This window comes from Rugamonas rubra, assembly GCF_900114705.1.
GTDB lineage: Bacteria > Pseudomonadota > Gammaproteobacteria > Burkholderiales > Burkholderiaceae_D > Rugamonas > Rugamonas rubra.
On sequence record NZ_FOTW01000017.1, the window covers coordinates 109666 to 167336 of the forward strand.

Genomic DNA, 57671 nt, shown 5'->3' on the forward strand with positions numbered 1-57671 from the left:
CGCCGCCAGTTGGTTGAGCTGCTCGTGGTGGCGCCATTGGCCGATCAGCACCACGCCGATCACCCGGCCGCTGTCGAAGGGCGCGGCGGCGGCGTCGAGTTGCTCGGCGTCGACCCGGGTCACCAGCATGTCGAAGCCCTGCTCGGTGAGCGCGTCGGCCAGACTGCCCAGCATGCCGAGGAAGAAGGGGTCGGACAGGTGTTGCCGCGTGCCCGAGTCGTAGGGCACCACCACGCCGACGGTGCGGTTCTGCTTGAGCCGCAGGTTCTGCGCGCCGATGTTGATCGAATACTTGAGCGAGCGCGCCAGCTCCATGATGCGGCTGCGCGTCTCGTCGTTGACCAGCTTGCTGCCGCTCAGCGCGCGCGACACGGTCGAGGTGGACACCCCGGCCAGCCGGGCGATGTCGGCCATCTGCAGGCGTTGCTGCTGTTGGCCGCTGGGGCCGTCCGCCTCGGCGGGTGGGACGGCGCCGGCGGCGCTTGGCGGCGGGGTTTTGGACATCTTGCGCTTCCTAAGAAAAACGCCGCCGGAACGATCCGGCGGCGCGTCTGCCGCGACCTACTGCGGCACCGTGTCCTTGAAGGACGGCCGCTCCGACAGCTTGTCGAACAGCTTGGCCAGGTTGGGGTGGTCGTCGCGCCACAGGATCTCGGGGAAGCGGAAGCTCAGCCAGCCCAGCGCGCAGCCGACGGCGACGTCGGCCAGCGTGTAGTGGTTGCCGGCGCAGAAGGGCGACTCGCCCAGCCGCTGCGCCATCGAGCTCAGGCCCAGCGCCACCTTGCCCATCTGCCGCTCGACCCAGGCCTCGCTCTGCAGCTCGGCCGGGCGCTGGGTGCGCTCCAGGCGCACCAGGATGGCGGCGTCGAGCACGCCGTCGGCCAGCGCCTCCCAGCACTTGACGTCGGCGCGGTCGCGTCCGTTCGGCGGCAACAGCTTGCACACCGGCGTCAGCGTGTCGAGGTACTCGACCATCACGCGCGAGTCGATCATGCTGCTGCCGTCCTCCATGATCAGGCAGGGCACCTTGCCCAGCGGGTTGACGGTCTGGATGCTGGTGTCCGCCGCCCACACGTTTTCCAGTTCGAACTGGCAGTCGAGCTTCTTTTCCGCCAACACGACGCGCACTTTGCGCACGTAGGGGCTGGCGAGGGAACCGATTAGTTTCATAGATGCTTTTAGTAGAAGATTAAGTAGCAGTATAGCATCGGCGCCCCGGCTAGGAGCACAGGCCGAAGGCGCCGCGCTGGGCGAAGCGGCGCAGGGTCAGCGTGCGCATCGGATAACGCACGCCGCCCACCGTCATGGCCGGCGGCGTCAGGTCGAAGCGCTCGGGCAGCGGGCCGGCGAAGCGCAGCGGAAAACGGTAGATGACGTCGGCGCCGTAGGCCTCGCCCAGCAGCCGTGGCGGCAGGCCGGGCAGCACGATCGGGCCGTCCTTGCCGACCGGCGGGATCAGCCGCTCGACCTGGCCGATGCGGCCGCTGGCGATGGCGGCGCCGTGCGGCACGGTCAGCTCGAAGCCGGTGCGCTCCAGGTCGGCGCGGCTGTTGGCCGGCAGGAAATAGGCCAGCACCAGCTCGATGCCGCCGTCCTCCAGCGTGCGTGGCGCGGCGACGTTCAGGTGGATGCTGTCGGCCACGGCCAGGCTGGCGCTGTCCTGCCACTGCGCGCAGCCGGCGCTGATGGACGGGTAGGGCGGCGCCGGCGGCGGCGCCTCGGAGCAGGCGGCCAGCAGGCACAGGGCCAGCGGCGGGCAAAACAACAGGGCGGCGGATGGGCGCATGGGCAAGGCTTCCAGTCGAAAGGCGGGCCGGCGCGGGCGCGCCGGCCGGAATGGCGCGACGATAGCGCACGGGGCGCTTCCGCGCAAGCGGGCCGCCGCCGGCGCGGCGCCGGCGCCACGCCAAACCACGCCGCCGCCGGGCCGCGCGCCGGCCGGTGGTAAAATCGCGTCTTGCCCGATTGCGTGGCCGGCGCCCCGCCGCCCCGGCCCACGCCGCATCGTCAACCAGTTTTCTTAACCTGCGTCCCCGTCCCCATGACTACTACTCCCTATTCCACGCTGTCGGCCCTGTCCCCCCTCGACGGCCGCTACGCGAGCAAGACCGACAAGCTGCGCCCCATCCTGTCCGAAGCCGGTTTCATGCACCACCGCGTCAAGGTCGAGATTTCCTGGTTGCAAGCCCTGTCGCTGGCCGGCTTCGCCGAGATCCAGCCCTTCTCGCCCGACGGCAGCGCCCTGCTCGACAAGATCGCCAGCGGCTTCACCGAGGCCGACGCGGCCCGCATCAAGGAAATCGAAGCGGTCACCAACCACGACGTCAAGGCCGTCGAGTACTGGCTCAAGGAACAGGTCAAGGACGTGCCGGAGCTGGTCGCCGCCTCCGAGTTCATCCACTTCGCCTGCACCTCCGAGGACATCAACAACACCTCGCACGGCATGATGCTCAAGGCCGCCCGCGACGGCGTCATGCTGCCGGCCCTGCAAGGCCTGGTCGCCCGCCTGACCGAGATCGCCCACGCCAACGCCGACGTGCCGATGCTCTCGCGCACCCACGGCCAGACCGCCAGCCCGACCACCCTGGGCAAGGAGATGGCCAACGTGGTCGCCCGCCTGCAGCGCGCCGTCAAGCGCATCGCCGCCGTCGAGATCCTCGGCAAGATGAACGGCGCCGTCGGCAACTACAACGCCCACCTGTCGGCCTACCCCGACTTCGACTGGCCGAACTTCTCGAAGAACGTCATCGAGCAGCGCCTGGGCCTGGTGTTCAACCCCTACACCATCCAGATCGAGCCGCACGACTACATGGCCGAGCTGTTCGACGCCTTCGCCCGCGCCAACACCATCCTGCTCGACCTGAACCGCGACATCTGGACCTACGTCTCGCTCGGCTTCTTCAAACAGAAGACCAAGGCCGGCGAGATCGGCTCGTCGACCATGCCGCACAAGGTCAACCCGATCGACTTCGAGAACTCCGAGGGCAACCTGGGCCTGGCCAACGCCGTGCTCAAGCACCTGTCCGAGAAGCTGCCGGTGTCGCGCATGCAGCGCGACCTGACCGACTCGACCGTGCTGCGCAACATCGGCGTCGGCTTCGGCTACACCCTGCTGGCCTACGACAGCTGCCTGCGCGGCCTCAACAAGCTGGAGGTCAACCACGCCCGCCTGGCGCTGGACCTCGACTCCAACTGGGAAGTGCTGGCCGAGCCGGTGCAGACCGTGATGCGCCGCTACGGCATCGAGAACCCCTACGAGCAGCTGAAGGAACTGACGCGCGGCAAGGGCATCTCGAAGGACGCGCTGCGCGAGTTCATCACCGGCCTGGCCATTCCGCAGGACGCCAAGGAGCTGCTGCTGGCGATGACGCCGGCCAACTACATCGGCATCGCCGCCCAGCTCGCCCACGCGATCTAAACTCCGCTTGACCGCCGGCCGGACCTGGGGCACCCTGCTCCAGCGTCCTGCCGGCCGGCAACACGTCGAATTCGTTCGCGCCAGCACACATCGCATTTCTTTGGTATATTAGTCCTAACACGTACTATTATTGAAGGAGTTGCCGATGCAACGCTACACCAAGACCGCGATGCTCATCCACTGGTTGACCGCGCTGCTGATCATCGCCGCCTTCTTTCTCGGGCTGACGATGACCGAGATCCACGGCATCACCCCCACCAAGCTGAAATACTATTCCTGGCACAAATGGCTGGGCGTCACCGTGCTGCTGCTGGCCGTGCTGCGCGTGCTATGGCGCCGCGCCAACCGGCCGCCGCCGCACCCGCTCGGCATGCCGGCCTGGCAGGCCATGGCGGCCGACGCCACCCACCTGCTGCTGTACCTGCTGATCTTCGCCGTGCCCCTGTCCGGCTACCTGTACTCGTCGTCCGCCGGCGTGCCGGTGGTCTACCTGGGCCTGATCCCGCTGCCCACCCTGATCGAGGCCAACGCCGAGCTTAAGCCGATCTTAAAAACCGTCCATTATGTTCTCACCATGGGCATGGCGGCCGCCGTCGTCGGCCACGTGCTGGCGGCGCTCAAGCACCAGTTCATCGACCGCGACGGCGTGCTGCGCCGCATGCTGCCCTAACCCCTTATCCCCGGAGCCACCCACATGAAGAAAATCGTCCTCGCCACCCTGCTCGGCGTCTCCCTGGCCGCCGGCGCCGCCACCCTGCTCAAGGCCGACCCGGCCAAGACCAGCGTGTCGGCCGTGTTCAAGCAAATGAACGTGCCGGTCGAATCGAAGTTCAAGAAATACAGCATCGCCATCGACTACAACGCCGCCACGCCGGACGCCGCCAAGGCCAGCGTCGAGATCGACACCGCCAGCCTCGACCTGGGCGACGCCGACATGAACAAGGAAGTGGCGAAGAAGGACTGGTTCAACTCGGCCGCCTTCCCCAAGGCCAGCTTCGTCTCGACCAGCATCAAGAGCGCCGGCGCCGGCAAGCTCAACGTGACGGGCAAGCTGACCATCAAGGGCAAGAGCGCCGACGTCAGCTTCCCGCTCAGCGTCAAGGCCGACGGCGCCAAGCAGGTGTTCGAGGGCGCGCTGCCGATCAAGCGGCTGGCCTTCAACGTCGGCGAAGGCGAATGGAAGGACACCGGCATGGTCGCCGACGAGGTGACCATCAAGTTCCACGTCGTCGCCGGCCAGTAATTCCCGCCCGCACACCCCGCACCACCCACCGCAACTTGTAACGATAACGGAGACACGATGCATTTCAAGTTCCTCACCGCCGCCCTGCTCGCCGCATGCGCCGGCTCGGCCTTCGCCGACACCTACAACATCGACCCGAGCCACACCTATCCTAGCTTCGAGGCCGACCACATGGGCCTGTCGGTCTGGCGCGGCAAGTTCGACAAGACCAGCGGCACCGTCTCGCTCGACCGCGCCGCCAAAACCGGCACGCTCGACATCAGCATCGACGCCGCCTCGATCGACTTCGGCTTCGACAAGATGAACAGCCACGCCAAGTCGGCCGAGATGTTCAACGTCGAGAAGTTCCCCACCGTCAGCTACAAGAGCAAGTCGCTCAAGTTCGACGGCGACAAGCTGGTCTCGGTCGACGGCGAACTGACCATGCTCGGCGTGACCAAGCCGGTCACGCTGACCGTCAACAAGTTCAAGTGCATCATGCACCCGCGCCTGAAGCGCGAAGTGTGCGGCGCCAACGCCATCGCCGAGTTCAAGCGCACCGACTTCGGCCTGAACTACGCCACCCCGGCCTTCGCGCCCGAGGTCAAGCTGGCCATCCAGGTCGAGGCGATCAAGGCCGACTAAGCCAACGCCCAGCCCGCCGCGCCCGGCCCCGCGCCGGCGCCCGCCGCCCCCGCCGTCCGGCCCACCGGATCGCGGGGGCGGTTTCATTTGGCGCTAGGCTCTGCGGTGTAGCATCGCCGCCGCCGGCCCATTGCCATTTCAGCAAGCAAAATCCGGTTGACGAATACGTCAAGCGTGGGGATACTCTCGGTCGCTGCGCCGTGCCCTGCCACGGCGGGCATTTCCATTGCCCAAATACAACACTCCGATGAAAAAATCCCTGATCGCGCTCGCCATCCTGAGCACCGCCGCCCACGCCGACGAAGGCATGTGGATGCCGCAACAGCTGCCACAAGTGGCCAAGCAACTCAAGGCCGCCGGCCTCAAGCTCGACCCCGCCACCCTGACCAAGCTGACCGAGTTCCCGATGGGCGCCATCGTCAGCCTGGGCGGCTGCTCGGCCTCCTTCGTCTCGCCGCAGGGCCTGGTTGCCACCAACCACCACTGCGTCTACAACAGCGTGGCGCACAACTCCACGCCCGAGCGCGACCTGCTGGCCAACGGCTTCCTGGCGCACAGCCTGGGCGAGGAACTGCCGGCCGCGCCGGGTAGCCGCGTCTACGTCACCAAGGCCGTCACCAACGTCAGCGGCAAGATCGTCAGCGCCGACGTCGCCAAGCTGAGCGGCAAGAAGCGCAGCGACGCGATCGAACAGAACCAGAAGAAGCTGGTGGCCGACTGCGAGCAGGACGCCGGCCACCGCTGCACCGTGTCGGCCTACTACGGCGGCCTGGAGTTCTACCTGATCAAGCAACTGGAAATCCGCGACGTGCGCCTGGTGCACGCGCCACCGGCCGGCGTCGGCAAGTTCGGCGGCGACACCGACAACTGGATGTGGCCGCGCCACACCGGCGACTACGGCTTCTACCGCGCCTACGTCAGCAAGGACGGCAAGGCCGCCGACTTCAGCAAGGACAACGTACCCTACCTGCCGCAGCACGTGCTCAAGCTGGCCAAGGAAGGCGTCAAGGAGGGCGACTTCGTCATGGCGCTGGGCTACCCCGGCCGCACCAACCGCCACCGCCTGCCGTCCGAGGTGGCCTTCACCTTCGGCTGGAACTACCCGGCCTACGTCAAGATGTCCGGCGAGAACCTGGCGATCATCGCCCGCGAAACGGCCGACAACAAGGACACGGCGCTGAAATACGCCGCCCAGGTCGCCAGCACCAACAACTACTACAAGAACCGCCAAGGCATGCTGGACTCCTACGCCGGCAGCGACATCCTGGCGCGCAAAACCGCCCAGCATGAAGAGCTGAAGGCCTGGGTCAACGCCAACGCCGCGCGCAAGGCCGAGTACGCCGCCGACATCGAACGCATCGAGCAACTGATCGCCCAGCGCGACAGCGACACCAAGCGCGACTTCTTCCTCGGCTACAGCAAGCCGCGCCTGCTCAACACCGCGCGCACCCTGTACCGCCTGGCCAACGAGACGGCCAAGCCGGACGCCGAGCGCAAGGCCGGCTTCCAGGACCGCGACCTGCCGCGCATCAAGGCCAGTGTCGCCGCGCTGGTGCGCAACTACGACGAAAAGGTCGACCAGGCCCTGGTCATGCACTCGCTGAGCAAGTACGCCGCCCAGCCCAAGGCCCAGCGCAACGCCGCCTTCGACGCCGTCGTCGGCATCCAGGACGGCATGAGCGCCGAACAGCTGAAAACCGCGCTGACCACCCTGTACGCCGGCAGCAAGCTGGGCGACAAGGCCGAGCGCGCCGCCTGGCTGGAACGCAAGCCGGCCGACTTCCTGGCCAGCAATGACAGCTTCATCAAGGCCGCCGTCGCCATGTCGCCGGCCGACCTGAAGGAAGAGGCCGAGGACGAGGAACTGGGCGGCAACATCCAGCAAGCCTACGCCAACTACATGAAGGCCAAGATCGCCTTCATGAACAGCCGCGGCCAGGCCGTCTACCCGGACGCCAACGGCACCCTGCGCGTCACCTTCGGCAACATCGCCGGCCGCGACCACGGCGCCGACGGCACCACCTGGAGCGCCTTCACCACCGTCAACGGCGTGCTGGCCAAGGCCACCGGCAAGGGCGAGTTCAACGCCCCGGCGGCGCAGCTGGCGGCGATCAAGGCCAAGGACTTCGGCAAGTATGTCGATAGCAAGCTGAAGACCGTGCCGGTCGACTTCCTGGCCACGCTCGACATCACCGGCGGCAACTCCGGTTCGGCCGCGCTGAACGCCAAGGGCGAGTTCATCGGCCTGGCCTTCGACGGCACCCTCGATTCGATCATCTCGGACTGGGACTACAACAAGGCCAACACGCGCGACATCCAGGTCGACCTGCGCTACATGCTGTGGAACATGAAACACGTCGACCACGCCGACAACTTGCTCAAGGAGATGGGCGCCAACTAAGCGGCCCCCTCGCCCGAACCGAAAACCACGCCCCGGCAACGCGGCGTGGTTTTTTTACGCCCCGGCAAACATCGCTGCCGACGCGCAAGACCGCCGCCGACGCGTGCGCTAACGTCCGCCGCCGGCGCGGCAAAATGGGCTACATTGAGAGAAGTGCAAGCCCGATCAATCGTCTTGAAGGGAACAAACATGTCCGTGAAAAAAATCGCCGTGCTGGTCGGCAGTCTGCGCAAGGATTCCTACACCCGCAAGGTGGCCCAGGCGCTGACCGCGCTGTTGCCGCCGACGCTGAGCGTCGAGTTCGTCGACATCGGCGCGCTGGCCCTGTACAACCAGGACCTGGAGGAGCACGGCGCCACCGCGCCGGCCGCCTGGAGCGCCTTCCGCCAGCAGGTCGCCGCCTGCGACGGCCTGCTGTTCTTCACGCCCGAATACAACCGCTCGGTGCCGGCGGCGTTGAAGAACGCCATCGACGTCGGCTCGCGCCCGTACGGCGCCAGCGTGTGGGGCGGCAAGCCGGGCGCCATCGTCAGTGTCTCGCCGGGCGCGGTCGGCGGCTTCGGCGCCAACCACCACCTGCGCCAGTCGATGGTCTTCCTCGACGTGCCGCTGCTGCAACAACCGGAGGCCTATATCGGCGGCGCCGCCAAGCTGTTCGGCGACGACGGCAAGCTGGCCAACGCGTCGACCGGCGAGTTCCTGCAAAAATTCGCCACCACCTTCGCCGCTTGGGTCGAGACCAACGCCAAGAAAACCTGAGTCGAGCACTGCAACCCCCAAGCCACACCAGGGTCAGACCCCATTCGGGGTCTGCCCCTATGACGCAACCGCCGGTGGGCCGGATTAGCGCCTTAAGGGGGTGAAGGCGTAGCGGGCGCCGGGCAGCAGTTGCAGGCTGGCACCACCGGCGTCGTCCTGCAGGGTCGCCAGGATGGGCGCGTCGTCGGCCTGCAGCAGGGCCAGCTGGGCGCCGGGGAAGCGCTGCGGCAGCTCGGCCACGTCCTCGGCCGCCATCGCCTCGCCGCTCACATAGATGCGGTAGAACTTGCGGCCGCTGGAAAAGTCCAGCATGAAGCCGCCGCGCAACTCGGCCGTCCGGCGCCCCGGCATCGCCGTCAGCCGCAGCGCCACCTTGCCCTTGCGCAGCTCCAGCGCCTGCCACAGCGGCAGCGCCCGCACGCCGGCGACGCCGGCTTGGCGCAGCCGCGCGGCGGCTGCCTCGGCCGCCACGATATCGGCCCGGCCGCCAGCGCCGCCGCCCGCGACCGCGCCGGCGCGCCGCGCCAGCCCGTCCAGCCAATCGAGCTGGGCCTGCTCGACCTGGGGCAGCACGATCAGGTCGACGCCCTCGGCGGGCGCCGCCGGCATTGCCGCCGGAAACTTCACGTTGCCTGCCAATACCGTCATGCCGAAGAAGCGGATCAAGGCCGTGCCGTCCGGCTGCACCACCACGCTGCCGGGCCCGGCCGGCGCCACCGTGACGGCCGGCAGCAGGCGCATGGCGGGCGGCGCCGCCATGTGGCGCTGCGCCTCGCTGGCCAGTTCGCGCAGCACGGCCATCAGCAACAGCGCGCCCATCAGCAGCAACGCCAGCGCCGCGCTCCAATGCTTGTACATGATCGCCTCCCGCCCCGACAGACCCGAAACACCATCAATAGCAGCGATACGGCCGGCTCCGTTTGCGCCAACGCAAGCGCCCGGCGGGCGCTCAAAAATGCGGCACGGATGTTACAATTCCTCCCCCGGCACCGTGCTTATCCAGTGCGCGTTTCCTCCCCATTCATCCCTCTGAGATCCAGACCGCCATGCATGACATGCTCACGCCTTACGAAAAAGGCAATCACAACCAGACCACCCTGTGGAGCGAGTGCATCGCCTTCTACCAGGAGCTGGCCAAGCGCTTCCCGAAGATCCTGAAATTCGAACAGATCGGCGTGTCCGACGGCGGTGTAGCCGTGCATGCCGGCGTGGTCAGCGCCGACGGCGTGTTCGACCGCGAGCAGATCAAGGCCGCCGGCCGCCCCGTCTTCTTCAACAACAACGGCATCCACCCCGGCGAGCCCGAGGGCATCGACGCCTGCATGGCCATCGTGCGCGACCTGTGCTTCGAGCCGGCGCGCCTGGCCGCGCTGGGCAAGACGGTGCTGCTGTTCGTGCCGGTCTACAACGTCGACGGCAGCCTGAACCGCGCCAACACCTCGCGCGTCAACCAGGACGGCCCGGAGCAGTTCGGCTTCCGCGGCAACAGCCGCCACCTCGACCTGAACCGCGACTTCGTCAAGTGCGACACGCTCAACGCCAAGCTGTTCAACCAGCTCGTCACCAGCTGGGACCCGGACGTGATGGTCGACACCCATACGTCGAACGGCGCCGACTACCCGTACACCATGACCCTGATCCACACCCAGGCCGACAAGCTGGGCGACGGCCTCGGTCCCTTCCTGCGCCACACCATGCTGCCGCACATCTTCGCGCAGATGGAGGCCAAGGGCTGGCCGACCTGTCCCTACGTCAACCCGGTCAAGGACAGCCCGGACGACGGCATCGCCGAGTTCCTCGAGGTGCCGCGCTTCTCCACCGGCTTCGCCGCCCTGCACCACGTGATCGGCTTCATGCCCGAGACCCACATGCTGAAGCCCTTCGCCGACCGCTACGAGTCGATGCGCGCCCTGCTCGACGTGACCATGGCCTTCACCGTCGCCAACGGCGCGCAGATCCGCCAGCTGCGCGCCGAGGCCAAGGAGCAGGCCAAAACCAAGAGCCACTGGCCGGTCAGCTGGAAGATGGACGAGGCCAATCCGAGCACCTTCCGCTTCAAGGGCTACGCCGCCAAGCGCAGCGCCAGCCTGCTGGGCGACTACCAGCGCCTGTCCTACGACCGCAACCAGCCGTGGGAGCGCGACATCCCCTACTACAGCAATTTCGTCGCCGACGCCGTGGTGCGCACGCCGAAAGCCTATGTGGTGCCGCAGGCCTGGCGCGAGGCCATCGAGCGCCTGCAATGGAACGGCGTCGAGATGACGCGCATCGCCGAGGCCACCACCGTGGACGCGCAGTACTACCACATCGCCGCCGTCGGCTCGCGCCCGCAGGCTTACGAGGGCCATATGTTCCACGACACGGTGGAGCTGGAGGCGCGCCACGGCAGCTTCGTGCTGCAACCTGGCGACTTCTACATTCCGCTGAACCAGGCCAACGCGCGCTACGCCGTCGAAACGCTGGAGCCGCAGGGCCACGACAGCTTCTTCCGCTGGGGCTTCTTCAACAGCGTGCTGGAGAAGAAGGAAGCCTTCTCCGACTACGTCTTCGAGGACCTGGCACTGGAGATGCTGGAGACCGAACCGGAGCTGAAGGCCAAGTTCGAACAATGGAAGACGGCCAACCCGGCGCTGCTGGCCGACCAGGAGCAGGTGCTCGGCTTCATCTTCGAACACGGCAAGCGCCACGCCGAACCGGAATGGCGCCGCTACCCGGTGCTGTCGGTGTTCTAAGCCGACGCCGCGCCCCGGCCGGGCCGACGGCCCGCGCCGGGCAAAACCAGCCACAACAACAATAACTAGTCCCACCACCGCGCCGGCGATCCCGGCGCGGTGGTTTTCGTGCGGCGTCCCACCCATGGATGCCGCGAGTAAGCCACAAGTAATTCCAGCATTCCCAGCATTCTGGTTTTCCGCTGCCCACAAGGTCACAGCCATGCATTACGCACTCAACCTGCGCACGTTTTTCTATAGCCACTACTTTTATCTCGGCCTGCGCTTCGCCGCCGGCCTGGTCGGCGTCACGCTGATCACCCTGCAGTTCGCCGACATGACGACCGCCATGACGGTCTGCATCGGCGCCCTGTGCACCGCGCTGATGGACATGCCCAGCCCGCTGCGCCACAAGTTCAACGAAATGTCCGCCTCGGTGCTGCTGTGCAGCGCCGTCACCCTGCTCATCAGCCTATGCGCGCCCATCTACTGGCTGCTGATGGCCATGCTGGTGCTGCTCAGCTTCATGGCCTGCATGATGGTCGTCTACGGCAAGAAGTCGATGCCGCTGCAACTGGCCACGCTGTTCATCATGACCATGTCGATGGAACACGAGATGACGATGCCCGAGTCCTTCGTCCACACCGGCCTGTTCACGGTCGGTGCGCTGGCCTACCTGGCCTACTCGATGGCGGTGTCGTGGATACTGCGCCACCGCATCAAGCAGCAGGTGTTGGCCGAGGCGCTGTTCGAGCTGGCCGCCTACATCGACATCAAGGCCGACTTCTACGACACCCGCTACAACCTCAGCGAGCAGTTCAACAAGCTGGTGCGCCAGCAGAGCGTGCTGGCCGACCGCCAGCAGGCCTCGCGCGACCTGATCCTGCGCAGCCACCTGAACAGCAAGGACGCCATCGTCGTCCAGGTCCACGTCTGCATGCTCGACCTGTACGAGTTGATCCTCTCGACCCACACCGACTACGCCCAGCTGCGCCTGCACCTGGCCGATTCGCCTGTGCTCAAAACGCTGCACGACATCGCCTACAAGGCGGCGCGCGACATCGAGTCGGTGGCCTACGCTGTGACCCGCAAGCGCGTCTCCTACGCCGCCATCAGCTACGCGCCGGAGCTCGACGCCATCGAGGCCGAATTGATCCGCCTGCAGGCGCGGGTCGACGCCGGCAAGCCGGCGCAGGAGGCGCTGGCCGTGCTGCGCGCCCAGCGCAACAAGATCCGCGCCATCGCCAAGATGATCGGCGAGCTGCACCAGGCCAGCCAGAAGGCCTACACCAGCACGCCGTTCTGGAGCGACGCCGACATGGGCCCCTTCCTGTCGCAGCAGAAGTACGAGCTGCAGATGATCCTGTCGCACCTGCGGCTGGACTCGCCGATCTTCCGCTTCTCGCTGCGCGTGGCGATGGCCATCTCGGTCGGCCTGCTGGTGGCCGCCCAGCTGCCCTACGCCGCGCACAGCTACTGGATCGTGCTGACCATCGTCATCATCCTCAAGCCCAGCTTCAGCATGACCAAGCAGCGCCGCAGCGACCGCATCGTCGGCACCATCATCGGCTGCGTGGTCACCGCCATCATCATCAAGTACCTGAACTATCCGGGCGCCATCCTCGGCATTTTGATTTTGTCGACGGTGGCCACGCCGACCTTCATCTACCTGCGCTACCGCTACGCCGCCATCGCCGTCAGCATCATGATCCTGCTGCAGATGCACCTGATCGCGCCGGGCAACGAGAACCTGATCATCGAACGGCTGACCGACACCTTCATCGGCGCCGCCGTCGCCACCGCCTTCAGCTTCGTGCTGGCCAACTGGGAATACCAAAGCCTGCCACGCTTGATCCGCGAGGTGTTGGGCGTCAACCTGCGCTACGTGCAGGCCAGCTTCGATCTGTTGCAGGGCAAGGGCAAGGACGATTTCGCCTACCGCATCGAGCGCAAGCGCCTGATGGACAGCCTGGCCGCGCTCAGCTCCGCGCTGGTGCGCATGCTCGACGAGCCGAACAGCAAACAGCGCGCGGTGGAGGACATCAACCTCTTCATCGTGCAGAACTACCTGCTGGTGGCGCACGTGGCGGCGCTGCGCTCGATCCTGCGGCGCCACGCCAAGGAGCTGCCGGTGGCCGCCGTCAACGCCATGCTCGCGCACAGCCACGACCAGGTCTGCGGCATCCTGGCGCGCGCGCTGCAGCAGCACGGCCAGACGGTGGCGCTGCCGCTCCACGGCACCAGCGGCGCCAGCGATGCCGCCACGGCCGCGGCGACGCCGCAGGTGCCGTGGAGCGGCTGGCCGCTGGTGCAGCGGCGCATCCGCCTGCTGCAGGCCGACGCCGACAAGATCATCGTCCACAGCCAGGCGATCGTGCGCGACGTCGCGCCGGCCTGAAAATGAGAGCCGCCAAGGACAGCACTCCAGGGTCAGACTCCCCGCCTTGGCGCTAGGGTCTGACCCTAGATCGTCCCCGCCGCGACAGGCTTCCCACGATGTCACCCTAGACCCGATCGCGCGCTTCGTGCCATCATCCGGGGATGAATAGAGAAAACTCGCCGTTGTCCGGCCGCGATCTAATCGCGGCATTGTGTGTCGTACTGATCTGGGGTACCAATTTCATCGCCATGAAGTTCGGCCTGCGCGAGCTGACGCCGTTCCAGCTGGGCGCCGGCCGCTACCTGTTCGCCGTGCTGCCGCTGGTGCTGTTTGTGCGGCCGCCCAAGCTGGCCTGGAAGTGGATACTGCTGTACGGCTGCACCCAGGGCGTCGGTCAGTTCGGCCTGTTGTTCCTGTCGCTGAAGGTCGGCATGTCGGCCTCGCTGGCCTCGGTGATTTTGCAAACGCAGGTGTTCTTCACCGCCTTCCTCGGCTTCATGCTGCTGGGCGAGCGCGCCAACCGTCCGCTGCAAATCGGCCTGACCCTGGCGGCGCTGGGCCTGGCCTGCTTCGGCATGAACTACCTCGCCCCCGGCCACAGCCACAGCCAGGTGACCACGCCGGCCGGCTTCGCGCTGTGCCTGGCCGCCGCCGCCATGTGGGCCGCCTCCAACATCGTCGTGCGCCGCGCCCAGCAATCCACCCCGCAGTTCGAGGTGGTGCCCTTCATGGTGTGGAGCAGCCTGGTGCCCATCGTGCCCTTCATCGGCCTGTCGCTGGCATTCGACGAGCCGGCCACGCGCTGGCAGTGGCTGCACGCCTCGCCCACCGCGCTGGCCTCGCTGGCCTATCTGGGTTGGATGGCCACCATCCTCGGCTACGCCATGTGGACCGGCCTGCTCAAGCGCCACGCCGTCAACCGCGTCGCCCCGTTCAGCCTGGGCGTGCCGGTGGTCGGCATCAGCTCCGGCATGCTGGTGCTGGGCGACGTGATCAGCGCCTGGCAGTGGGGCGGCATCGCCTGCATCGTCGCCGCGCTGCTCAGCGTGATGTTCGGCGCGCGCTGGGCAGCCGCGCTGCGGCGCTAGACGGCGGCTAGCCGCAATGCCGCCAGGTTAGGAAGCCCGGCGGCGCGAATCCAGGGTCAGACCCTAAGGGTCTGACCCTCGCTCTCCCACCGGGGCCTCAAGCGAAGCACACCCGGTTGCGTCCCGTCGCCTTGGCGCGGTACAGCAGCGCGTCGGCCTTCTGCAGCATGGCCTCGGCGGTGCCGGCGGCGATGTCGGCGCAGACGCCCATGCTCATCGTCACCGTCAAGTCGGGATGCACCTCGTGCCAGGGAAAGCCCTCGATCAGCTCGCGCAGCTTGTCGCACAAGGCGGCCGCCTGCGGCAGCGCCGTCTCCGGCAGCGCGATGACGAACTCCTCGCCGCCGTAGCGCGCCACCAGATCGCTCAAGCGCATATGCCCGCGCAGGATCTCGCCGACCTTGCGCAGCACGGCGTCGCCGGTGGCGTGCGAAAACTGGTCGTTGATGCGCTTGAAGAAGTCGATATCGCCGATCACCAGGCTCAATGGGCGCTGGTGGCGCACCGCCTGGTTGAACAGCGTGACGGCCTGCTCGTCGAAGTGGCGGCGGTTGTACAGGGCGGTGAGGGCGTCGCGCACGCTCAGCTCGCGCAGCTGCTCGGCCTGCTCCAAAATCGTCTGGTGCGAGGCGTGCAGCTCGGCGTGGCTGTGCGCCAGTTGTTCGCTCATCTCGTTGAAGGCGGTGGCCAGCGCCGCCACCTCGTCCCTGCCCTGCACCGGCACGCGCTGCAGCAGCGAGCCGCCGTGCATGGCGCGCACCGCCTCGGTCAGGCGGGTCAGCGTGCGGCTCAAGCCCCGGCTCAACAGCACGCCCAGCAGCAGCGCCAGCACCGCCGCCGCCGCCGCACCGGCCAGCAGCGCCTCGCGCACCGCGCTCAGATACTGCTGCTCCTGCTTGCTCGGCGTGAGCACGCCCTCCGACGAGATGTACAGCGCCGGGCGGCCGTCGACCATGACGGCGCGGGCGCCCTCGCGCGCCGCCGCCGGCAGGGGCTCGCCGGGCCGGTAGGTGCCGGCGCCCAGCACTACCTTGTAGTCCTGGTCGGTGACGATGAAGTGGAAGGGCGGCGGGCCGCCACGGCGCTTGTCGGGCCGCCGCCGGTCCTGGGGCGCGCCGGCGCGGTCGCCCTCGGGCGGGCCGCGCCTTGCCCCGTCGGGCGGACCACGCCGGTCGCCGTCGGCTGAATCGCGCCGCTCGTCGTCGCGAGGGCCGCGCCGCTCGCCGTCCATTGGACCGCGCCGCTCGCCGTAGGCCGGACCGAGTCGTTCGCCGTCAGGCGGCCCGCGTCGCTCACCATCCGGCGCGCCGGCGCGCATATCGCCGGGCGGAGCGGGGCGCACATCGTCGCGCCCGGCCGGGCCCATCGGCTGCGCCACGGGCCGGCCGTCGGCGCCGATGCCGCGCCCCAAGCCGACCGGCAGCGGCGCCACCGCCGCGCCGGCCTCCCGGCCGGCGCTGTCGCCCTCGGCCGTGATCGTGCGCTGCATGAAGCTGTCGAAAGACTCGGCGGCGATGGCGGCCCGCCAACTGCCGTAGCGGCCGACATAGGCGCTCATATACTTGTAAAAATGATCAGCCGCCTGCTGGCGCCGGATCAAATCGACCTTGGTGGTGACGCCCACATAGGCCAGGCCGCCGACCATCGCCACCGCCGCCAGGCCCGTCAACAGCAGGGCCAGCATAAATTTGATCCTCAGGGACATCTATTTCTCCGCTTAATTTTGTTGCCGTACAGACAGGCATGATAGCCGATCAAACGCCCCTTTCTCATAGGAGAACTTGCCTTGTGGCACATCCGATACATTGCCATGCGGAATTAGTTCTGCGTAAATGTTTTGCAGTGTTATACGGTTTGCATATGGCATCCATCACAAATTGAAAGTGGGCTTATGACGAAAAGCCACCTATACTGCACTGCAACATACAGACAAACAGGAGCCTCAAATGAGCACAGCAAACAACACCTTCGACTACAACGACTTCGCCCATGGCGGTTACGTGAGCAATGTCCTGAGCGCGGCACGCAGCCTGCTGGCAGCATTGTTCGCGGTGAACCCACGCGCAACGGCCGCTGACGAGGCGCTTGTTTCGCAGAGCAACAAGGACTCGACCTGCACCTACCTGTCGCGCATGGCCGACGACTACGAGCACATCGCACCGAACCTGTCGGCCGAGCTGCGCTTCATGGCTTCGCGGGGTTGATCATGCTCGATATCCTGCAAAACCTGCCGGCCGCCCTCGCCGCCACCGGTCTGATCGTCCGCCTGTACCTCGGCGCCAAGTCGGAGCAATAATCATGATGAACGATATGCTCAAAGTCCTCGTCCAACTGCCGGCCCTGATGGCGGCAGTCGGCCTGACCTTCCTGGTGCTGCGCCTGTACGTCGGCGGCAAGCTGAACCAAGACTAAGCCTTCCCCCCCGGAAAGCAAAAAGACCCGGCGCGCGAGCGACCGGGTCTTTTTCATTGGGCGGGCAGGGTTCAGGCCGGCTTGTTCAGGCGCGAGTTGCGCATGCCGTACAGGAAGTAGGTGAGGATCGCCGCCGTCATCCAGATGAAGAAGATGCGGAAGGTGGTGCCCGACAAGTCGCGCATGATGTACAGACAGGCGAAGATGCTCAGGCCCGGCACCACGTAGGGGCCGAAGGGCACGCGGAAGCCCTTGATGCCCTTGCCGTTCTCCTTCTTGCGCATCACCGGCACGGCCAGCGAGACGACGATGAAGGCGGTCAGCGTGCCCATGCTGACCATGTCCCACAGGAAGGTGGCGTCGACGAAGCCGGCCACCAGACCCACCACCATGCAGACGATGAGGGTGTTGCTGACCGGCGCGGCGGTGCGCGGGTTGACGGTCTGGAAGGACTTGGAGATCAGGCCGTCGCGCGAGATGGCATACAGGATGCGGGTCTGGCCGTAGATGGTCACCAGGGTCACGCTGAACACCGAGATGACGGCGCCGGCCGAGAGGATCAGCGCCGGCCAGGTCTTGCCGGTGACGTTTTGCAGGATCACGGCGAGGCCGGCCTCCTGGCCCTCGAACTTGGCGGCCGGCTGGGCGCCCAGCGCCGCCACCGCCACCAGCAGGTAGAACACGGTGACGATGACCAGCGCCGCCAAAATGCCGATCGGCACGTTGCGTTTCGGATTGCGCACCTCCTCGCCGGCGGTGGCCACCGTGTCGAGGCCGATGAAGGAGAAGAACACCGTGCCGGCGGCGGCCGTCACGCCGGACATGCCGGCGAAGCCCTTGCTGTTGTCGGTGTTGAAGAAGGGCACGAAGTTGTTGGCGTCGAAGCCGGAGAAGGCGATGACGATGAAGAAGATCAAAATCGCCAGCTTGATCATCACCATGATGGCGTTGGTGGTGGCCGATTCCTTGGTGCCGCGTAGCAGCAGGAAGCAGCACAGGCAGACCAGCAGGATGGGCGGCAGGTTGATATGGCCGGGATGGAACTCCACGCCCTTCAGCCCGGAGACGATCATCGGCGACCTGAGCATTTCCGGGATGTGCACGCCGAAGGCGTTGCCGAGGAAGTTGTTCAGATAGGCCGACCAGCCGATCGCCGTGGCGCTGGCCGCCAGCCCGTATTCGAGCAGCAGGCAGGCCGCCATGATGAAGGCGAGGAACTCGCCCACCGTGGCGTAGGCGAAGGAGTAGGACGAGCCGGAGGCGGGGATGCGGAACGACAGCTCGGCGTAGCACAGCGCGGTCAGGCCGGCGGTGATGGCGGCTATTAGGAAGGACAGGACGACCGAGGGGCCGGCCTTGGGCACGGCCTCGACCATCGTGAAGAAAATACCGGTGCCGATGGTGGCGCCGACGCCGATCATGGTCAGCGGGAACAGGCCGATGGAGCGGTGCAATCCGTTGCCGCTGGCGGTGGGCTCGGCGACGTACTCGACTGTGGTATCGACCGGCTTGGTGCGGATCAATTTCTGGACCAGCGTTTGGTTCACAGGCATTCCTTCAATTCAGTTGCTTGGGCGGCGTGGATAACGTCGCCCTCGAAAAGTTCGGGGGTCAAAAAAACTAAGCGATTATAGGGCTTCGCCGCGTTTCCCCATAAAGTAATTTTGTACAAAAATAGCAACGGATTTGCGGTGCGGGAAATGTTGACAAAGCGGGCCGGCGCTGCTCCGCCGCCGCGCCGCTATCAAGATGACAAGAGGTGTCGGGCCCCGCCCTTGGGCCACGCCCTTGGGCCACGCCCTTGGGCCACGCCCTTGGGCCACGCCCTTGGGCCGCGCCCATATCGTTTACTCCGTTTTCAGCGCTTCGACCTGGATGCGCAACGTGACGTCCATCTTGAAACCATAGTCCTTGCCGGCGCTCAGGCCGAACTGGTCGCGTTGGATCACCGCCAGCGCGTCGGCGCCGCACAGCTCGCGCTTGAGCATCGGGTGGGGAATGCACTTGAAGGAGTTGATCTTCAGGTTCACCGGTTTGCTCACGCCGTGCAGCGTCAGCTCGCCCACGGCCTCGGTCGGCGCGCCGTTGACGAAGCCGGTCAACTTGCCGCGATACGCCGTCGTCGGATACTTGGCCAGGTCGAAGAAGTCCGGCCCCTGCGCCCATTTGTTCAGCGCGTCCTGGCCGAAGTCGATGCTGGCCAGGTCGATCTTGACGTCGACCATGCCGTAGCCGGACTCCTTGTCCACGGTGACGCTGCCGCTGCTCTTATTGACCTTGCCGCGCCAGATGGAGATGCCCATGTGGTCGGCCTCGAAGCTGGGGAAGGTGTGGTCAGGATCGATGGTGTAGCTGGCCGGCGCGGCGTGCAGCGCGGCGCTGGCGCACAGGCCGGCCAGGGACAACAAAAACAGTTTTTTCATCGCGGTCTCCTTATGTTTGTCATTGCGGGCGGTGCGGACGAGGCGCCAGTGTAGCGCGCCGCCACGGCACGATCAAACGCTGTTTTCAAGTATGCGGTTACACCTGCTTACTTCTGATACAGCGCACGGTATAGCTTGTACAACAAGGCGCCGTTAATCTTGGGCCATGCAGTAGCCACCACCTTCAGGAGCATCAAAATGGAAAAGATCAGAACCGTATCGCGCATTCATCCACTGGTCGCCGGCGCGGCGATTTCCGTCACCGTGCTGGCCATGGTGGGCACTGCGGCCATCGCCGGTTGGCTGCCGACGTCGAAGGGCGCCATCGGCCCCGGCGGCGCGGCGAGCGGCACGCCGACCTCGGAGTTCGCTCCGGTCGAGGTGGCCGGCAAGGGCCAGATTCCGCCGCAGGCAGCCGCGTTGGCGCAGCAGGCACCGGCCGAGCCGGTACGTACCGCCGCGCCGGCGCCCGCGCCGCACAAGGCGCCGCGTCCGCACCACAGCACGCAGGTGGCGCAGGCCTCGCAGGCCTCGCAGGCCGACTATGAACGGCCGCGCCAGCAGGCGCCGCAACCGCAGCAACAACAACAGCCGCAGCAACCGAACTATGTCGGCATCGGCGCGGGCGCGGTGATCGGCGGGCTGCTCGGCAACCAGGTCGGCAGCGGCCGTGGCCGCACGCTGGCCACCGTGGCCGGCGCCATCGGCGGCGGCATGCTGGGCAACGAGGTGCAGAAGCGCCAGCAGGAGCCGCAGCAGCCGGAACGCTGATCGTCGAAACATAAAGGGAACGCGGGCACGGCCCGCGAGTGAGCCGCCGGGCAGTTTGCCGGCGGCTTTTCTGTTTACCCCACCCCGGTCCACCACGGCCGGGGTCTGACCCCGTACGGGGTCAGACCCCTAGGCTTCAGGGTTACGCCCTCGGGTTTTGCTGGCGTCCCTGGCGTACGGACAAAGGCATTTTTAGCCGAAGTGGCCGAGGTAGTCGCGCTTACCTACCGCCACGCCCTGGTTGCGCAGGATGTCGTAGGCGGTAACGATGTGGAAGTAGAAGTTGGGCAGCGCGAAGCTGAGCAGATAGTCGGCGCCGTTGAACTCGGCCTGGAAGGCGCCGAAGCTCAGCTTGACCTCGCGCGTGGCGCCCTGCTCCAGATCGGCCGGCGTGACGCTGTTCAAATAAGCGACGGTGGCGGCGATGCGCTGCTCCAGTTGCTGGAAGCTGGTCTCGTCGTCGGCGAACTTGGGCGAGGCGATGCCGCTCAAACGTTCCACCGCCAGTTTGGAGGCGTCGCTGGCGCGCTGCACCTGCGCCGACAGCGGCAGCATGTCGTCGGCCAAGCGGGCGCCGAGCAGGGTCTCCGGCACGATGCCGTGCTCTTCCGCATGGGCCTGGGCCTTTTCCAGCAGGGTGTGCAGCACGCCGAGGGCGCGCAGGAAGGCGGGAATGGACGCCTGGTACATCGATAGTGACATGGCTGGCCTTTCGGTAGCGGGACGGCACGGCGCCGCCCCGGGGTGTCAACTGCGAATCACGAAACCCGCACCACCATCAAGCCGGCGCGCAAACCCACGCGCACGTCCGGATTGGGGAAGACCACCAGTTCCTCGGCGTGCTGCACGGTGTAGACCTTGTCGCCGTCGCGGGCGATTTCGGCGCCCTGCGGCAGCGCGGTGAAGTTTTGCGTGTCGCGGCCGAAGGCCATGCGGAAGCCGTCGCTCAGCTTGATGATCTGCTGCGCCGTGTTGAACACATGCGGCTGCTGCTTGGCCTCGGGCGCGGACGCGCCGCGCAGCAGCGCGTCGAGCGCCGCCGAGGCTGCGGCGAACTGGCCGATGTCGTTCTGCCCCAGCGTGCCGATGCGCCCCAGCTCGACCGTGGTTCCGGCCGCGCCGTGGTGCTCCGACGAGTAGTAGCTATACGTTCCGGCCGAAGCCGGGTTCATGATGATGGCGCCGATGCCGGCCCGGCCCAGCCAGTCGATCAGGCCACGGCGGGCGCCGTCCTCGATCAGCTCGGGCACGATGGCGAAGGTCGGGTAGACCGACGGCCGGATCGCCGTGTGCAGGTCGAGGTGCCAACGCTGCGGCCCGGCGTCGGCGAAGAAGGCGGCGGTGGCCGCCATCATCACGTCGGCGCGCGCCGCCTCGGCGGTGCCGGCCAGCGTGCCCCGCTCGGCGCGGAACATGCGGTTCAAGTCGGCGTCGATGAAGCGCTTGCCGGCGCGGATGGCGTCGATGTTGCCGACGCAGAGCATCAGGTCGGCCTGCAACTGGCCGGCCTGGTGCGACAGCGCGTCCAACAAATACGCCACCACTTCGATCGGCCCGGTTTCGTCGCCATGCACGCCGACCGACACCAGCACGCTGGCGCGTTGCGACGCACCCTCGCCTGCTGTCGCCTTGATGGTCAGGATGCCGTCGGCCGGCTGCGTCACCGCGAAGCCGGCCGCCGTGAAGCGCGCCGCGACCGCGCCGAAATCGGCTTCGGCCAGGGCGCGCACCGCCTCCGGCAGCGCCTGCGCGCCGCCGGTTTCGCTCACTGCTGTATCGCTCTTGTGCATCCGCTTATGCCGCCACGGACGAGCTGATCGCCTCGGACAGGGCCCACACGTCGAGCATGGCCTGCTCCAAGTCGCCGGCGACCGGGTAGCCGGACAGGCCCAGCGTGTTGGTCACCACCTCGACCGCCTCGACCGAGTCGTGGCCGTCGGTGGCGCGTTGCAGCACCTGGCCCAGCAAACGCTGCTGGGTACGGCGCAGCGCGTGCTGGGCGTAGCTGCGCAGTTGTTCCTGCGACTTGCTGTGGGCCGGCAGTTTCAGGCCGCGTTCCAGCGTGTCGATGCCGACCTGGCCGCGCAGCGCCAGACCAAGCTGCAGGAAGGCCGGCAGGTCCATGTCGGCCGGACGGCTGACCGACAGCGCGGCGAAGACGAAGGCCGCCACCGCCTCGATCGCGTCGACCGCCTGCCATGCCTGCACGAAGGCGGGACGCAGCGCCACCGTGGCGTCGATATCCGACTCGGCGTCGGCCGGGGTCAGCTGTTGCAGCAGTTCCGGCTTCTTGAACAGGCGGGTCAGCTCTTGCAGGCCGCCGGCGGCGCGCAGCTGCTCGGCGGGCACCGACAGCACACCCTCGATGACGGCCTTCTGCAAACCGCGAGTACGGCCGTCGACCTTGATCGAGACGGCGCGCGGCACGTTCAGCGCGTCGGCGTCGAGCGCCTCGAAGACCGGCGCCAGGTTCAGCGCCGACCAAGCCTGGCCCCAGGCCAGGATCACTTCCGACTCGTCGACGCCGTGTTCGGCCGCCAGGTCGCGCAACATCAGCGGACCGCAACGGTTGATCACTTCATTGGCCAGCACGGTGGCCAGGATGGCGTTGGCCAGCGGGTGCGCCAACGCGCTGCGGGTGGCCACCAGCAGGTCGGGGAAGTAGGGCTTGAGCACCGACTCGGCCCAGCTGGCGTCGGTCAGCGGCAGCGCCGACAGGATGCGCTTGTAGCGGTTCTTCACGTTGGCGATCACCACCGCCAGTTCCGGCGTGGTCAGGCAGCGGTTGTCGGCCTTGCGGCGCGCCAGTTCGGCCACCGTCGGCAGCTGTTCCAGTTCGCGCGACAGGGCGCCCTCCTCCTCCAGGCTGGCGATCAGGGCGGCGTAGCCGTCCTGCACCGAGGCCTCGGACTGGGCCTGCGCCTCGCGCACCAGCAGATGGGTTTGCAGGGTGTTGTCGCGCAGGACCAGGCGCTCGATGTCGGCGGTCATGTCGTTCAGCACGCGGTTGCGCTCGGCCTCGCTCAGCAGGCCGGCGTTCATTTCCACGTCCAGCCACATCTTCGCGTTCACTTCATGGTCGGAGCAATCCACGCCGGCCGAGTTGTCGATCGCGTCGGTGAAGATGCGGCCGCCCGCCAGGGCGAACTCGATGCGGCCCGACTGGGTCGCGCCCAGGTTGCCGCCCTCGGCGACGACCTTGCAGCGCAGCTGGCTGCCGTCGACGCGGATGTTGTCGTTGGCGCGGTCCTTGACCTGGGCGTGGCTTTCGGTCGAGGCCTTGATGTAGGTGCCGATGCCGCCGTTGTAGAACAGGTCGACCGGCGCCAGCAGGATGCGGTGCATCAGCTCTTCCGGTGGCAGCGCGGTTTCCTCGATGTCGAGCGCGGCGCGGATCTGCGGCGACAGCTCGATGCTGCGGGCGCTGCGCGGGAACACGCCGCCGCCGGCCGAGATCAGCTCCTTGTTGTAGTCCTCCCACGAGGAGCGCGGCAGCGCGAACATGCGCTCGCGCTCGGCGAAGGAGACGGCGACGTCCGGCGTCGGGTCGAGGAAGATGTGGCGGTGGTCGAAGGCGGCCAGCACCTTCAGTTGGCGCGACAGCAGCACGCCGTTGCCGAACACGTCGCCCGACATGTCGCCCACGCCGACCATGCTGATCGGGGTGGTGTTCATGTCGTGGTCGAGTTCATAGAAGTGGCGCTTGACCGCCTCGAACGCGCCCTTGGCGGTGATGCCCATCTTCTTGTGGTCGTAGCCGTTCGAGCCGCCCGAGGCGAAGGCGTCGCCCAGCCAGAAGCCGCGCTTGACGGCGATGCCGTTGGCGATGTCGGAGAAGGTCGCGGTGCCCTTGTCGGCCGCCACCACCAGATACGGGTCGCCGCCGTCGTAGCAGACGGTGTCGGCCGGCGGCACGATGTTGCCCAGCACGCGGTTGTCGGTCACCTCCAGCAGGCTGGCGATGAACAGGCGGTAGACCGCTTCGCCTTCGGCGGCGATGGTTTCGCGCACGGCGTCCTTCGGCATCTGTTTGCAGACGAAGCCGCCCTTGGCGCCGGCCGGCACGATGACGGCGTTCTTCACCATCTGCGCCTTGACCAGGCCGAGCACCTCGGTGCGGTAGTCTTCCATCCGGTCGGACCAGCGCAGGCCGCCACGGGCGACCGGGCCGCCGCGCAGGTGCAAGCCCTCGAAGCGGCGCGAGAAGACGAAGATCTCGCGGAACGGACGCGGTTCCGGCACCAGCGCCAAGGTGCTGGTGTCGAACTTGAAGATGATCTTGTCGCCCTGCTGGGCGTTTTGGAAGTAGTTGGTGCGCAGCGTGGCCAGCATCAGGTCGGCCACGGCGCCGAGGATCTCCTCGCTGTCGGCGTGGTTGATCGCCGCCAGGTTGGCCTTGATGGCGACCAGGCTGTCGCGCGCGGCGACGCGCTGGGCTTCGCTCAGCGAAGGGTCGAAGCGCTGCAGGAAGGCGTCGACCAGCTGCTTGACCACCACCGGCTGCTTGCGCAGGCTCTCGGCGATGTAGCGCACCGAGAAGCGGCTGCCGGTCTGGCGCCAGTAGCTCATGTAGGCGCGCACCAGCTGGATCTCGCGCATGCTCAGGCCGCCTTCGATGACCAGGCCGTTCAAGCGGCCGTCCTCGGCCTCGTCGTTGAACAGCGCGGCGAACAGTTCCTGCGCCACGGCGACCACCTTGGGCAGCGCCAGTTTGGCGGCGCTGGCGGCGTCCACCGCCAGGCTGGTGACGACGTGGCGTTTGCCGTCCGGCGCGGTGATGCTGTAGGCCTGCTCGCGGTCGATGGCGACGCCGGCGTTGTGCAGCGCCGGCAGGATGGTCGACAGCGACGGCGCGCGCTCGACCGAGTACAGGCGGATGGTGGTGGCCTCGGCCGCCGTCTCGACGCGCACGGCGACACGGCCGGCGTCGGTGTTGCGCAGGATGGAGCCGAGGTCGTGGAAGGCCACGCTCGGCGCGGTGGCGGCGACGTAGTCGGCCGGCAGGCTGGCGCCGAGCTTGCGCAGGCTGGCGCGCATCGGCACGTCGAACACGGCGTCGGACAGGGTGGCGAAGTTGTCGAGCCAGCCGTCGAGCACCGACAGCAGCGGACGCTGGATGTCGGCTTCCAGGTCGAGCGGGTAGCGCGCGGCGTGGGCGATCAGGTACAGGCGGGCCAGCGGACCGTCGGCCACCAGGGTTTGCGAGCTGACGTGGGTGGCGCCGGAGCTGGCCTGCAGGGCCTTGGCCAGGGCCGCCGCCACGCTGGCGCTGTAGCGCTCGCGCGGCAGGTAGACCAGCACGTTGAGGTGGCGGGCGTAGACGTCGCGGCGGGCGAACACCTTGGTGCGCGGCTGCTTGTACAGCGAGACCACGGCGCCGCAGACTTCGGCCAGCCATTCCGGCTCGGCTTCCAGCGCCTCGGTGCGCGGCAGCGATTCGAGGATCTCGATGAACTTCTCGGCGCGGAAGCCCTCCTGGCGCACGCCGGCGATGCTCAGCACCTTGGCGATGCGGCCACGGGCGAACGGCAGGCGGCCCAGCGGGGTGGCGGTGGCGGCGCGGGTGAACAGGCCGACGAAGCAGTGCTCGCCGAGGATGGCGCCCTGTGCGTCGGTGTGGCGCACGCCGATGAAGTCGAGCTGCTGGTCGCGGTGCAGCGTGCCCTCGACGTCGGCCTTGACGATGGACAGCGAGTGGTCGCGCTTGGACAGGGTGTCGAAGTCGCCGGGGATGTTGGCCAGGCAGGTGCCGTAGACCGGGTGCGAGGTGTCCTGCAGCACGCCGATGCGGCTGGGGATGTCGCGTTCCAGCTCGCGCACGCCGGGTTTGACGGCGTAGTAGGCGTAGCCGAACGGCTCGAAGCCCTCGCTGCGGGCCCAGTCGAGGAAGGCGGCCACTTCCTGGCCTTCCGCGCCGCCGGCCGCAGCGGCGGCCGCGCCAACGCTGGCGAAGTGGGCGGTCATGGCGGCGTGGTCGCGGCGCACCACGGCGGCGTCGCGCGCGACCATGTCCAGCTTGGCGACCAGGGCCGCCAGTTCGGCTTCCTGCAGGTCGTCCGCCAACAGGCAGAGCACCCACGATTCGAGCTTGTCGCCGGCCTGGCCGACCGCGACGGCGCTGCCGTCGTCGGCGCGGCGCACGGCCAGCACGGAATTGAGCACCCCGCTGACGGCCACGCGCTGTTTGCGCATGGTCATCACGATCGAATCGACCAGGTAGGGCATATCGTCATTCAGAATCAACAGTGCCGTGGCCATGCCGCCGCGACCGTCCGCGTAGCGCAGCTTGGCGATCTGGCAGCCGCCACCCGTGCGGCGCGCCGCCTGGGTGAAGCCCTGCCACAGGACCGGCGCCAGGCTGTCGGGCGCGATGCCGGCCAGGTCGTCCTCATCCAGGGAGCCGAGCCAGGCGCTGATCAAGGCGGCCACCTGGCCGCTGTCGGCGGCGGGTTTGCTGGCGTTGACCAAATCGAGCGTTTGCGTGCGCAGATCGTGTGGCATTTGTTTCATCGTGAATTCTCCAATACGTTGTGTGTATTCCGTCCGCGCCGCCTCGCTTGTGGCTGGGCGGCGTCGACTCGATAAAAAGGCAGGGGTTGGCCCTACCCCGTTAAATTCTAAGCCCCCATGTGGGGACGATGCGTGATTCTACAATTCGTGCATGTTCGTGCATATGCCTGGTGATTACAAATCGCGATTACAAATCATATAAACCGGGCAGGCCGAGAATGCGGCTCAATTCCTCGAGCGCGGCGTGCACCTCCAGCGCCAGCGCCGGATCAGCCAGGTCCTGCGGCTCGAGCCGGTCGCGGTAGTGCTTCTCGACCCAGGCCACCAGCGTATGGTACAGCGCCTCGGTCATCACCACGCCTTGGTGCATGGCGGCCGCCTCGGCGTCGTTCAGCGCCACGCGCAGGCGCAGGCAGGCCGGCCCGCCGCCGTTGCGCATGCTCTGCCGCAGGTCGAAGTGAATCAGTTCGTCGACCGCGCCGCCGCTGGCCACCAGGCCTTGCAGATAGCCGGCCACGGCGGCGTTCTCCTGGCATTCCTGCGGGATCACCAGGGCCATCTTGCCGTCCGCCTTGGACAGCAGCTGGCTGTTGAACAAATAGCTGGCGACGGCGTCGGCCACTGATACCTGTTTGGTATCAACGCGGATCGCCTCGAGTTCGGCGCCGACGCCGGCCATGGCGCCGCGCAGCTTGGCCAGGCCGCCCGCCTCGTCGGCGAAGGCCTGCTCGTGGTAGAACAACACGTTGCCGTTGCCGACCGCGATGACGTCGTTGTGGAACACGCCCTGGTCGATCACGTCCGGATTCTGCTGGATGTAGACGGTGCGCTCGTCGGCCAGGCCGTGCAGGCGGGCCACGGCCTGCGAGGCCTCCAGCGTCTGCCGCGCCGGATAGCGCTTGGGCGCCGGCGCGCTGGCGTCGAACTCGACGCGGCCGTAGACGAACATCTCGACGGCGGCGGCGCCGTGGCTGGCGCACAGGCGGGTGTGGTTGGCGGCGCCCTCGTCGCCGAAGGCCGGCGTGCCGGGCAGCGCGTCGTGCACGGCGAAGTGGCGCTGGTCGCTAAAGATGGCGCGCAGGCTGCGCGCCGACTGGGCGTGCTCGAAGGCGCGGTGCAGCTTGTTGTTCAAGTTGGCAGGGGTGAAGTGGGCGCGGCCGTCGCCACTGTCGGCCGAGGGGCTGACGGTGGCGGCGTTGGCGGTCCACATCGGCGAGGCCGACCAGGCGCAGGCCAGGATCACCGGCGAGGCCTTCCAGGCCTGCGCCAGCACCTCGGCGTCGCTGCCGCAAAAACCGACGCTGCGCAACAGACGGAAATTCGGCCGGTCCTGCGGCGGCAGCAGCGCCTGGGCGAAGCCGCGCGCGGCCAGCGCGCGCATCTTGGCCAGGCCCTGCAGGGCCGCCAGTTTCGGATTCGAGGCGCTCTTGACGTTGCTGAACGAGGCGACGTTGCCGAACGAGAGGCCGGCGTAGTTGTGCGAGGGGCCAACCAGGCCGTCGAAGTTGAATTCGCGTGCGTTGCGCATGGTGCGGTTTTCCTGTCTTTAGAAGTTCATGCCGGGCGAGAGCTTGGCCGGCATTTCCAGCGCGCTGTTCTCGATCGAGGCGACCGGGTAGGCGCAGTAGTCGGCCGCGTAGTAGGCGCTCGGCCGGTGGTTGCCGGACTTGCCGACGCCGCCGAACGGCGCGCTGCTGGCCGCGCCCGTGGTCGGCCGGTTCCAGTTGACGATGCCGGCGCGGGCGCGCTGCTGGAAGGTCTGCCACAGCGCCGCGTCGGTCGAGATCAGCGCGGCGGCCAGGCCGAACTCGGTGGCGTTGGCGGCCTTGATGGCGGCGTCGAAATCGGCCACGCGGACGATCTGCAACAGCGGGCCGAACCACTCCTCGTCGGGAATGCCCTGGACGCCGGTGACGTCGACGATGCCGGCCGAGACGAAGCCGGTGTCGGCCACCAACTGGCGCATCTGCAGCAGGTTCTTGCCGCCCTTGGCGACCAGGTCGGCCTGCGCCTGCAGCAGGCGCTGGGCCACGGCGGCCGACACCACGGGGCCCATGAACGGCGCCGGCTCGGCGTCGGCCGGGCCGATGGTCAGGCGGCCGGCCACGTCGACCAGGCGGGCGATGAAGGCGGCCGCCTCCGGCGTGTCCTGCACGATCAGGCGGCGCGCGCAGGTGCAGCGCTGGCCGGCCGAGATGAAGGCCGAGGAGACGGCCATGAAGACGGCGGCGTCGATGTCCTTGACGTCCCACACCACCAGCGGGTTGTTGCCGCCCATTTCCAGCGCCAGCATCTTGCCAGGCTGGCCGCCGAACTGCTTGTGCAGCGCGCTGCCGGTCTGGCAGCTGCCGGTGAACAGCACGCCGTCCAGCTCGGCGTCCTGGCCCAGCGCGACGCCGGTGTCGCGGCCGCCGTTGACCAGGTTGAGCACGCCGGCCGGCAGGCCGGCCTGCTGCCACAGCTGCACCGTCTTGACGGCGCTGCGCGGCGCGTACTCGCTCGGCTTGAAGACGATGGTGTTGCCGGCGATCAGGGCAGGCACGATATGGCCGTTGGGCAGGTGGCCGGGGAAGTTGTACGGGCCGAACACGCCGAACACGCCGTGCGGGCGGTGGCGCAGCACCGCCTCGCCGTCGGCCACCTTGTTGTGGCTCTCGCCGGTGCGGGCGGCGTAGGCCTGCACCGAGATGTCGACCTTGTTGGCCATGGTGGTCACTTCGGTGCGCGACTCCCACAAGGGTTTGCCGACCTCCTCGGAGATCAGCAGCGCCAGCTCCTCGGCGTGCTGCTTGAGCAGGTCGCGGAAGCGCGTGCAGACGGCGATGCGCTGCTCCAGCGGCGTCGTGGCCCAGCCCTCGAAGGCGGCACGCGCGGCGGCGCCGGCGCGCGCCACGTCCGCTGCGGTGGAAGCGCGGCTGGCCCAGGTCTGGCGGCCGCTGGCCGGATCGATGGTGACCAGTTCGGCGCCGCTACCCGCCAGCCATTGGCCGTTGATGAAGTTACTCAGAGCGTGTTCAGACATGGGGATTCTTCCTCAGATTGAGTGGCAGGGTGCGCACGGTGTCGCCCGGATGGCAATGCAGCAGTTCCTGTTCGGCCTCGGACAGGGCCAGCGCGCCGTGCAGCGGCACGGTCGGCGACAGGATCATGCGGAAATCTTGCAGGTCGGTGTTGGAGACCAGCGTCGGCTCGGCGCCGATGTCGCTGGCGCAGGTCGATTCGACCTCGCCGGCCACGCCGATTTGCGACAGCTCGCTGTCGCGCATGGCGCGCAGCTCGGAGACGCGGGCCTGCAGCACCGGGCCGGCGTCGAAGATGTCGACGTAGCCCTCGAAGTGCATGCCCTCCTGCTCGAGCAGGCGGCGGGCCGGCGCGGTCGACACGTGGACCTTGCCGATCACCTCCTGCGCCTCGTCCGGCAGGTAGGCCACGTACAGCGGCTGGCGCGGCATCAGCTCGGCGATGAAGGACTTCTTGCCCAGCGCGGTCAGGTCGTCGACGTGGTTGAAGTCCATCTTGAAGAAGTGCCGGCCCAGGCCCTCGTAGAAGGGCGAGCGGCCGTCGGCCTCCTGGAAGCCGCGCATCTCGGCGATCAGCTTCTCGGTGAACAGGTGGGGGAACTGGGCGATGAACAGGAAGCGGCATTTCGACAGCAGCTTGCCGTTGTTGCCGGTGCGGTAGTCGGGGTGCAGGAACAGCGAGCACAGCTCGGTGCTGCCGGTCAGGTCGTTCGACAGGTACAGCGTTTCCATGCGGGTGAACACGTCGAGCTCGCGGCTGGAATGGACCAGGGTGCCGATGCGGTAGTTGTAGAACGGCTCCTCCAGCCCGACCGCGCCCTTGATGGCGCAGACGCCGGCCAGGCGGCCGCTGTCGGTGTCCTCCATGACGAACATGTAGTCGCGCTTGGCCGGCGGGATGGTCTCGGCGAAGGAGGCGACGGCGACGGCGACGCGGTCGCCCAGCATCTTCATGTCCGGCTTGAGGGTGGTCATGCCACTGCCGACCTGGCTGGCCATCACGTACAGGGCGTCCAGGTCATCGGCCTTAATTGCGCGTACTACTAGCATAGGGTTCCCACTTGAGTAAAAGTTCTCGCGCGCGCCGTCACAGGCGCACACAGATGACGGTGTCGCCCTCGGCGACCTGCAGCGCCTCCTGCACATCCTTCGACAGGCTGACGCCGACGCCGGCCTCGACCGGGGCGCACTCGGCCACCACGGCGCGGAAGTTCTGCTCCGAGGCGACGGCGATGGCGTAGCTCACGCGCGGCACTGCGGTGCGCTCGGGCGCCGCCGTTTCGACGCGGCGCTGCATGGCGCCGTTGAAGGTGCGCAGCGCGTTCTTGTTGGCCTGCAGGATGGGGCCGCCGTCGAAGATGTCGATGTAGTCGTCGGCCTCGAAGCCCTCGGCCGTCAGCAGGTTGAAGGCCAGTTCGCCTGACGGGTGGATCTGGCCCATGGCCGCCTGGGCGTCGCCCGGCAGCAGCGGCACGTAGACCGGGTAGTGCGGCATCAGCTCGACGATCAGCGTGCGGTTGCGCGCGCCGCCGATGACGCGTTCGGCGTCGAGGAAGTCCATTTGGAAGAATTTGCGGCCCAGCGCGTCCCAGAACGGCGAACCGCCGGCGGCGTCGGTGATGCCGGCCAGCGGCACGAAGAAGCGGTCGCCGAAGCGCTGCGGCGCCAGCACGGCGTACAGCAGGCGGGCGCGCGACAGCAGCGCCGCCTCGGGGCCGGCCTGTTCCTGCTCGGCGACGTAGAAGCTGGACAATTGCGAGCAGGCCGTCAGCTCGGAGCACAGGGTCAGCGCGTGCACGCTGTGGCTGATGTTGAGGTCGCGCGAGACCTGCTGGATGACGTCGTTGCGGAAGGAGAAATAGGTGCCGTTCGAGCCGGCCGAGGCGTAGATCGCGGCGGTGCCGACGATGCTGCCGCTGCCGCCGCTGTCCAGCGATTCGAGCACGAACAGGTACGATTCCTCGCTGGGGATGTCGACATGCGCGGCGAACGAGGCCAGCGAACGCTCGACCGCCTCGGCGATCTTGTCGCGCGTCTTGGGCAAGGTGTGGACACCCGGCATGGTCACTGCGGCCAGCGCTTCGAGGGCAGCAATATCCGCTAGTTCTACCGGACGGACAACGTACATGTGAGCTCCTTCAATGCGATCAATAGCAAATGCCGCCCCGCCGCGAACGCGGCGGGGCGGATGGCCCGCGCCGACCTGGCGGCGCGGGCGGTGTTGGCCACTCAGGTGGCCTTGGTCAGCCGGCCTCTCAGGCGGCCTTGGTCAGGCTGTCGAGGGCGGCGCGCATCAAACCGTCGAACTCGGCGATCTGCGCGTCGGAGACGATCAGCGCCGGCGCCAAACGCAGCACCTCGGTGCCGGCGATCAGCACCATCAGGCCCTGTGCTTCGGCGGCCTTCTGGATGTCCTTCGAGCGGCCCTTGAAGGCCTCCGCCACCACCATGCCGAGCAGCAGGCCGGAGCCGCGCACCAGGGTGAACACCTGCGGGTAGTCGGCGACGATCTGGTTCAGCGTGGCCACCAGCTTGGCGCTGGCTTCCTTGACGCGGGCCAGGAAGGCCGGCTGGTTGATCGTGTCGAGCACGGTCAGCGCCACCGTGGCGGCCAGCGGGTTGCCGCCGTAGGTGGTGCCGTGGGTGCCGACCGACAGGGTCTTGGCCAGTTCCTCGGTGGTCAGCATGGCGCCGATCGGGTAGCCGTTGCCCAGCGCCTTGGCGGCGGTCAGCACGTCCGGCGTGACGCCGCAGCCCATGTAGGCGAACAGCTCGCCGGTGCGGCCCATGCCGGATTGGACTTCGTCGAAGATCAGCACGGCGCCGGTCTTGTCGCACAGCGCGCGCAGTTCCTTCAGGAAGGCGACGTCGCCCGGCACCACGCCGCCCTCGCCCTGGATCGGTTCGACCACCACGGCGCAAACGTCGTCGCCGATGGCCGAACGGGCCGCTTCGATGTCGTTGTACGGAATGTGGTCGATCGACGGTGGCAGCGGCTCGAAGCCCTCGGTGTACTTGGCCTGGCCGCCGACCGACACGGTGAACAGGGTGCGGCCGTGGAAGGAGTGGAAGCAGGAGACGATGCGCGACTTGTGCGCGCCGAACTTGGTGTGGGCGTGCTTGCGCGCCAGCTTGAGGGCGGCCTCGTTGGCTTCGGCGCCGGAGTTGCAGAAGAAGGCGCGGTCGGCGAAGGTCGCCTCGGTCAGCGCGCAGGCCAGGCGCAGCACCGGCTCGTTGGTGTAACCGTTGCCCAGATGCCACAGCGTGTTGGCCTGCTTGGTCAGCGCCTCGACCACCAGCGGATTGCAATGACCCAGCGCGGTGACCGCGATGCCCGAGGTGAAGTCGAGGTAGTGCTTGCCGTTCTGGTCCCACAGGTCCAGGCCGGCGGCGCGCACCGGCACCATGGCGGCCGGCGCGTAGGTCGGCACCAGCACCTCGTCGAAGGTCTGACGGGTCACGGGACGTGTGGTCACGGTCGAATCAAGCTTGGCATTCATGGCATTTCCGATCAAGTTAGGTACGGTGGCGGCGCAACAGCCGACTGGTGTACACATTATAAAAAGCGGGATGCTAAAACTCTTTTCTAACTGCGACAAGGATTTTCATTTTTGACCGGCGGGCAAGCTTGCCGCTTCGGCCACGCGGCGCCGGCGCCGGCGCCGCCCCGCAGTTGGCGTTGTCAGGCGGTCGGCGGCATCAGCTTGCGCTGGCGCTCTTCGCGCGGGGTGTTGCCGAACAGCGCGCCGAAGGCGGTGGAGAAGTGCGAGCCGGAGGAGAAGCCGCACATCAGCCCGACTTGCACGATGGAATTGTTGGTGTCGAGCAGCAACTGGCGCGCCCGTTGCAGGCGCAGCTCCAGGTAGTAGCGCGACGGCAGGCTGCCCAGGTATTGCTTGAACAGGCGCTCGAGCTGGCGGCGCGACAGGCCGACCAGGTTGGCGATGTCGTCGGTCGACAGCGGCTCCTCGATGTTGGCCTCCATCAGGGTGACGGCCTCGGACAGCTTGGGCTGCAGCGCGCCGAAGCGGGCCTGCAGGGCGACCCGCTGGCGCTCCTCGTGGCCGCGCACGCGCTCGACGCACAGGGCCTCCTTGATGCTGGCCTGCACCGTGGCGCCGAACAGACACTCGACCAGGGTCAGCGCGAAGTCGATGCTGGCGGCGCCGCCGCAGCAGCTCAGGTGGCGGCCGTCGATCTCGAACAGGTGCGGGGTGAGGATGGCGCGGTCGCTGATCTCCTCGGTGTCGGCGTACAGCGCCCACGGCAGGGCGACGCGCACGCCGCCCATCACGCCGGCGTCGGCCAGCCACAGCACGGCGGCGCCGACGCCGCCCCAGAACTGCGCCGAGCGGCAGCGCTCGATGACGGCGCGGCACAGCTCGGGCGGCGGCGCCGCCTGCGTCTCGTCGGCCACCAGCAGGGCCAGGTGCCAGCCGGGCTGGCCCAGCAGCGCCTCGGCCGGCGTGCGCACGTCGAGCTGCAACAGGTCCGGGCCGAGGATGGCGGCGGCGCCGCGCAACGGTTGCACCAGGCCGGCCCAGGTCAGGGCGTCGGCCTCGCCGGCGTTGACCAACAGCATGCGCAGCGGCCGCTCCTGGGCGAGGCGGGAAAGATTAGCGAAGGACATCGGTCGGGCGTGGGACTGGGGGCATGGTTGTCGTTGGGTGGGCCACTGCGGCGGCGCGCGGCCTCATTCCGGCGCCAGCGCGGCGGACGGGCGCTCGGTGCTCCACTGGCTCACTATCATACCGGAGATCAACAGGGCGGCGCCCAGCAGGCCGGTCCAGGCCAGCGTCTCGTTGAGCCAGAAATAGGCGAAGATGGCGGCGCAGCCCGGCTCGAAGGCGTAGATCACGGCCGCCTCGTTGGCCGTGCTGTGGCTCTGGCCCCAGGTCTGCAGCGAGATGATGGCGGCGGTGGCCACCACGCCCAGGTAGACCAGGTTGGTCGAGTACTGGCGCAGCGCCTCGGCCACGCCGGCCCAGTAGCGGGCGGCGGCGGCGCCGTCCGGCACCTCCTTGACAGCCAGCCACAGCGCCGCGCACAGCGCCACGGTGACGATCTGCGCCGCCGTCAAGGTCATCAGCTTGTCGACCTTGCGGGTGGCGCCCTCCATCATCTTGACGTAGACGCCGAAGCACAGCGCCGCCACCAGCGCCAGGGTGTCGCCGCGCCCCCAGCTCAGGCCGCCGTCCCAGCACAGCGCGAACAGGCCGGCCAGCGCCAGCAGCAGGGCGACGACGATGCGGCGCTCCGGCGCGCGGCCGGCCAGCACGCCCAGCAGCGGCACCACCAGCACGTTGAGTCCGGTGACGAAGGCGTTGCGGTTGGAACTGGTCAGCGCCAAGCCCTCGATCTGGCAGACGTAGCAGACGAACAGCACCACGCCGACCAGCGCGCCCTGCACCAGGTCGGCGCGGCGGGCGCGCCACAAGAAGGGCGACAGCAACAGGCTGGCCAGGGCGAAGCGCACCAGCACGATCCAGTTGGCCGACAGGCTGCCGGTCATGTCCTTCATGGCGGGAAAGGTGGTGCCCCAAACGAGAGTGACGACGAGCAGAGCGGCAATACCGCGTAGGTGGTGGGGCATGAAAAGGGAATCTCGTAGCGGATAGATAAACTGCCAACTAATTGGCGCACGGCATATAGTACCCGGCCGTGGCGAAAATGGCGAACCATCCAGCGGCCGGCGGCCGGACGGCTATAATCATGCCTATGGGTGAACGATATTTGAAAAGTATCCGGCTGTTGGCCGAATGCATACAGGGTTTTGAGCGCCTGTCGGGCGAACACGTGCGTCGTTGCGGCCTGACGCACGCCCAGTTCGACATCATCGCCACGCTGGGCAACACGGCCGGCATGACGTACAAGGAGCTGGGCGACAAAACCCTGATCACCAAGGGCACACTGACCGGCGTGATCGACCGGCTGGAGCACAAGGGGCTGGTGGAACGCGAGCGCAGCGTCGACGACAAGCGCTCCTACTTCATCCGCCTCACCGCGACCGGCGAACAAACCTTCCGCGAGGTGTTTCCGCAGGTGATAGCGATGGGCAGCCAGGTGTTCGCCCACTACAGCGAGGACGACTTCGCCGCCCTGGAACACACCCTGGCCGGACTGAAACAGGTGATATCGGCCGGCGGCCCGCCACCCATTCTCGACACAACCAAGGAAATCATTTGAAAACGACTCTGCTCGAGGGCATGACGCCTGCGAAATTCGACAAACACATCATCGGCAACCTGCTGCTCAACGTCAGCACCCCGGACATCGTGCGCCAGGAAAAACTGCTGATCGGCATCCGCAACGAGGACGGCCAGATCTACCGCCTGATCGGCGCGACCAAGCCCAACAGCTACATCAACGCGATCGAGGAGCTGTTCGACCTCGGCCTGGTCGACGAGCTGGAGGACACCGACGGCACCCAGGACGGCTGCGACGCCATCTTCCGCGAGGCCTGAGCTAGCCAGGTTTTTACCCCGCACCCCGATGCGCCACGGGGTCAGACCCCGGACGGGGTCTGACCCCTTTTTTCTGCGGGGTAAGGCCGGCGCGCCCCTCGGGACGTCTGAAGTATAAATTCAACATTTAAAAAATTCCCTGCGGCAATATTGCGAGTATAATTTTTTCAATGGACAGACTAGCCGCCTTTCAACACATCGCCGCTCAAGCGAGCCGGGGAGAACTGACGTTCCCCAGCAACGTGAGCGCCTCCATCAAACTGCAACAGGCGTTGAACGACCCCGACTGCCACAGCGAGGCCGCCGTCAAGCTGATCCAGGCCGACCCGCTGCTGTCGGCGCGCGCCGTGGCGATCGCCAACTCGGTCGCCTACAACCGTTCCGGCAACGAGATCACCAACGTGCGTTCGGCCGTGCAGCGCCTCGGCGTGCGCACGCTGCAATCGCTGGTGGCGGCGCTGATCGTGCGGCAGATCGGCAGCCAGATCACCGACCCCGGCCTGCGGGCCAAGGCGGCCCAGCTGTGGCAGCACACCGCCCACGTCGCCGCGCTGGCCCAGGTGATCGCCCGCCGCGTCACCCGGGTCGACCCGGACACGGCGCTGTTCGCCGGCATCGTCCACGAGGTGGCCGGCTTCTACATGCTGTCGCAGGCCGGCGCCTACCCGGGCATCATGGACGGCGAGCCGGAGGACTGGGTCGAGCACGGCGAGGTGGCCATCGGCCGTGGCGTGTTCGCCAAGCTGGTCATCCCCGAGGCGGTGCAGGCCTCGGTCGAGGCGCTGTGGCACGGCATGCGCGCGCTGCCGCCCGAGACGCTGGGCGACACCCTGCTGCTGGCCAACGACCTGGCGCCCATCCCCTCGCCGCTGCACGAGCGGCCGGGCGCCACCACGCCGCAGGCGGCGCGCACCATCGACTTCGTGGTCGGCGAGGGCACGCTGCACGACATCATGGCCGAATCGGCCGACGAGGTGAAGTCGCTGTTCGCCGTGCTGATGCTGTAAAGACGCCGGCATGTCGCCGGCCCTCCGGCCCCCCCTGGAACCCCTAACGGCAAGGGGTCAGACCCCGACGGGGTCTGACCCCGGTTCAGCGCCTTGCGGGGTAACAGCGTCCCCGGCGCCTCAACAAAATCCTACTTCAAATCGGCCGTGCTGACCTCGCAGGCGCGGCGCACCTCCTGCACCGTGGCCGGCGCGTCGAGGCGGAACAGGCCGTCCAGGCCGCGCTCCAAGCGCGAGGCGCGCACCGCCGCCTTGACCGCGAAGAACACGCTGTTGGCCAGCACCAGCGGCGGCTCGCCCACCTCCTTCGACGAGAAGATGTCGTGCGGGTCGTCCGGAATGCCGGCCACCGACTTGGCGTTGCGCGGGAACAGGTGGACGTTCATCTCCAGCGGGATGCAGGTGGTGGCCGGCACCTTGTAGCGCCAGGTGTTGGTGGTGTTGAGCCGGCCCTGCTCCTCGCCCTCCTGCTCGAACACCAGCTTCTCGGTGAGCAGATAGCCGACGCCCTGCACGAACGCACCCTCGACCTGGCCGACGTCGATCGCCGGGTTCAAACTCCAGCCGATGTCGTAGACGATGTCCGAGCTGAGGATCTTCACCTCGCCGGTCAGCACGTCGACCTCGGTCACCGAGCAGGCCGCCGAATAGGTGAAGCCGACGAAGGAGTCGACCCCGCCGCCCAGCACCGCCGTGGCGTCGCGCTCGATGCCGTAGGGGTTGGGCTGCTGGTCCTGCGGCTTGAAGGTCATGCAGGGGATCGGCACGCCGCCGCCACGGATCTTGGCGGTGAAGCTGGCGATCAGGTTGACCCGCTTGGCGTAGGCCAGCTGGATCAGGTTCTGCCAGATCAGCGCCGTGCGGCCCTGGGCGTTGGTGACGGTGGCCGCCCAGCCCTGCTCGCCGTGGTTCCAGAAGTCGATGCCCTGGTCGACGCACCACTGGTTGCCGTTGTCGTTGCGCTGCTGGTAGGCGAACTCCAACAGGCGGCCGCGCAGGTCCTGGCAGGTCTGCTTGACCGCCTCGCAGTTGTACGGCGTGCCGGTGGAGGCGCCGCTGCTGGTCGGATTGGGCGTGATGCTGGTGCGCGGCCCCTCGACGTGGATCAGGTCCATCGGGATGCCCATCACATACGCCGCCACCTGCAGCACCTGGGTCGCCAGGCCCTGCCCCATCTCGACGCCGCCCTGGTGGATCACCAGCGTGCCGTCGGCCTGGTTGACCACCACAATGGCGGCGGCTTGTTCGAGCTGCTGCCAGTTGTAGCCGGAGCCGTACTTGACCGGCACCAGCGCCAGGCCGCGCTTGCGCCAGGTGTTGTTGCGGTTGAACTCCTCCACCGCCGCCTTCTTCTCCTCGTACTTGCAGACCTCCTTCAGGTAGTCCCACACCTGCCGCATGTAGCAGTAGGACAGCGCCTGGCCGAAGGGCGTGACGTCGCCGCGCTCGTACAGGTTCTTCTCGCGCATCTCCTCGGCCGACATGCCGAGGGCGAAGGCGGCGTCGTCCACCGCGTTCTCGATGATGTTCTTGCCCTGCACGTCGCCGAAGGCGCGGAAGGCGGTGCTGGGCGCGGTGTTGGTGCGGCAGACGTCGATCTGGTTCTCGAAGTTGGCGACGCGGTAGGCGTTGTCGGCGCGCAGCTGGATGCAGTTCGAGACGATGAAGGAGCAGTCGTAGAAGGCGCCGCCGTCGCCCCACATCTTGGTCTGGAAGCCACGGATGATGCCCTTGTCGGCCGGGTTCTGCAGGCCCTGGTCGACGGCGATCTGGTACTGGCCGTAGAAGGCGTGGCGCTTGCCGATCATGCCTGTGTCCTGGTCGCGCGGCATGGCCAGGCGCACCGGCCGCTTGACCGCCTTGGCCGCCACCGCCGCCGGGCCGACCACGAAGCGGGTCGGCTCGGTCTTGCCGCCGAAGGCGCCGCCGACCGAGACCACCTTGACGTCGACCTGGTGGTAGGCCACGCCCAGCGCCATCGCCGTGGTCTGGTGCATCTCCATCGGGCTCTGCGTCGAGGGGCGGATGGTGATGCGGCCCTGGTCGCCCGGCTCGGCGATCACCGCCTGGGTCTCCATGTAGAAGTGCACCTGGCCGCCGTTGAGCTGCGAGCTCTCCACCACCAGGCAGCCGGCGCCGCTGATGGCCGTGTCGCGCACCACGATGTCGCGGTCGAGCGGCTGCTTGGCGCTGGTCCAGTCGAAGTTGCTGCCGGGCCGGGTGATCTTCCAGATGTGCGAAACGTAGCTGGCCGACTTGGGCGAGTCGGGGAACACGCTGCCGATGCGGATGGCGTCCTCCAGGGTGGTGACGGGGCGGTTCCACGGCGCCGGCCAGTCGACGTCGGTGTAGCCGACGCAGTGCGCCGTCACGTACTCGGCCAGGGCGGCGGCCTGCTGCTCGGTGTCGGCCAGCACCAGCGCGATGGCCTGGCCGACGTAGCTGACCATCTGCTCGGCCAGCAGCGGCTGGTCCATGCCCATGCCCTGCAGGTTGATGCCGCCGTTCTTGATGTTGTGGTGGGTGATCAGGTCGACGAAGTTGGCGTCGTGCCGGCTCAGGTGCTCGCGCAGCTCGGCCAGGGTGGCGGCGCCGGCCTTGCCCGGCACGGCGAAGTGGTAGTTGCCCAGCGCCCGCTTGCTCTGCACGAAGGCGGCGTTGAGGGTGCGCGGCGGCGCCGCCAGCTCCTGCGTGTAGTGCAGCTGGCCGGAGGCCTGGTACATCGCGGTGATCTTGATGTAGGGCTGCGCCACCGGCCGCTTGAAGTCCTGCGTGGCGTAGTGCTGGCGGCCGTCGCTGACCGGCCATTTGCCCCAGGTGATCTCGCCGCTGGAGGCGATCTGCGGCGGCACCTCGACGCCGCGCTGCGGCAGCGCGTTGACCACCGCCTTGTAGAAGAAGGCCAGCGCCAGCTGGACGCGGTACTCGTCGGTGAAGCCCTCGCTGGGCAGGCCGTGCATGCGCGCGGCCCACAACTGCAGCTCGGCGCGCACCTCCTGTTCCAGCACGGCCGACAGCGCCGGCAACTGGTCCAGCGCCAGGGTTTGGCCGCGCAGCGCGGCCTCGGTGGCGGCGGCGTGCCACGGATACGGCGCGATGCCGCCGAACACCAGCGCGGCGTCATCGATGGCGGCGCCGTCGCCGAAGCGCAGCGCGGTGCAGGCGTTGACGATGCTGTGCGCGTTGACCTCGCGCAGCGCCACCTTCTGCGCCAGCACCACCTGGTTCTCGGCCGGCAGCGCCAGCAGGAAGGCGCGCAGCACGATCTCGTCGAGCAGCGCCGGCTGGTCGAGCACGCGGCGCACCAGCTCGGCCACACTGTTGACGTGCTGGTGGAACTTGCCGGCGCCGTCCAGGTGCAGGTAGACCACGCGCGCGCCGGTGGCAGCCAGCGCCGTCAACGCGTCGGACGGGAAGGGTTCGCCGCTGCCCTCGGCCATGTGGGCCAGCACCAGCATGGTGTTGCCGCCCAGCGAGGCGGCGTTGCGCACGATGCGCCCGGCGGTGCGGCGCGCCATGAACTGGACGGCGGCCAGGCTGCTGGTCTCGTCGCAGCAATGCAACTTCATCTGCGCGCCCAACTCGGCGATCAGCGCGTTGTAGTCGATGCCGGCGGCGACGCGCAAGGCGCCGCCCTCGAGCCGGCTGGCCTCGTTCAATTCAGGAATCAGGCGGATGTCGGCGAACAGCCTGGTCGGCGCGAACTCGTCCTTGTAGATGCCGAACGAGGTGTTGCCGTGCACCAGGCGCAGGCGGCTGCCGCGCGCGCCGTGCATCAGGTGGGCCAACTCGTCGAGCGTGAGCGGGGTGCGCCAGCTCTGCCCGCCGCCGTGGGCGCTGACCGGCTGGGCCGGGCCGCGCGCCCGTGGCGGGAAGGGGATCGCCACGTTGGCCGGCAGCTGGGCGGCGCAGCCGTCGTCCTCCAGGCATTTCATGCGGTGTTTCTCGTCCTCGGCGGTCCAGTCGGAGGCGAAGGTCTTCATTCCGGTGAGGATGGCGCGGTAGCCGGTGCAGCGGCAGATGTTGCCGTCGAAGCTGTCCTCGATCTCCTTCTTGGTGGCCTGCGGATGGTTGACGATGAACTCGGACATGTTCATCACGAAGCCCACGCTGCAGTAGCCGCACTGGCTGCCGTTGTTGAGGGCCAACCGGTGCGCCACCGGGTTCATGCCGGCGTGCTCGACCTCGGACGGGTGCTCGGCCACGGCGCGCAGCTGCAGGCTGGCGCCGCTCTGCGGCAGGTCGCGCGCCTGCGCCACCGCCTCGGCCACCTGGGCGCGCTTGTCCTGCGCCTGCTGCTGCGCCTCGGCCAGCGCCGGCACCGGCGCCAGGCCAATGGCCGCGCCGCCGCGCGAGGCGGTGGCGGCGTGCAGCAGGAACTCGGGATTCGGCTTGCGCACGGCGCCCGTGCCCTCGACCGTGGTGACCACCTGGCCGCCCAGCGCGCACACCGGCCGCAGGCAGGAGTTGATGGCGCGGTGCTGCGGCTGCTCGCCGTCCCAGTGCGACAGGATCACCGTGCAGCCGCCGCAGCCGCCCTGGCCGCAGGGCTTCTTCGGCCCGGCCAGCGCCACCTCGGGCGAGCGCAGATAGTCGATCAGCAGCAGATCGGGCGAGGGGTTGTGCAGTTGGACCAGCTTGCCGTTCAGGTAGAAGGAGACGTCGTTGCTCATGGTGGTGGATTCCGGGCTAGAAGTGCGGGACAGGGAAGGAGAACAGGGCCGGTGGCGCGGACGAAGTCGTCATACACAAGCGGCAATCATTCAATTCGGAAATAAATATACGCGAACAGCCCGCGCGAATATACGCGAATTGTCACACTGGGGGGGCGGGGCGACGCGGTAGCAATGGCGGGAGGAACGGAAAAGCGGGGCGGATGATGAGGCGAGAAGCGGGGAGGCGGAATCAGGCGAAACGAGGCGAGGCGGAGATGTTGCCGAGCGGACGGGCGAAGCGCCGGGCGGCGGCGCAGGCGCGCGTTCGCGCCCGGCCGAGACCGCCGTCGGCGGCGCCCTCCTCCCGCTGCGGCAGGGCCGGCACGGCGGCGCGCTGCGGCGGCGGTTCCGGCTCGTCCAGCGGCGCGCTGTGCCACATGCGCAGGAAGCGTTGATAGGCGGGCTGACCGGCCGGTCGATCGGCGGGTTGAGCGGCGGGCGGCCGGGCCACGGCGGGCGCCGCCGTCGTCACGGTTGACGTTGCGTCTTGCATACTACCTCCATCGGTTGTCGAATCGAGGCGCGCGGGACGGGCAAAAAAAAAGCCCGCTGGGGGCGGGCAAAGTCCAAAACTAGGGATCTCCTGAAAGAGACAGCCCCACTATACGAACTTTGCGCGCCGCCTTCTGTGCGCCAACTAACACAGGCGAAAATGACTGCTTACCAGACCGGGATGGTCTTCTTCCAGGCATCGAGCTGCTGCACGCGGCCGAACCAGGCCATGATGTTGGCGTACTCGGCGAGCGGCAGCTTGGCCTGCTCCAGGTACATCAGCGGCGCCGCCACGGCGAAATCGGCCAGGCTGAGGCTGTCGCCGATGATCCATTGGCGCTGAGCAAGATGTCCGTTTAGCACAGTAGCATATTCGGCAATATCCCGCTCGCCACGGGCCAATTCCACCGGGTCGGCCGGGCCGGCGCCGACCATGCCCTTCCAGATGCGTTCCCAGGTCAGCACGCTGAGCGCCGGCGAGAAGTGCTGGCAGGCCCAGAACATCCAGCGGTTGATGTCGGCGCGGGTGCGCAAGTCCTGCGGGTAGAGGGTCTGGCCCGGCGTTTTGTCGGCCAGGTATTGCATGATGGCGCAGGACTCCCACAGCAGGAAGTCGCCGTCCTGCAGCACGGGGATTTTGCTGTTGGGGTTCAATTCGACCAGGCGGCGGCGGTCCTCCTCGCTCATCAGGTTGACTTCGGTCAGCTCCAGCGGGAAGTCGAGGGCGATGGCGGTCATCAACACGCGGCGGGCGTTGGACGAAACGGGGTGGTGGAATAGGCGCATTTTGTGGGCTCCGGTGGGTCAGTGAGGAGTCCATCGTAAGCCGCGCCGTTGTCAGTTTCTGTCAGGAGTCTTCGCGGATGTTTTGCTCGACGCGCCAGACCTTGAGCAGCTCGTGGCGGCGCGCCGGATAGCGGTGCCCGGTCGACTCGACGCTGGCGATGCGGTCGATGCGGAAGTGGCGGTTGGCGGCGCGCAACTCGCACCAGGCGGCGAGCAAACGGCGGCCCTCCAGGAAGGCCAGCGCGAACGGCCAAACGTAGCGCTCGGAGGCGTTGCCGTTCTCGTCGCAGTAGCCGATGCGCAGGCGGTGCTGGTGGCGGATCGCCTCGCGCACCGGGCGGACGAACTGGTCGCTGCCGTCGCTGGGCAGCAGGCCGAGCGGCACCCACAGGCTGGTCTCGGCCATGTCGTCGCGCAGGTCCTTGGGGGTGGCGGCGGCGATCTTGGCCAGCGCGTTGCTGGCCGCCTGGGCCAGCGCCTCGTCGCCCTGGCGGCGCACCCAGCGCGCGCCCAGCACCAGCGCCTCGAGCTCGTCGGCGCCGAACATCAGCGGCGGCAGGAAGAAGCCGCTCTTGAGCAGGTAGCCGACGCCGGCCTCGCCCTCGACCGGCGCGCCCATGCCGGCCAGGGTTTGGATGTCGCGGTAGATGGTGCGCTCGGACACACCGAGCTGCTCGGCCAGGCGCGCCGCCGTGACCGGGCGGCGGTAGCCGCGCAGCGCATCCATCAACTGGAACAGGCGGCCGGTTCGGCTCATGGGTGCTCTCTCATACGGGTGGGGTGGAGGGGCCGCGTGGCCGACGATGCCGGCGCGCGGCCTAGCATTGTGCGGGCTGTCGGGCGCGCGCGCAAGCCCTTCCGGCGCGGGCCTAAACCCGTAAGAAAGGGGTCTGACCCCGTACGGGGTCAGACCCCGGCCGTGGTCGATTTGGGGGGGCGGGGTGGGCTCAGTCCAGGTCGAGCAGGAAGTTGCGCTGCGGCGCGGCGAGCGCGCCGTCGGCGCCGCCCGTTTCGTCCTTCAGCGCCACGCCGGACAGTTGGCGCAGGCGCGACTGCTCGAGAAGGTAGTGCAGCTTGTAGGCGGCCTCCTCGTAGCGCAGGCCGGCCGGGCGCACGTTGGAGATGCAGTTGCGGCTGGCGTCGGTCAGGCCCACCTGCGGTGCCCAGGTCAGGTACAGGCCCATGCTGTCGGGCGAACTGAGGCCGGGCCGCTCGCCCACCAGCACCACCACGGCGCGCGCGCCGAGCAGCTGGCCGACCTCGTCGCCCACCGCCACCCGGCCCTGGTCGACCAGCGCCAGCGGCGCCAGCGACCACTGCTCGGCGGCCAGCCGCGCCAGCATCACGCGCAGGAAGGGCAGCGCGTTCTGCTCGATGGCCAGCGCCGACAGGCCGTCGGCGATGACGAAGGCCAGGTCGTAGCCGGCGCCGGCCACCGCCCCGTCCGGCCCGGTGCGCCGCACCCCGGCCGAAGCCGCATCGTCGCCGCCCTGCCCCGGCGCCGGCGCCGCGCCGTGCGCCTGCAGCAGGCGGCGCGAGGGCTCGTCCAGGCGCCGCCCCAAATCGGGCCGCTGCAGGTAGACGTGGCGGTTCTGCGCCGCGCTGTGCAGCGCCAGGCAGGGCAGGCCGCTGTCGGCCGTCAGCGCGGCGGCCAGCGCGGCGTGGTCGAGCGGCAGGTGCACGGCGTCGCGCGCGCGCGCGTGGGCCAGCTGGAAGTCCAGCTGCGGCGCCGTCGGCAGGCTCACGCCGCTGCGCCCCAGCGCGATGCGCGCCGCCGTGAACCGGCGCAGCGCCTGCCAGGGGTTGGCCGTCACCACCTCGTCGCGCGCCGCCGCGCCGTCCCGCTGCTCCTGGTGACCTGTCTTGTCCTTGTCGTGTTGGCTCATGCCGGTCGTCTCCTCAGGCCAACCGCAGCAGGGCGTTGTGGAAGGCCGGCGGCAGCGCCGTGCCCAGCGTGACGTAGTCGTCGCGGGTGAAGATCTCCATCTCCTTGAGCCAGGCGGCGAACTCCGGCGCCGGCTGCAGGCCCAGCACGCGGCGCGCGTACAGGGCGTCGTGGAAGGAGGTGGTCTGGTAGTTGAGCATGATGTCGTCCGAGCCGGGGATGCCCATGACGAAGGTGCAGCCGGCCGTGCCCAACAGGGTCAGCAGGATGTCCATGTCGTTCTGGTCGGCCTCGGCGTGGTTGGTGTAGCAGACGTCGCAGCCCATCGGCAGGCCGAGCAGCTTGGCGCAGAAGTGGTCCTCCAGGCCGGCGCGGATGATCTGCTTGCCGTCGTACAGGTACTCGGGGCCGATGAAGCCGACCACCGAGTTGACCAGCAGCGGCTTGAACTTGCGCGCCACCGCGTAGGCGCGCACCTCGCAGGTTTGCTGGTCGACGCCGTGGTGGGCGTTGGCCGACAAGGCGCTGCCCTGCCCCGTCTCGAAGTACATCACGTTGTCGCCCACCGTGCCGCGGCCCAGCGACAGCGCGGCCTGGCGCGACTCGTCGAGCAGCGCCAGGTTGATGCCGAAGCTGGCGTTGGCCGCCTCGGTGCCGGCGATCGACTGGAACACCAGGTCGACCGGCGCGCCGCGCTCGATGGCGGCGATGGTGTTGGTGACGTGGGTCAGCACGCAGGACTGGGTGGGGATGCCGTAGCGGGCGATGATCTCGTCGAGCATGCTGACGATGCGCACCACCTGCGGCACGTTGTCGGTGGCCGGGTTGATGCCGATGACGGCGTCGCCGCTGCCGTACAGCAGGCCGTCGAGCACGCTGGCGGCAATGCCGCTGGCGTCGTCGGTCGGGTGGTTCGGCTGCAGCCGGGTCGACATGCGGCCGGCCAGGCCAATGGTGTTGCGGAAGCGCGTCACCACGCGGCACTTCTTGGCCACCAGGATCAGGTCCTGGATGCGCATGATCTTCGACACCGCCGCCGCCATCTCCGGCGTGACGCCGGGCGCCACGGCGGCCAGCACCAGCTCGTCGACGGCGTCGCCCAGCAGCCAGTTGCGGAAGTCGCCGACGGTCAGGTGGGCGATGCGGGCGAAGGCCACCTTGTCGTGCTCGTCGATGATCAGGCGGCTGACCTCGTCGTCCTCGTAGGGCACCAGCAGCTGGTTGAGGAACACCGTCAGCGGCAGCTCGGCCAGCGCCATCTGCGCCGCCACGCGCTCCTCGACGCTGGCCGCCGCCAGGCCGGCCAGGTAGTCGCCGGAACGGGCCGGGCTGGCCTTGGCCATCAAATCCTTCAGGTCGCGGAACTGGTAGGTCCGGCTGCCCACGCTATGTGCGAAACTACTCATCGTTGCTGCCTCCCGGCCGTCGGCTGTAGTGCCACGGCTCTGTTTTCGAGTCTCTCACAAAACCGGCGCGGCGGGTGATGCCCGCCGCAACCCCGCACCCCGATCCGCTGCGGTCGGGATCAGACTCCCCGCCTTGGCGCCGTACGGGGTCTGACCCCTTTTCTTGCGGGGTTGAGCCGGCACTACTCGTCAGCGCGCTTAAAAATTGCGCGTCGCGACCACCTGCAGGCGCGTCTTGACCACGTTGCGGCTGCTGCCGTCGGCGTCGAAGAAGGTCCACAGCGGGGTGCCGTTCTTGCTGGCGTCACCGCTGTTGTAGACCGCCGCCGCCGCCACGGCCCAGCTGTCCCAGGTCTTGGTCACGCCGACCTTGGCGTCGACGTAGTTGAAGGCGGCCAGGTTGCGCACGTTCTGCTTGCCGGCGTGCAGGTTGAGCGTCAGGCCCGGCGCCAGCTCGGGGTTCCAGTTGACTTCGCCGTACAAGGTGCCGCGCGTGTCGACCAGCTTGCCGCTGTAGGGGTCGACGGCGAAGCCGAACCAGCGCTTGCTCAACGTGACCCAGCCGTAGGCGTTGAAGCTGCCGATGTTCACGCCCAGCTTGGCGTCCTGGGTGTGGTACTTGATGTCCTCGCCGCCGGCCGCGTAGTGCGCGCCGGGATACCAGTAGGTGACCAGGCCGGCGTCGATGTTGCTGGTTTCGTTGAGCGGGTGGCGGTAGCCGCCGTAGACGTCGATCTCGGCGCCGCCGCCGTTGTTGTAGGCGGCGTGCGAGACGCCCGAGCCGAACAGGCCCAGGTAGAAGCCGCTGACGTGGACGAAGTCCAAGGTGGCCTGGGCGGTCGGCTTGCCCTGGCTTTGCGAGATGCCACGGAACAGGTAGTCCGACACCAGCGCGACGTTGCCGCTGTTGGTCCAGTCGAGGGCGGGCGGGGGCGCGGCGGCGGCCGGGGCCGGATCGGCCGCGCTGGCGGCGCCGGACAGTGCTGCCAGGGTGGCCAGCAGCACCGCTGCGGCGCGCTGTTTCAGCGGGAAGGTGGAGGCTGCGATCATCATGTGGTCCTTTCGGTGGAGGTGGGGTCGGTGCGGGTTCAAACGGCGTCGTACAGCGCCAGCTCCTGGCGGCTGCGGCGGGTCGACAGGAAGAAGGCGTAGCCGCCGGCCATGAAGGCGGTGAACACGCCGAAGATCAGCGGGTTGTAGTAGATCATGGTGGCCATGCAGACGGCGGCGCCGGCCAGCGCGATGGCCGGGAACACCGGGTAGAACGGGGCGCGGAAGGGGCGCACCATGTCCGGCTCGCTGCGGCGCAGCTTGAACAGGCTGAGCATGCTGAGGATGTACATGGTGATGGCGCCGAACACCGACATGGTGACGATGTTGGCGGTCAACGTCTGGCCGCCGATCTTGATCAACTCGTCGCTGAAGATGGCGGCGATGCCGACCACGCCGCCGGCGATGATGGCGCGGTGCGGCGTGTGGAAGCGCGGGTGGATCTTGGCGAAGTAACGTGGCAGGTAGGCCTCGCGGGCCAGGGCGTAGATCTGCCGCGAGTAGCCCAGGATGATGCCGTGGAAGGAGGCGATCAAGCCGAACAGGCCGAGCCAGACCAGCATGTGCAGCCAGTTGCTGTTCTCGCCGACGATCGCCTTCATCGCCTGCGGCAGCGGGTCGTTGATGTTGGACAGCTTGGTCCAGTCGCCGGCGCCGCCGGCGAACACCATCACGCCGATGGCCAGCAGCACCAGGGTGATGATGCCGGTGATGTAGGCGATGGGGATCGAGCGCTTGGGGTCCTTGGCCTCCTCGGCCGCCATGGCGACGCCCTCGATGGCGAGGAAGAACCAGATGGCGAAGGGGATGGCGGCGAACATGCCGGGGATCGAGGCGATGCTGAAATTGTCGGCGCCGGACCAGCCGCCCTTGACGAAGTTGGCCATCGAAAAGCCGGGCGAGACCACGCCCATGAACACCAGCAGCTCGAATATGGCCAGCAGCGCCATCAACAGCTCGAAGCTGGCGGCGATCTGCACGCCGACGATGTTGAGCGTCATGAACACCAGGTAGGCGCCGACCGCAGCCGTCTTCGGATCGACGGCGGGGAACTGCACGTTGAGGTAGGCGCCGATGGCCAGCGCGATGGCCGGCGGGGCGAAGACGAACTCGATCAAGGTGGCCGCGCCGGCCAGGTAGCCGCCCAACGGGCCGAAGGCGCGCTTGCTGTAGGCGAAGGGGCCGCCGGCGTGCGGGATCGAGGTGGTCAGCTCGGTGAAGCTGAAGATGAAGGTGGTGTACATGGCGGCGATGAACAGCGCCGTGATGGTGAAGCCGAGCGTGCCGGCCGAGGCCCAGCCGTAGCTCCAGCCGAAGTATTCGCCCGAGATGACGAGGCCGACCGCGATGCCCCATAGTTGGACCGTGCCCAGCGTCTGCTGCAGCGCCGGCGCCGCGCCGGATGCCTGATGTGCTTTCATTTTTTTCTCCAGTAAGAACAAACGTCGCCAAGGGCGCCGAGCTGTCGAGCCGACTCGGGGCAGGTATGGAAGTTGCAACGAATCGAGTATAGGAGTCCGGGCCGGCGCGACGTTATCGAAAATCGGCAAACTTGACGACAGCTGTGGCAGCGCGCAACAGGGCCTATTTCAGGAGGAAACAACATGCACCAGATTGGTACACCTTTATTGCACAGTGCGCCGCAATTGCGCAGCCCGGCGGCCCTGCGCACCGTGCTGGCACACGACGCCGACCAGCTGGCCTGCGAGCTGACCAACTGGCAGCAAAGCTACGACCAGATCAGCGCCGGCCTGTTCCGTGGCGCCCTGGTCGAGTTGCGCATGCCCAAGATCCAGGTCTTCAAGGAAAGCCTGAGCCAGGCGGTGCGGCAGTCCTGCCGGGTGTGGCCGGGCGCCATCTGGTTCGGCCTGCCCGACCACCCGGTGGCGACCCGCATCAACGGCCGCCAGACCGGCCAGGAATGGATCATGGTGCAGCCGGGCGAGCAGGAGTTCGAGCTGGTCACGCCCAGCGCCTACGGCATCTACGGCATCGTGGTGTGCCGCCGCATGCTGGCCGAGGCGGCCGAGCGCAGCGGCTGCCTGATCGACTGGGAGCGGGTGCAGGCGGCCGAGGTGTTGCAGGTGGACGGCGCCGCCCGCGCCGCCTGCGTGCAGACGTTGGCCGCGTTGCTGGGCGGGGATGGCCACGGCGCGCCGGCCGGCGGCACCGTGCCGACGCGGGCCGGCCTGTTCGGCGACGACGGCCACGGCGGCGCGGCCGCGCAAGGCACGCCGCTCTGGCAGGAGGCGGTGCTGGGCGCGCTGCTGGAGATGCTCGACCGCAGCAGCATCGAGCCGGTGGCCGCCGCCAGCGTGCAGCGGCGCCAGCGCGTGGTGGCCAAGGCGCGCGAATACATTTTGGCGCACCGCGCCGAGAGCATCACCGTGCCGGAGCTGTGCGAGCAGGTGCACGTGAGCCGGCGCACGCTGCAGTACTGCTTCGAGGACGTGCTGGGCATGAGCCCCATGCTCTACCTGCGCATGGTGCGGCTGAACGGCGTGCGGCGCCAACTGCACGACCCGACCGCGCGCGGCAGCGCCATCGGCGACGTCGCCGGCGCCTGGGGCCTGTGCAACTTCAGCCAATTCTCCAGCGACTACCGCAAGCTGTTCGGCGAATGCCCGTCCGCCTCGATGAAGGCGCTGGCACGGCGCAGCTAGCCCGAAAAAACACCGGGGTCAGTGCCGACATTCGGACACAGGCTCTGCAATAAAGAGCTTCGCTGGCGCGGCCTATGGTTGAGCTCGCCACCGGGGTCAGTGCCGACATTCGGACACAGACTCAGCAATAAAGAGCTTCACCGGCGCGTCCTATGGTTGAGCTCGTGTCCGAATGTCGGCACTGACCCTGCCTTGCTGCCCCCGCCTTGCGCCTTGCTCGGCCGTTGGCACCGCGTCACCTCGCCCCCCCCTTCCCGCTGCATTTGGCGCCGGCGCGCCGCAGCTCGCGCCGCCGCCGCGCCGTTTCGTCGCATCGCGCCGCGCGGCGCGGCGCCGGCGGGCATAGTTCACTCAGCAACACCCCACAAACAAGGAGAAACACCATGCTGCAACAGATCATCAGCCACACCCCAGTCTACGTTTGGGCTATCCTGGGCTTCCTGGTCTACCGTGGCGTGCTCGCCAGCCAGGACCGCACGGTCGCGCTGCGCTCGCTGTTCATCATCCCCGCCGTGATGGTCGCGCTGTCGCTGCAGGACATCGCCAGCCGCTTCGGCCTGCACGACGCCCCGCTGGCGGCCTGGCTCATCGGCGCGGCGCTGGGCGGCGGCCTGACCTGGCAGCTGATCGACGCCAAACGCATCAGCATCAACCGCGCCGAGGGTAGCGTCACGCTGCGCGGCAGCTGGCTGCCACTGGCCATGATGATGGCCATCTTCTGCGCCAAGTACGCCGTCGCCATCGCCTCCGCCATGTCGCCGGCCCTGCGCCAGGAGCCGCTGTTCGCCGTGACCGTCTGCGCCACCTTCGGCGCGTTCAACGGTGTCTTCCTGGGCCGCCTGTCGCGCCACCTGGCCGCCTACCTGAAAGCGGCGGCGCCGGCCGCGCTGCAATCGACACCGAACTAACACCGCCAACAGGACGCCGGCGCCGCCGCCGGCTTCCAGTAAGATCAAAGGGCGCCCGGTCTGCGAGACCTGGCGCCCTTTTTCATGTCGCGGTGGAGGCGCCGGCGGGCGCCCTGCGTGCATGCGGCTGCTTCGAACCGGCGTGGCCCATAAAAAAACCCTCCCGGCGGCGACGCGGGGAGGGTTTCTACTGCTAGTTCGACGGGGCCGGCGTTTATACCACCGCGCCGTCCGTTTCGTCCTTTTCCTTGATCGGCTTGATCAGGTCCTCGCGCGTCACGCCCAGCCACATGGCGACGGCGGCGGCGACGAACACCGACGAGTAGATGCCGAAGCAAATACCGATGGTCAGCGCGATGGCGAAGAAGTGCAGCGTCGGGCCGCCCAGCAGCAGCATCGACAGCACCATCATCTGCGTGCAGCCGTGGGTGATGATGGTGCGCGAGATGGTGCTGGTGATGGCGTTGTCGATCACCTCGTGCACCGAGGCCTTGCGCTGCTTGCGGAAGTTCTCGCGGATCCGGTCGAAAATCACCACCGACTCGTTGACCGAGTAGCCCAGCACCGCCAGCACCGCCGCCAACACCGTCAGCGAGAATTCCCACTGGAAGAAGGCGAAGAAGCCGAGGATGATGACCACGTCGTGCAGGTTGGCGATGATGGCGGCGACGGCGAACTTCCACTCGAAGCGCACGGCCAGGTAGATCATCACGCCGACGATCACCATCGCCAGCGCGTTCATGCCGTTCTGGGCCAGCTCGTCGCCCACCTGCGGGCCGACGAATTCGACCTTCTGCAGGGTCACCGTCTCGGCGCCGGCGGCGTCGACGCAGCCGGCCTTGACGATGTGCTCGCCCTTGGCGCTGACCGTGTCGATCTGCTTCATGGCGCCCTGCTCGGCCAGGCACAGCTTGTCGAACACCAGTTGCGAGGCGTTGGCGCCGGCCACCGTCTTGATGATCGGCAGGCGGATCATGACGTCGTGCGCGGTGCCGAAGCTGGTCACCTCGGGCTGCTCGTAGCCGATCTGCTCGAGCGAGTGGCGGATGCCCTCGAGGTTGGCGGCCTTGGCGTACTTGAGCTCCATCACGGTGCCGCCCTTGAACTCGACCGAGAAGTGCAGCCCTTTGTGCACCAGGAAGAACACCGCCGCGACGAAGGTCAAGGCCGAGATGACGTTGAAGATCAACGCATGGCGCATGAAGGGAATGTCTTTTTTAATCCGGAAAAATTCCATGAAATCCTCTGAGTATGGAGTGCGCGGCCGGCCGCGCGAGGCGGCCGGCGACGATACTTATTTCGACAGGCCCGGCACCCACACGGTGCCGATGGCGATCGATTGCAGCTTCTTCTTGCGGCCGTACCAGAGGTTGACCACGCCGCGCGAAATGAACACGGCCGAGAACATCGAGGTCAAAATGCCCAGGCAGTGCACCACGGCGAAGCCGCGGATGGCGCCGGAGCCGAACACCCACAGGGCCACGCCGACGATCAGGGTGGTCACGTTGGAGTCCAGGATGGTGGCCCAGGCGCGTTCGAAGCCGACCGAGATGGCCTGCTGCGGCGAGGCGCCGCCGCGCAGCTCCTCGCGGATGCGCTCGTTGATCAGCACGTTGGCGTCGATCGCCATGCCCAGCGCCAGCGCGATCGCGGCGATGCCCGGCAGGGTCAGCGTGGCCTGCATCAGCGACAGCAGGCCGATCAGCAGCAACAGGTTGCAGGCCAGCGCCAGCACGCTGAAGAAGCCGAACATCATGTAGTAGAACATCATGAAGACGGCGATGGCGGCGAAGCCGTACATGGTCGAATGCAGACCCTTGCTGATGTTCTCGGCGCCCAGTTGCGGGCCGATGGTGCGTTCCTCGACGAAGTCCATCGGCGCGTACAGCGCGCCGGCGCGCAGCAGCAGCGCCAGCTCGGCGGCGTTTTCCGCGTTGCCCATGCCGGTGATCTGGAAGCGGCTACCCAGTTCGCTCTGGATGGTGGCGACCGACAGCACTTCCGGCTTGCCCTTCTCGAACAGCACCATGGCCATGCGCTTGCCGACGCGCTCGCGGGTCGCTTCGCGCATCTTGCGGCCGCCGTCGCCGTTCAGGTCGATGCTGACGGCCGGTTGCTGGTTCTGGTCGAAGCTGGCGGTGGCGCTGGCGATGTAGTCGCCGGTCAGGGCGACGTCCTTGGTCAGCACGACGGGCACGCCCTTGCCGACGGTGAACAGCTCGGAGTTGAACGGGATCGAGGCGGACAGCTCGGTGCCCGGGGTGACGGTGTCGTCGACCATGCGCACTTCCAGCGTGGCGGTGCGGCCGATGACGGCCTTGGCGCGCGCCACGTCCTGCACGCCGGGCAGCTGCACGACGATGCGGTCGGCGCCCTGCTGCTGGATGATAGGCTCGGCCACGCCCAGCTCGTTGACGCGCTTGGACAGGGTGGCGATGTTCTGCTTGACGCCGTCGTCGATGGTTTGCTTGAGCGCGGCCGGCTTCAGGCTGACTTGCAGCTTGAGCTCGTCGCCGGCGCCGCTGTCGACGAAGGCCAGGTCGGCCATCTGGCCCGACAGCACGTCCTTGGCCTTAGTGCGGGTGTCGGCGTCGCGGAACTTGATTTCGATGGTGTCGCCGACGCGGTCGATGCCGGCGTGGCGCACGTTCTTGTCGCGCAGCGCGCTGCGGGCGGCGGCCTGGATGCCTTGCACGCGCTTGCTCAGCGCGGCCTTGACGTCGACCTGCAGCAGGAAGTGGACACCGCCGCGCAAGTCGAGGCCGAGGTACATCGGCAGCGCGTGCAGGCTTTGCATCCACTTAGGTGTGTTCGGTTGCAGGTTCAGCGCCACCAGGTAGGTCGGGTCGGCCGGATCGGTGTTCAGATCCTTCTCCAGCACGGACTTGGCCTTGAATTGGGTGTCGGGGTCGGCGAAGCGGGCGCGCACCGAGGCGTAGGTGCCGGTGCCGTCGAAGCTGATGCCCTCGGCGGCGATGTTTTCCTTCTTCAGCACGGCGGCGACCTGGGCCGCCATCTCGCTGCTCATCTTGACGGTCGACTTGCCGCTGGTGACCTGCACCGCCGGCGTGTTGCCGAAATAGTTGGGCGCCGTAAACAACGCACCCAGCAGGATGGCGACGGCGATGAGGATGTACTTCCAGACTGGATAGCGATTCATATTGTTCAACGTTCAGTGTTAGGCGTCGGATGCAACATATGCAACATACGGAAACGGCCGCGCTTCTGGTGCGGCCGTTCCCGTGACCAAGTGCTCGCCGGTCTTACAGCGCCTTGAGCGTGCCCTTTGGCAGCAGCATGGTGATCGAGCTCTTCTGCACGACGATCTCGGTGCCGGTCGACACTTCCAGCGTCACGTAGCCCTCGGTGACCTTGGCGACCTTGCCCAGCAGGCCGCCGGCGGTGACCACTTCGTCGCCCTTGGCGAGCGCGTCCATCATGGCCTTTTGTTCCTTGGCGCGTTTTTGCTGAGGACGGATCATCAGGAAATACATGGCCACGAACATCAGGATCAGCGGCAGGAAACTGGTGATGTTGCCGCCCAGGCCCAGGGCGTCGAGTGGGGATTGTGCGTATGCGTTGGAAATGAACACAGATAACTCCGGTGATTAGTTTGAAAAACAGCGCTGTATTCTAGCACTGGCCGGCGAAGCCAAGGCTGCCGGCTAGGTGGGGTCTTACATAATTTTTACAAGACTTGCAACATTTATTACCCACATCGCCCCCGCAACCCGGCAAACAGGGGTCTGACCCCATGCGGGGTCAGACCCCGGCGTCCGGGTTGCGGGGTGGCTGGGAGCGGCGTTAGACGCCGCGCGCGCGGTCGGCGTGGAACTGCAGGGTCCAGGCGTGGAAGCGGTCCTCGTCGAGCGCCTCGCGCATCTGGCGCATGATGTCGAGGTAGTAGTGCAGGTTGTGGATGGTGTTCAGGCGCGCGCCGAGGATCTCCTGGGTGCGGTTCAGGTGGTGCAGGTAGGCGCGCGAGAAGTTGCGGCAGGCGTAGCAGGCGCAGCTCTCGTCGAGCGGCGCCTTCTCCTCCTTGTAGCGGGCGTTCTTGATCTTGATGTCGCCGTAGCGGGTGAAGATCCAGCCGTTGCGCGCGTTGCGCGTCGGCATCACGCAGTCGAACATGTCGATGCCGTTCGAGACGCCGGCCACCAGGTCCTCCGGCGTGCCCACGCCCATCAGGTAGTGCGGCTTGTTGGCCGGCAGGCGCGGGCCGACGTGGGCCAGCATGCGCATCATGTCCTCCTTCGGCTCGCCGACCGACAGGCCGCCGATGGCCAGGCCGGGGAAGTCGATCTCCTCCAACTGGGCCAGCGACTCGTCGCGCAGGTTCTCGAACATGCCGCCCTGGACGATGCCGAACAGCGCGTTCGGGTTGCCGCCACGGTGGAACTCGTCGTGCGAGCGCTGCGCCCAGCGCAGCGACATGCGCATCGACTTGGCCGCCTCGTCGAGGGTGGCCGGGCGGCCGTCGATCTCGTAGGGGGTGCACTCGTCGAACTGCATGACGATGTCGGAGTTGAGCACGCGCTGGATCTGCATCGACACCTCGGGCGAGAGGAACAGCTTGTCGCCGTTGATCGGCGAGTTGAAGTGCACGCCCTCTTCCGTGATCTTGCGCATGGCGCCCAGCGAGAACACCTGGAAGCCGCCCGAGTCGGTCAGGATGGGCTTGTCCCAGCCCATGAAGTCGTGCAGGCCGCCAAACTTGGCGATCACGTCGTTGCCCGGGCGCAGCCACAGGTGGAAGGTGTTGCCGAGGATGATCTCGGCCTTGATTTCCTTCAGCTCCAGCGGCGACATCGCCTTGACCGAGCCGTAGGTGCCGACCGGCATGAAGATCGGGGTCTGCACCTCGCCGTGGTTGAGTTTGACGGTGCCGCGGCGGGCCTTGGTCAGGCCGCTGCTATCGGTCTTGATGAGTTTAAATTCCAACATGAGCGCTTTTCTCTTCTCTTAATTATTCGATGAATTTTTCTGTGGTGCCCGCGCCTGGGTGGTCAGCAGCATGGCGTCGCCGTAGCTGAAGAAGCGGTACTCGTTGGCGATGGCGTGGGCGTAGGCGGCGCGGATCTGCGCGTAGCCGGCGAAGGCCGAGACCAGCATCAGCAGGGTCGACTTGGGCAGGTGGAAGTTGGTGATCAGCCGGGTCACCGTCTTGAACAGGTAGCCGGGCGTGATGAACAGGGCGGTGTCGGCGCTGCCGGCGACCAGTTCGCCGCTCTGCGAGGCCGACTCCAGCGCGCGCAGGCTGGTGGTGCCGACAGCGACCACGTCGCGCCCGGCGGCGCGGGCGGCGCGCACCGCGTCCACCGTGGCCTGCGGCAGGGTGTACCACTCGGTGTGCATCTTGTGCTCGGCCAGCACCTCGGCGCGCACCGGCTGGAAGGTGCCGGCGCCGACGTGCAGCGTGACGTAGGCGAACTGCACGCCCTTGGCGGCCAGCTTGGCCAGCAGCGCCTGGTCGAAGTGCAGGCCGGCGGTGGGTGCGGCGACGGCGCCGGGCACCTTGTTGAACACGGTCTGGTAGCGCGTCTCGTCGAAGGAGTCGGCCGTGTGCTCGATGTAGGGCGGCAGCGGCAGGCGGCCGTGCGCCTCGATCAGCTCGAACACGTCGGCGTCGAAGTGCAGGGTGAAGAACTCGCCGGCGCGGGCGCCGACGGTGACGTCGAAGGCGTCGGCCAGGCGGATCTTGCAGCCCGGCGGCGGCGACTTGGAGGCGCGCACCTGGGCCAGCACGGTGCGGCTGTCGAGCACGCGCTCGACCAGCGCCTCGATCTTGCCGCCGCTCTCCTTGACGCCGAAGAAGCGCGCCTTCAGCACGCGGGTGTCGTTCATCACCAGCAGGTCGCCGGCCTGCAGCTGGTCGACGATGTCGGCGAACTGGCGGTCGACCAGCTGGTCGCCGTCCAGGTGCAGCAGGCGCGAGGCGCTGCGGTCCGGCAGGGGAAATTGCGCGATGCGCTCTGGCGGCAAGTTAAAATCGAAATCGGAAAGCGAGTACATGAGCAAACTTCTAGACGGTGTGAGGAAAATACGAACGGCGCCCGGATCGCGCACACTATGCCACGATCCCGCGCAAGCCTTACAATATCGGCCTCGCTGCGCGACGGCCAACCCTCTATTTTACGCTAGCGTCTGAAAAACGCCGGCAAATCGCCCGAATATGCCCGTTCCGAAGCCAAAAGCAGTCAAGAAAGTCGTCAGCCCGGAGGCCAAGCTGGCCAAACTCGGCCTGCGCACCGACATGGACCTGGTGCTGCACCTGCCCATGCGCTACGAGGACGAGACCCAGGTCGTCAGCATCCAGGAGGCTTGTTTGCACGGCGGCGAGTCGTCCCAGGTCGAGGGCCTGGTGGTGAAGAACGAGATCACCTTCAAGCCACGGCGCCAGCTGCTGGTGCACATCGCCGACGAGACCGGCGACCTGCAACTGCGCTTCATGAACTTCTACGGCAGCCAGGTCAAGCAGCTGGCCGAGGGCACCCGGGTGCGCGCGCGCGGCGAGCTGAAACACGGCTTCTTCGGC

General features: G+C 67.6%; 47 protein-coding genes (2 of these 47 only partly in view). 17 read left to right on the plus strand and 30 right to left on the minus strand.

The window, feature by feature from the left end; translation table 11 throughout:
• The 3 genes in view from BM252_RS18220 to BM252_RS18230 are tightly spaced (at most 57 nt apart) and all read right to left on the minus strand, a layout consistent with a single transcriptional unit that may run on beyond the window.
• On the minus strand, positions 1-504 hold the beginning of the coding sequence (locus tag BM252_RS18220) for a LacI family DNA-binding transcriptional regulator (protein WP_342742524.1). The gene continues 579 nt to the left of window position 1, outside the view; the window shows 504 of its 1083 coding nt (coding positions 1-504); the start codon lies at positions 502-504; its stop codon lies off the left edge, out of view.
• A 57-nt stretch (positions 505-561) separates the two neighbouring features.
• On the minus strand, positions 562-1170 hold the full coding sequence (locus BM252_RS18225) for a glutathione S-transferase family protein (protein ID WP_093389092.1): 609 nt from the start codon (positions 1168-1170) through the stop codon (positions 562-564).
• Positions 1171-1219: 49 nt separating this feature from the next.
• Positions 1220-1786: a hypothetical protein gene (locus BM252_RS18230; RefSeq protein ID WP_093389093.1), complete on the minus strand. Its 567-nt coding sequence runs from the start codon at positions 1784-1786 to the stop codon at positions 1220-1222.
• A gap of 255 nt (positions 1787-2041) precedes the next feature.
• Between BM252_RS18230 and purB the strand changes: the two genes are divergently transcribed.
• The 6 genes from purB to BM252_RS18260 all read left to right on the plus strand — a co-directional run bounded on the left by purB (position 2042) and on the right by BM252_RS18260 (position 8445).
• The gene (gene purB / locus BM252_RS18235; protein WP_093389094.1) at positions 2042-3418 is read left to right on the plus strand and encodes an adenylosuccinate lyase; all 1377 of its coding nucleotides are present in this window, start codon (positions 2042-2044) and stop codon (positions 3416-3418) included.
• A 145-nt stretch (positions 3419-3563) separates the two neighbouring features.
• Positions 3564-4088, plus strand: coding sequence for a cytochrome b (locus BM252_RS18240; RefSeq protein ID WP_093389095.1), 525 nt, complete (start codon positions 3564-3566; stop codon positions 4086-4088).
• Between the two features lie 24 nt (positions 4089-4112).
• Entirely contained in the window at positions 4113-4661 is a 549-nt protein-coding gene (locus BM252_RS18245) for a YceI family protein (protein WP_093389096.1), read from the plus strand.
• Between the two features lie 57 nt (positions 4662-4718).
• Positions 4719-5285 carry a YceI family protein gene (locus BM252_RS18250; RefSeq protein WP_093389097.1) on the plus strand — a complete coding sequence of 189 codons (567 nt, stop codon included), beginning with the start codon at positions 4719-4721 and terminating at the stop codon, positions 5283-5285.
• Between the two features lie 247 nt (positions 5286-5532).
• Positions 5533-7686, plus strand: a complete 2154-nt coding sequence (locus tag BM252_RS18255) for a S46 family peptidase (RefSeq protein ID WP_093389098.1) — start codon at positions 5533-5535, stop codon at positions 7684-7686.
• A gap of 189 nt (positions 7687-7875) precedes the next feature.
• Positions 7876-8445, plus strand: a complete 570-nt coding sequence (locus tag BM252_RS18260) for an NADPH-dependent FMN reductase (RefSeq protein WP_093389099.1) — start codon at positions 7876-7878, stop codon at positions 8443-8445.
• 84 nt (positions 8446-8529) lie between these two features.
• Here BM252_RS18260 and BM252_RS18265 read toward each other — a convergent pair whose 3' ends face one another.
• The gene (locus BM252_RS18265) at positions 8530-9303 is read right to left on the minus strand and encodes an MBL fold metallo-hydrolase (protein ID WP_093389100.1); all 774 of its coding nucleotides are present in this window, start codon (positions 9301-9303) and stop codon (positions 8530-8532) included.
• 188 nt (positions 9304-9491) lie between these two features.
• Here BM252_RS18265 and BM252_RS18270 point away from each other — a divergent pair, with 188 nt between their 5' ends.
• From BM252_RS18270 to BM252_RS18280, 3 genes are all read left to right on the plus strand, one after another.
• Positions 9492-11177 carry a M14 family zinc carboxypeptidase gene (locus BM252_RS18270; protein ID WP_093389101.1) on the plus strand — a complete coding sequence of 562 codons (1686 nt, stop codon included), beginning with the start codon at positions 9492-9494 and terminating at the stop codon, positions 11175-11177.
• 202 nt (positions 11178-11379) lie between these two features.
• Positions 11380-13554, plus strand: a complete 2175-nt coding sequence (locus BM252_RS18275) for an FUSC family protein (RefSeq protein ID WP_093389102.1) — start codon at positions 11380-11382, stop codon at positions 13552-13554.
• A gap of 143 nt (positions 13555-13697) precedes the next feature.
• Positions 13698-14624, plus strand: a complete 927-nt coding sequence (locus BM252_RS18280) for an EamA family transporter (RefSeq protein ID WP_093389103.1) — start codon at positions 13698-13700, stop codon at positions 14622-14624.
• Positions 14625-14721: 97 nt separating this feature from the next.
• Here BM252_RS18280 and BM252_RS18285 read toward each other — a convergent pair whose 3' ends face one another.
• Entirely contained in the window at positions 14722-16329 is a 1608-nt protein-coding gene (locus BM252_RS18285) for a diguanylate cyclase (RefSeq protein WP_245774325.1), read from the minus strand.
• A gap of 241 nt (positions 16330-16570) precedes the next feature.
• Between BM252_RS18285 and BM252_RS18295 the strand changes: the two genes are divergently transcribed.
• On the plus strand, positions 16571-16828 hold the full coding sequence (locus BM252_RS18295; RefSeq protein WP_093389104.1) for a hypothetical protein: 258 nt from the start codon (positions 16571-16573) through the stop codon (positions 16826-16828).
• 279 nt (positions 16829-17107) lie between these two features.
• On the opposite strand, the gene BM252_RS18300 is transcribed toward BM252_RS18295, so the two are convergent.
• Entirely contained in the window at positions 17108-18583 is a 1476-nt protein-coding gene (locus BM252_RS18300; protein WP_093389105.1) for an APC family permease, read from the minus strand.
• 300 nt (positions 18584-18883) lie between these two features.
• Positions 18884-19459 carry a YceI family protein gene (locus BM252_RS18305; RefSeq protein WP_093389106.1) on the minus strand — a complete coding sequence of 192 codons (576 nt, stop codon included), beginning with the start codon at positions 19457-19459 and terminating at the stop codon, positions 18884-18886.
• Between the two features lie 198 nt (positions 19460-19657).
• On the opposite strand from BM252_RS18305, the gene BM252_RS32010 reads away from it, so the two are divergent.
• Positions 19658-20230: a glycine zipper 2TM domain-containing protein gene (locus tag BM252_RS32010; protein WP_093389107.1), complete on the plus strand. Its 573-nt coding sequence runs from the start codon at positions 19658-19660 to the stop codon at positions 20228-20230.
• 192 nt (positions 20231-20422) lie between these two features.
• On the opposite strand, the gene BM252_RS18315 is transcribed toward BM252_RS32010, so the two are convergent.
• The 10 genes from BM252_RS18315 to BM252_RS18360 form a co-directional block, all read right to left on the minus strand.
• A complete protein-coding gene (locus BM252_RS18315) occupies positions 20423-20932 on the minus strand; it encodes a DUF1993 domain-containing protein (RefSeq protein ID WP_093389108.1) in 510 nt (169 codons plus the stop codon).
• 56 nt (positions 20933-20988) lie between these two features.
• On the minus strand, positions 20989-22020 hold the full coding sequence (locus tag BM252_RS18320; RefSeq protein ID WP_093389109.1) for a succinylglutamate desuccinylase: 1032 nt from the start codon (positions 22018-22020) through the stop codon (positions 20989-20991).
• 4 nt (positions 22021-22024) lie between these two features.
• On the minus strand, positions 22025-26740 hold the full coding sequence (locus tag BM252_RS18325; RefSeq protein WP_093389110.1) for an NAD-glutamate dehydrogenase domain-containing protein: 4716 nt from the start codon (positions 26738-26740) through the stop codon (positions 22025-22027).
• A 187-nt stretch (positions 26741-26927) separates the two neighbouring features.
• The gene (gene astB, locus BM252_RS18330; RefSeq protein WP_093389111.1) at positions 26928-28268 is read right to left on the minus strand and encodes an N-succinylarginine dihydrolase; all 1341 of its coding nucleotides are present in this window, start codon (positions 28266-28268) and stop codon (positions 26928-26930) included.
• A gap of 18 nt (positions 28269-28286) precedes the next feature.
• Positions 28287-29762: a succinylglutamate-semialdehyde dehydrogenase gene (astD, locus tag BM252_RS18335; RefSeq protein WP_093389112.1), complete on the minus strand. Its 1476-nt coding sequence runs from the start codon at positions 29760-29762 to the stop codon at positions 28287-28289.
• Entirely contained in the window at positions 29755-30810 is a 1056-nt protein-coding gene (gene astA / locus BM252_RS18340) for an arginine N-succinyltransferase (RefSeq protein ID WP_093389113.1), read from the minus strand. Before astA ends, astD begins: the two co-directional genes overlap by 8 nt.
• Before the next feature lie 37 nt (positions 30811-30847).
• Complete coding sequence (locus tag BM252_RS18345) at positions 30848-31888, minus strand: arginine N-succinyltransferase (RefSeq protein WP_093389114.1); 1041 nt, start codon at positions 31886-31888, stop codon at positions 30848-30850.
• Between the two features lie 127 nt (positions 31889-32015).
• Positions 32016-33236 (minus strand): acetylornithine/succinylornithine family transaminase, encoded by a 1221-nt coding sequence (astC, locus tag BM252_RS18350; protein WP_281249364.1) that lies wholly within the window; start codon positions 33234-33236, stop codon positions 32016-32018.
• A 206-nt stretch (positions 33237-33442) separates the two neighbouring features.
• The gene (locus tag BM252_RS18355; protein WP_093389116.1) at positions 33443-34390 is read right to left on the minus strand and encodes a GlxA family transcriptional regulator; all 948 of its coding nucleotides are present in this window, start codon (positions 34388-34390) and stop codon (positions 33443-33445) included.
• A 63-nt stretch (positions 34391-34453) separates the two neighbouring features.
• The gene (locus BM252_RS18360; protein WP_093389117.1) at positions 34454-35353 is read right to left on the minus strand and encodes a DMT family transporter; all 900 of its coding nucleotides are present in this window, start codon (positions 35351-35353) and stop codon (positions 34454-34456) included.
• Between the two features lie 125 nt (positions 35354-35478).
• On the opposite strand from BM252_RS18360, the gene BM252_RS18365 reads away from it, so the two are divergent.
• The 3 genes from BM252_RS18365 to BM252_RS18375 all read left to right on the plus strand — a co-directional run bounded on the left by BM252_RS18365 (position 35479) and on the right by BM252_RS18375 (position 37231).
• Entirely contained in the window at positions 35479-35946 is a 468-nt protein-coding gene (locus BM252_RS18365; RefSeq protein ID WP_093389118.1) for a MarR family winged helix-turn-helix transcriptional regulator, read from the plus strand.
• Positions 35943-36224, plus strand: coding sequence for a hypothetical protein (locus BM252_RS18370; protein WP_093389119.1), 282 nt, complete (start codon positions 35943-35945; stop codon positions 36222-36224). The genes BM252_RS18365 and BM252_RS18370 overlap by 4 nt, the downstream gene beginning before the upstream one ends.
• 170 nt (positions 36225-36394) lie before the next feature.
• Positions 36395-37231: an HDOD domain-containing protein gene (locus tag BM252_RS18375; RefSeq protein ID WP_093389120.1), complete on the plus strand. Its 837-nt coding sequence runs from the start codon at positions 36395-36397 to the stop codon at positions 37229-37231.
• Positions 37232-37362: 131 nt separating this feature from the next.
• On the opposite strand, the gene BM252_RS18380 is transcribed toward BM252_RS18375, so the two are convergent.
• From BM252_RS18380 to eat, 8 genes are all read right to left on the minus strand, one after another.
• Complete coding sequence (locus BM252_RS18380; protein ID WP_093389121.1) at positions 37363-41904, minus strand: molybdopterin cofactor-binding domain-containing protein; 4542 nt, start codon at positions 41902-41904, stop codon at positions 37363-37365.
• Positions 41905-42136: 232 nt separating this feature from the next.
• Positions 42137-42439, minus strand: a complete 303-nt coding sequence (locus tag BM252_RS30285) for a hypothetical protein (protein ID WP_139236599.1) — start codon at positions 42437-42439, stop codon at positions 42137-42139.
• Between the two features lie 167 nt (positions 42440-42606).
• On the minus strand, positions 42607-43224 hold the full coding sequence (locus tag BM252_RS18390) for a glutathione S-transferase family protein (protein ID WP_093389123.1): 618 nt from the start codon (positions 43222-43224) through the stop codon (positions 42607-42609).
• A gap of 61 nt (positions 43225-43285) precedes the next feature.
• Positions 43286-43981, minus strand: a complete 696-nt coding sequence (locus tag BM252_RS18395) for a helix-turn-helix transcriptional regulator (RefSeq protein WP_174900578.1) — start codon at positions 43979-43981, stop codon at positions 43286-43288.
• A 190-nt stretch (positions 43982-44171) separates the two neighbouring features.
• Positions 44172-45110, minus strand: coding sequence for an ethanolamine ammonia-lyase subunit EutC (gene eutC / locus BM252_RS18400; protein WP_093389124.1), 939 nt, complete (start codon positions 45108-45110; stop codon positions 44172-44174).
• A gap of 13 nt (positions 45111-45123) precedes the next feature.
• Positions 45124-46515 (minus strand): ethanolamine ammonia-lyase subunit EutB, encoded by a 1392-nt coding sequence (locus BM252_RS18405; RefSeq protein WP_093389125.1) that lies wholly within the window; start codon positions 46513-46515, stop codon positions 45124-45126.
• Positions 46516-46713: 198 nt separating this feature from the next.
• Positions 46714-47568: a TorF family putative porin gene (locus BM252_RS18410; protein ID WP_245774327.1), complete on the minus strand. Its 855-nt coding sequence runs from the start codon at positions 47566-47568 to the stop codon at positions 46714-46716.
• Positions 47569-47603: 35 nt separating this feature from the next.
• Positions 47604-48986 (minus strand): ethanolamine permease, encoded by a 1383-nt coding sequence (gene eat, locus BM252_RS18415; protein ID WP_093389126.1) that lies wholly within the window; start codon positions 48984-48986, stop codon positions 47604-47606.
• Positions 48987-49169: 183 nt separating this feature from the next.
• Between eat and BM252_RS18420 the strand changes: the two genes are divergently transcribed.
• Together BM252_RS18420 and BM252_RS18425 are read left to right on the plus strand one after the other, a co-directional pair.
• A complete protein-coding gene (locus tag BM252_RS18420; RefSeq protein WP_093389127.1) occupies positions 49170-50228 on the plus strand; it encodes a helix-turn-helix domain-containing protein in 1059 nt (352 codons plus the stop codon).
• Between the two features lie 263 nt (positions 50229-50491).
• Entirely contained in the window at positions 50492-51136 is a 645-nt protein-coding gene (locus BM252_RS18425; protein ID WP_342742526.1) for a DUF6622 family protein, read from the plus strand.
• A 214-nt stretch (positions 51137-51350) separates the two neighbouring features.
• Here the strand turns inward: BM252_RS18425 and secF are convergent, their stop codons facing one another.
• The 5 genes from secF to queA form a co-directional block, all read right to left on the minus strand.
• Positions 51351-52373: a protein translocase subunit SecF gene (secF, locus tag BM252_RS18430; RefSeq protein WP_093389129.1), complete on the minus strand. Its 1023-nt coding sequence runs from the start codon at positions 52371-52373 to the stop codon at positions 51351-51353.
• A 57-nt stretch (positions 52374-52430) separates the two neighbouring features.
• Positions 52431-54296: a protein translocase subunit SecD gene (gene secD, locus BM252_RS18435; protein ID WP_093389130.1), complete on the minus strand. Its 1866-nt coding sequence runs from the start codon at positions 54294-54296 to the stop codon at positions 52431-52433.
• A gap of 103 nt (positions 54297-54399) precedes the next feature.
• A complete protein-coding gene (yajC, locus tag BM252_RS18440; protein ID WP_093389131.1) occupies positions 54400-54729 on the minus strand; it encodes a preprotein translocase subunit YajC in 330 nt (109 codons plus the stop codon).
• Between the two features lie 211 nt (positions 54730-54940).
• The gene (tgt, locus tag BM252_RS18445) at positions 54941-56080 is read right to left on the minus strand and encodes a tRNA guanosine(34) transglycosylase Tgt (protein ID WP_093389132.1); all 1140 of its coding nucleotides are present in this window, start codon (positions 56078-56080) and stop codon (positions 54941-54943) included.
• An 18-nt stretch (positions 56081-56098) separates the two neighbouring features.
• A complete protein-coding gene (queA, locus tag BM252_RS18450; RefSeq protein WP_093389133.1) occupies positions 56099-57148 on the minus strand; it encodes a tRNA preQ1(34) S-adenosylmethionine ribosyltransferase-isomerase QueA in 1050 nt (349 codons plus the stop codon).
• A 160-nt stretch (positions 57149-57308) separates the two neighbouring features.
• Here queA and recG point away from each other — a divergent pair, with 160 nt between their 5' ends.
• Positions 57309-57671 carry the 5' portion of an ATP-dependent DNA helicase RecG gene (gene recG, locus BM252_RS18455; protein WP_093389134.1) on the plus strand. It continues 1704 nt past the right edge of the window, so only the first 363 of its 2067 coding nucleotides appear in the window; its start codon is at positions 57309-57311; its stop codon lies beyond the right edge, outside the window.

Bases quoted from the DNA above. Each gene is read 5' to 3' on its own strand.
- tgt (WP_093389132.1), bottom strand. From the start codon at position 56,080: ATGTTGGAATTTAAACTCATCAAGACCGATAGCAGCGGCCTGACCAAG.
- BM252_RS18345 (WP_093389114.1), bottom strand. From the start codon at position 31,888: ATGTACGTTGTCCGTCCGGTAGAACTAGCGGATATTGCTGCCCTCGAA.
- BM252_RS18260 (WP_093389099.1), top strand. From the start codon at position 7,876: ATGTCCGTGAAAAAAATCGCCGTGCTGGTCGGCAGTCTGCGCAAGGAT.
- BM252_RS18280 (WP_093389103.1), top strand. From the start codon at position 13,698: ATGAATAGAGAAAACTCGCCGTTGTCCGGCCGCGATCTAATCGCGGCA.
- secD (WP_093389130.1), bottom strand. From the start codon at position 54,296: ATGAATCGCTATCCAGTCTGGAAGTACATCCTCATCGCCGTCGCCATC.
- BM252_RS32010 (WP_093389107.1), top strand. From the start codon at position 19,658: ATGGAAAAGATCAGAACCGTATCGCGCATTCATCCACTGGTCGCCGGC.
- BM252_RS18405 (WP_093389125.1), bottom strand. From the start codon at position 46,515: ATGAGTAGTTTCGCACATAGCGTGGGCAGCCGGACCTACCAGTTCCGC.
- BM252_RS18240 (WP_093389095.1), top strand. From the start codon at position 3,564: ATGCAACGCTACACCAAGACCGCGATGCTCATCCACTGGTTGACCGCG.
- BM252_RS18285 (WP_245774325.1), bottom strand. From the start codon at position 16,329: ATGTCCCTGAGGATCAAATTTATGCTGGCCCTGCTGTTGACGGGCCTG.
- queA (WP_093389133.1), bottom strand. From the start codon at position 57,148: ATGTACTCGCTTTCCGATTTCGATTTTAACTTGCCGCCAGAGCGCATC.
- BM252_RS18365 (WP_093389118.1), top strand. From the start codon at position 35,479: ATGGGTGAACGATATTTGAAAAGTATCCGGCTGTTGGCCGAATGCATA.
- BM252_RS18255 (WP_093389098.1), top strand. From the start codon at position 5,533: ATGAAAAAATCCCTGATCGCGCTCGCCATCCTGAGCACCGCCGCCCAC.
- BM252_RS18410 (WP_245774327.1), bottom strand. From the start codon at position 47,568: ATGATGATCGCAGCCTCCACCTTCCCGCTGAAACAGCGCGCCGCAGCG.
- astD (WP_093389112.1), bottom strand. From the start codon at position 29,762: ATGTCTGAACACGCTCTGAGTAACTTCATCAACGGCCAATGGCTGGCG.
- purB (WP_093389094.1), top strand. From the start codon at position 2,042: ATGACTACTACTCCCTATTCCACGCTGTCGGCCCTGTCCCCCCTCGAC.
- BM252_RS18355 (WP_093389116.1), bottom strand. From the start codon at position 34,390: ATGTCCTTCGCTAATCTTTCCCGCCTCGCCCAGGAGCGGCCGCTGCGC.
- BM252_RS18395 (WP_174900578.1), bottom strand. From the start codon at position 43,981: ATGAGCCGAACCGGCCGCCTGTTCCAGTTGATGGATGCGCTGCGCGGC.
- BM252_RS18245 (WP_093389096.1), top strand. From the start codon at position 4,113: ATGAAGAAAATCGTCCTCGCCACCCTGCTCGGCGTCTCCCTGGCCGCC.
- BM252_RS18380 (WP_093389121.1), bottom strand. From the start codon at position 41,904: ATGAGCAACGACGTCTCCTTCTACCTGAACGGCAAGCTGGTCCAACTG.
- BM252_RS18315 (WP_093389108.1), bottom strand. From the start codon at position 20,932: ATGTCACTATCGATGTACCAGGCGTCCATTCCCGCCTTCCTGCGCGCC.
- BM252_RS18275 (WP_093389102.1), top strand. From the start codon at position 11,380: ATGCATTACGCACTCAACCTGCGCACGTTTTTCTATAGCCACTACTTT.
- BM252_RS18230 (WP_093389093.1), bottom strand. From the start codon at position 1,786: ATGCGCCCATCCGCCGCCCTGTTGTTTTGCCCGCCGCTGGCCCTGTGC.
- BM252_RS18265 (WP_093389100.1), bottom strand. From the start codon at position 9,303: ATGTACAAGCATTGGAGCGCGGCGCTGGCGTTGCTGCTGATGGGCGCG.
- BM252_RS18360 (WP_093389117.1), bottom strand. From the start codon at position 35,353: ATGCCCCACCACCTACGCGGTATTGCCGCTCTGCTCGTCGTCACTCTC.
- BM252_RS18225 (WP_093389092.1), bottom strand. From the start codon at position 1,170: ATGAAACTAATCGGTTCCCTCGCCAGCCCCTACGTGCGCAAAGTGCGC.
- eutC (WP_093389124.1), bottom strand. From the start codon at position 45,110: ATGAGCCAACACGACAAGGACAAGACAGGTCACCAGGAGCAGCGGGAC.
- secF (WP_093389129.1), bottom strand. From the start codon at position 52,373: ATGGAATTTTTCCGGATTAAAAAAGACATTCCCTTCATGCGCCATGCG.
- BM252_RS18420 (WP_093389127.1), top strand. From the start codon at position 49,170: ATGCACCAGATTGGTACACCTTTATTGCACAGTGCGCCGCAATTGCGC.
- astA (WP_093389113.1), bottom strand. From the start codon at position 30,810: ATGCTAGTAGTACGCGCAATTAAGGCCGATGACCTGGACGCCCTGTAC.
- astB (WP_093389111.1), bottom strand. From the start codon at position 28,268: ATGCGCAACGCACGCGAATTCAACTTCGACGGCCTGGTTGGCCCCTCG.
- BM252_RS18295 (WP_093389104.1), top strand. From the start codon at position 16,571: ATGAGCACAGCAAACAACACCTTCGACTACAACGACTTCGCCCATGGC.
- BM252_RS30285 (WP_139236599.1), bottom strand. From the start codon at position 42,439: ATGCAAGACGCAACGTCAACCGTGACGACGGCGGCGCCCGCCGTGGCC.
- BM252_RS18325 (WP_093389110.1), bottom strand. From the start codon at position 26,740: ATGAAACAAATGCCACACGATCTGCGCACGCAAACGCTCGATTTGGTC.
- BM252_RS18270 (WP_093389101.1), top strand. From the start codon at position 9,492: ATGCATGACATGCTCACGCCTTACGAAAAAGGCAATCACAACCAGACC.
- BM252_RS18375 (WP_093389120.1), top strand. From the start codon at position 36,395: ATGGACAGACTAGCCGCCTTTCAACACATCGCCGCTCAAGCGAGCCGG.
- eat (WP_093389126.1), bottom strand. From the start codon at position 48,986: ATGAAAGCACATCAGGCATCCGGCGCGGCGCCGGCGCTGCAGCAGACG.
- BM252_RS18250 (WP_093389097.1), top strand. From the start codon at position 4,719: ATGCATTTCAAGTTCCTCACCGCCGCCCTGCTCGCCGCATGCGCCGGC.
- BM252_RS18390 (WP_093389123.1), bottom strand. From the start codon at position 43,224: ATGCGCCTATTCCACCACCCCGTTTCGTCCAACGCCCGCCGCGTGTTG.
- BM252_RS18320 (WP_093389109.1), bottom strand. From the start codon at position 22,020: ATGCACAAGAGCGATACAGCAGTGAGCGAAACCGGCGGCGCGCAGGCG.
- BM252_RS18305 (WP_093389106.1), bottom strand. From the start codon at position 19,459: ATGAAAAAACTGTTTTTGTTGTCCCTGGCCGGCCTGTGCGCCAGCGCC.